Raw genomic sequence first — 49,701 nt, 5'->3', positions numbered from 1 at the left:
GCCCGCGCCCGCCGACCCGGCCCCCGTCCCGCCGGGCCAGGGGCGTGGCCAGGCCCCGTCCGGCGCGCCGGTCCCGGTGCAGTCGCTGCCCGCGCAGCCCCTGCCGGGTCAGCAGCGGCCCGCCGACCCGCGCCTCGGGGGCGACCCGCGCCCGGCCGACCCGCGCGGGGGCGAGCCGCAGGCCGTACAGCCGGCGCCCGTGCGGGCCGCGCTGCCCGCACCCCAGCAGCCCGCGCCCGCACCCCAGCAGCAGCCCGCGCCCGTACCGCCGCAGCAGCAGGCCGCGCCGCCCGTCTCGCCCGTCACCACCGGGTCCGGCGGGGGCTCGGCGTCCTGGGCGCAGCAGGTGCACCAACTGGCGCGGCCCGAGGAGCGGTCGGGGCCCAGCGAGCCGGTGGTGCCGTGGAAGCCGCCCGTGGAGGACCCGTTCCTGCGCGCCGCGCGGGCGCAGACCGCGGCCCGGCCCGCCGGGCTCGGGCGGCGCCTGGCCGCCCGGCTGGTGGACACCGCGGTGCTCGGCGCCGCCGTCGCCGCGCTCGCCGTACCGCTCGGGATCAAGGCCGCCGACCACATCCAGGAGAAGATCGACGCCGCCAAGCTGTCCGGCGAGACGGTGACGGTCTATCTGCTCGACGGCACCACGGCCGGATACCTCGCGGCCGTGCTCGGCGCCTTCCTGCTCCTCGGCCTGCTCTACGAGGCGCTGCCCACCGCCAAGTGGGGCCGCACCCTGGGCAAGCGGCTGCTGCGGGTCCAGGTGCGCGACATCGAGTCGCACGAGCCGCCCGCCTTCGGCGCGGCCCTGCGCCGCTGGCTGGTCTACGGCGTCCTCGGGGTGCTGGTGATCGGCGTGGTGAACGTCGTGTGGTGCCTGTTCGACCGACCGTGGCGCCAGTGCTGGCACGACAAGGCGGCCCGCACCTTCGTCGCGGGCACCTGACACCGCGCCGGGCGGGGCCCGTCCCCCTAACGGGCCCCGTGCCGTTGCGGGCCCCCCGCCCGCGCGATGCACTGCGGACATGAGCAACGAACCGCCGCCCGGCCAGCCGCCCGAGGACGACCCGTTCCTCAAGAAGCCGTCCGAGCCCTCCGGGACGCCTCCCGGCTGGAGCCAGGGCCCGCCCCCCGGAGGCGGCCCACCTCCGGGCAGCGGCGCCCCTCCCCCCGGCGGCGGTCCGTACGGAAGCCCTCCCCCCGGAAGCCCCTACGGCACACCGCCCCCCGGCTCGCCCTACGGCAGCACCCCGCCGCCGTACGACCCGTACGGCGGGGGAGGCCAGTACGGCGGCCCCGACCCGCTCAGCGGGATGCCGCCGCTCGCCGACTTCGGCCGGCGGCTGCTCGCCCGCATCATCGACGCCCTGCTGATCGCGATTCCGCTGGGTCTGCTGGAGTGGGCGTCCTCGGACCGCTGGGTCTACGAGACCAGAAGCGGCGAGGACACCTCGGACGTCATCAGCCGTGCGTACAGCGGCAGCGGTCTCGCCTGGAACCTCATCGGCATCGTGGCGTACCTCGCGTACGACACCCTCATGCTCAAGCGCGACGGTCAGACGGTCGGCAAGAAGCTGCTGAACCTGCGGGTCGCGATGCTCAACGACGGCAGCGTCCCCACCACGAGCGCGGCACTGGCCCGCACGGCCGTGCTCTGGCTGCCCGCCCTGCTCTGCTGTCCGTGTCTGTGGCAGATCGTCCTGATCATCACGATCCTCACGGACAAGCCATACAAACAGGGCCTGCACGACAAGGCCGGCAAGACGGTGGTGGTGTCCACCGCCCACTGACCCGGCGCCGGTCCGGTGGGGTGCGGGGCGTCAGCTCCGGACCGAGTCGGCCGGTACACGCACCCCGGGCTCGGCGCTCTCGCCGACGGCGGCGGCGCGGTTCGTACGGACCGTGCGCGCCGCCTTCGGCATGGGGACCGTCATGGCGACCAGCAGTCCGAGCAGGAGCGCGGCGAGCACTATCACTCCCACGCCGAGACCCGAGTCGGTCTGGGAGAGCAGAATCATGGCCACGGTCGAGAAGACGACGGTGGCCGAACCGTAGGCGAGCTGTGCTGCAGTCGGACGCGGCATGGCGGTATCCGTCCTCGGGGGCAGGCATCGGATGGGGGCGGGTCTCTCGACCGGGCAACCGGATCGCACTGTCAAGCGACTCTACGTCGGTGCTTGCCCCTGCGGAACCGTTGGTAAGCGTGACCTAACCCACGGTGCCGGAGCACAGGGGGCGCACGGAGTCATTCCGCATCCCATCAGGTGGGACAGGCGCACCTGATGTCCTGGTTGGGTAGCACATCGGAAGCGTTCGGATACCGGAACTTCCGCTCTGCATAATGTAATTGCCCGACCCAAGTCAAGATCTGTCTTTTCTTTGGCAACTCCGGTCCAATGTCGTCACTTGAGACGCGTGCCGCGCACCGGAGACCAGACCCCTCACCCCCCGGTCCGTGCCTGCGGCCGCGGGGGAGGACATCATCAAGTGACCAGCAACAGACGAGCGGTCAGAGCTGCCGCCATACTCGTGGCCCTTGCCACGACGGGCGCGATAGGCTCCGCGTTCGCCACCGCCCAGGCCGACTCCAAGAGCCCGGCCCCCGTCGAGCGGCGCGACCCGGGCACCGTCTCGGGCAAGCACGCCGACAACATCCCGGGCCCGTTCACCAAGCAGCGTGAGCAGCAGCGCCAGGCGGCGCTGGAGAAGGTCATCGCCGGCGACAAGAAGGTGCAGCAGCGCGGCGCCTCCAAGGTCGTCCAGCTCGACGACAAGAAGTACGTCGAGCTCGCGCGCGAGAAGACCGACAAGATCTTCACGATCCTGGTGGACTTCGGCGACCAGGTCGACAACACCACCATGTTCGACCCGGACGGCCCCGCCGGCCCCAAGCCCCCGGTCGTCAAGTACGGCGGCACCCCCGGCCCGGCGCACAACACCATCAAGCAGCCGGACCGCACCAAGGACAACTCCACCGCCTGGCAGAAGGACTACAGCCGGGAGCACTTCCAGGACCTGTACTTCGGGACCGGCAAGAACGCCGACGGCACCCAGAAGCACTCCCTGAAGACGTACTACGAGAAGACCTCCTCGGGCCGCTACTCGGTCGACGGCACGGTCACCGACTGGGTCCGCGTCCCGGCGAACGAGGCCCGCTACGGCTCGAACTACTGCGGCGCCACGAACTGCTCCAACGTGATGGACCTGGTCCGCGACGGCGTCAACGCCTGGGCCGCGGACCAGAAGGCCAAGGGCCAGACCACCGAGCAGATCAAGGCCCAGCTGGCGCAGTACGACCAGTGGGACCGCAACGACTTCGACAACGACGGCAACTTCAACGAGCCCGACGGCTACATCGACCACTTCCAGATCGTCCACGCGGGCGAGGACGAGTCGGCCGGCGGCGGCGCCCAGGGCACGAACGCCCTGTGGGCCCACCGCTCGTACGCCTACGGCACGGACGCGGGCAAGACCGGCCCGGCGAACAACAAGGCCGGCGGCACGCAGATCGGCGACACCGGCGTCTGGGTCGGCGACTACACGATGCAGCCGGAGAACGGCGGCCTCGGCGTCTTCGCCCACGAGTACGGCCACGACCTCGGTCTGCCGGACCTCTACGACACCACCAACCAGGCCGAGAACTCGGTCGGCTTCTGGTCCCTGATGTCGGCCGGCTCCTGGCTGGGCACCGGCAAGGACTCGATCGGCGACATGCCGGGCGACATGACCGCCTGGGACAAGCTCCAGCTGGGCTGGCTGAACTACGACACGGCCAAGGCCGCGACGAAGTCGACCACCAAGCTGGGCGTCTCGGAGTACAACACCAAGGACAAGCAGGCGCTCGTCGTCGAGCTGCCGAAGAAGCCCGTCACCACCACCATCGTGAAGCCCGCCGAGGGCACCAAGCAGTGGTGGAGCGGGATGGGTGACAACCTCAACAACACCCTGACCCGCCCGGTCGACCTGACCGGCAAGTCCAAGGCCACCCTGGACCTGTCCGGCTGGTGGGACATCGAGCTGGACTACGACTTCCTGTACGCCGAGGCCTCCACGGACGGCGGCGCCACCTGGACCGCGCTGGACGGCACCGCCGACGGCAAGCCGATCAGCCGCGACCCCAGCGACAAGCCGGCCCTGACCGACGTGTCGGGCGCGTACAAGAAGCTCTCGTACAACCTGGACGCCTTCGCGGGCAAGAAGATCGACCTCCGCTTCCGCTACCAGACGGACGGCGGCGCGGGCGGCAAGGGCTTCACCGCCGACGCGATCACCGTGAACGCCGACGGCGCGGCCCTCTTCACCGACGGCGCCGAGGGCGGCGACAACGGCTGGACGTCGAAGAACTTCTCCCGCATCGGCGAGTCGTTCACCAACGACTACCCGCAGTACTACATCGCGGAGAACCGCCAGTTCGTGTCGTACGACGAGACCCTCAAGGTCGGCCCGTACAACTTCGGCTTCGCCAAGTCCCGCCCGTCCTGGGTCGAGCACTACGCGTACACGCCGGGTCTACTCATCTGGCTGTGGGACCTGTCCCAGAAGGACAACAACGTCTCGGTCCACCCGGGCCAGGGCCAGATCCTGCCGATCGACGCCCACGCCAAGCCGCTGAAGTGGGCGGACGGCACGCTGATGCGCAACAAGATCACGCCGTTCGACGCGACCTTCAGCTTCTACCCGACGAACGCGCTCACGCTGCACAAGGCCGACGTGGCGACCACGGTCCGCCCGCAGGCCGGCGTGCCGCTGTTCGACGACCACCGGGGTACCTACTGGTACAAGGAGAACCCCACGGGAAGCGTGCAGGTTCCTGACACCAACACCCGGATCTCGATCGTCCAGCAGCCCAAGGACGGCTCGACGATCACCGTGAAGGTTGGTCCGTCGACCAAGTAGTTGGTAAAACCGCAGGTCAAACCATGATCGGCCGTCGCCCTCTAGCGGGCGGCGGCCGATCGTGTTTAGGTGCGTTCTACTAGTCCTTATTGACACGACGTCTCACGGGGGAGCGGTACGCCATGCCTGGCGGAGGTTTCAGCAAGCTGCCGAACGGCAGCGTCGTCGTCGCGCTCACGCTGCCGTCGCCCGCCGGGGACGGCCGCAAGGTGCGCGTCCTGGTCCACGCGGCCAACCGGGCCCGCGCCCTGACCCGGCTGCGGAACCTGGGGCTGCGGGCGGTCTATCTGCGCGGCAACACGGAGCCGCCGACGCCGGACGAGATCACGGCGGTCCTGCACCACCCGGACGGCCTCCTGTGGCGCACGGCCCCGCACCCGGGCGCGGAACTCTGGCACCCGATACGAGCGCTGCTGCGGCCGTAGAGAGGCTCCCAGGGGGGCGCCCGCAGGGCCGCCCTTCAGGGGCGCGGGGAACTGCGCGAACAACCGGCCACGACCCGCGGACGACAGCGGGTTTCAGGGGGCGCGGGGAACTGCGCGACCAGCCCCCACCGGCCCGCACCCGGAAAACAAGGCGACCCCCGGGTCACACCACCGGCTTCCCCGACAGCTCCGCGCCGGCGGCCCGCATCTCCTCGACAGCACGAGCAGTCGTCTCCGCGGTGACCCCCGCGGTCAGGTCGAGCAGCACATGAACCGCGAACCCGGCCCGCACCGCGTCCAGCGCGGTGGCCCGCACGCAGTGGTCGGTGGCGATCCCGACCACGTCGACCTCCGTGACGTCCCGGTCCCGCAGCCAGTTCGCCAGCCACACCCCGTTCTCGTCGCGCCCCTCGAATCCGCTGTACGCGGCCGCGTGGGCGCCCTTGTCGAACACCGCGTCTATGGCCCCGCAGGCGACCGCCGGGGCGAAGTTCGGGTGGAAGCCCACGCCCTCGGTCCCGGCCACGCAGTGCACCGGCCAGGAGTTCACGAAGTCCGGCTTCGGCGAGAAGTGCGGGCCCGGGTCGATGTGGTGGTCGCGGGTGGCCACCACATGGCGGTACACGGACCCGGCGGCCTGGCCGATCAGGTCGGTGATGGCAGCGGCGACGTCGGAGCCGCCCGTGACCGCGAGGCTGCCGCCCTCGCAGAAGTCGTTCTGAACGTCCACGACGATCAACGCGCGGTGCATGTCGGCTGTCCTTCGGTCAGGGAGCTGTTCTACGAGCGTAGAGACTCCGCCCCCGCCGCGGCAGGGGGCAATTGGTGTGGAAAGGCCCCGACGTGCGGTGTCGGCGGCCTCCCCGGACACCGCGCGGGCCCTCAGACGTACTCCGTGGGCAGGACCGGCTCCCCCCGCGACAGCTGGATCGCCGACATCGGCAGCGCGGCGCGCGCCGCGATGTGCCGCTCCCGGGCGGCGTCCAGCGGCTCGCGGGCGACCACCTCGCCGCCCTTGACCAGCTCGGTCAGCAGCTGGCGGTCGGCGAGCTCCGCCGGGACCGGCCCGGTGCCGACGACCTCGGCCTCCGCGATCCCCTCCGCGTCGGTGCGCCGCGCGGCCCACTTGCGGCCGCCGATCGACGTCTTGCCGCCCGACGACTTCTTCGCCACCGGCTCCAGCGGCGCCTTCGGGTCCGCGCCGCGCGCCCGGGCCACCAGCTTGTAGACCATGGAGCAGGTGGGGTGCCCGCTGCCGGTCACCAGCTGGGTGCCGACGCCGTACGCGTCCACCGGCGCGGCCGCCAGCGAGGCGATGGCGTACTCGTCCAGGTCGGAGGTGACCACGATCTTCGTGCTGGTGGCGCCCAGCTCGTCGAGCTGCTGGCGCACCCGGTGGGCCACCAGCAGCAGGTCCCCGGAGTCGATCCGGACCGCGCCGAGCTCGGGCCCGGCGATGTCCACGGCGGTACGGACCGCCTCGGCCACGTCGTAGGTGTCCACCAGGAGCGTGGTGCCCCGGCCCAGTGAGTCCACCTGGGCCCGGAAGGCGTCCCGCTCGCTGTCGTGCAGCAGGGTGAAGGCGTGCGCACTGGTGCCGACGGTCGGGATGCCGTAACGGAACCCGGCCGCCAGGTCCGAGGTGGTGCTGAAGCCGCCCACGTACGCGGCCCGCGCCGAGGCCACCGCGGCCAGCTCGTGGGTGCGCCGGGCGCCCATCTCGATCAGCGGGCGGCCCGCCGCGGCCGCCGACATCCGGGACGCGGCGGCGGCGATCGCCGAGTCGTGGTTGAGGATGGAGAGGATCACCGTCTCCAGGAGCACGCACTCGGCGAAGGAGCCCTCCACCCGCAGGATCGGCGAGCCCGGGAAGTACACCTCGCCCTCCGGGTAGCCCCAGATGTCGCCGGAGAAGCGGTAGGAGGCCAGCCACTGGAGCGTCGGCTCGTCGACGATGCCGCGCTCGCGCAGGAAGCCGAGGACGGCCGGGTCGAAGCGGAAGTTCTCCACGGCGTCCAGGACCCGTCCGGTCCCGCCCACCACGCCGTAGCGGCGCCCCTCCGGCAGCCGCCGGGTGAAGACCTCGAAGACCGACCGCCGGTCGGCCGTTCCGGCGCGCAGGGCCGCCTGGAGCATCGTCAGCTCGTACTGGTCCGTGAAGAGCGCGGTCGACGGCACGTCGACCGGCAGCCCAAGGTCCGCAGGGTTCATGGACGGGATGCTACTCCTCTTTGCGTCAGACTGACGATTTCTAGGGCCCGTTTGTGCGACCGCGGTCCCCGGGTGGCAGCATGGGGTAAGTGAGTGTGGCTCCTGTAGAGATCGAACGGCCCGAGTCGGCGGAAGAGACCTTCGCCGTCCCCGAACCCGATGTGCCGTGGGTGACGCTGGTCCACAACGACCCGGTCAACCTCATGAGCTATGTCCAGTACGTCTTCCAGAGCTACTTCGGCTATCCCAAGGACAAGGCCCGCAAGCTGATGCTCGACGTGCACCACAAGGGCCGCGCCGTGGTCTCCAGCGGCAGCCGCGAGGAGATGGAGCGCGACGTGCAGGCGATGCACGGCTACGGGCTGTGGGCCACCCTCACCCAGGACCGCGGCTGATGGCCGGCTACTTCGAGGCGCTGCCCGGCGGCGGCGCGGCCGTCGCGCTCGACGAGGTCGAGATCGCCATCCTGCGCTCCCTGTCCGTCCAGCTCCTGGAGCTGATCGGCCCCGGTGACCAGCCGATGGAGGGCGAGGACCCGCTGGCCGCGCTCTTCGCCGAGGGGCCCAGCGAGCCGCCCGCCGACCCGGCGCTGGCCCGGCTCTTCCCCGACGCGTACGACAGCGGCGAGAGCGACGAACTGCGGGCCTCGGCCGCCGAGTTCCGCCGCTTCACCGAGAACGACCTGCGCGCCCGCAAGCGCGAGGACGCGCTCGCGGTGGTGCGCACCCTGGACGCGCTCACCCCGCAGGGCGACGGCGGCGCGGTCCTCAAGCTGTCCGAGGACGACTCCCGGCGCTGGCTGGGCGCCCTCAACGACCTGCGGCTGACCATCGGGACCCGCCTCGAGGTCGGCGACGAGGACGAGAACGGGGAGCTGTACCGGCTGCCGGACGAGGACCCGCGCAAGCCGATGGTGATGGCCTACCTCTGGCTCGGCGGACTCCAGGAGACGCTCGTCGAGACCCTGATGGCCTGAACGGCCGCCCCGGGTGGCCGGGGGCGGCTGTTTTCCTCCTGTTCGCTCAGCGGACGCTCAAATCCGCATAACGATCCGATTACCGCATCGGTATGGTTTGTGGATTCTTGCGCTGTTTGTCCGGTTCTCCTTGTGGTGTGCGCCACAGTGACCCCAGTGGATCACCCGTAAAGGCGTGATAAATCTTCACGACCACCCGGGGACGCCACCCATGTCTCCCGGGGGCGCTGGGACCGGCTGACCGCCGGTGGCACTCCATTCACATCCGGGGGGATCAGGACCTGATCCGCGGCTTCGACGACCGAAGCGGGCGGGTCGGCATGGAGAAAGGCGCACCACCATGACCTCAGCGCAGGTCGACAAGCAGGACGACCGCTCCGGCAATGAGGCCGTGGGGACCGCCCACGGCGCGGCCGAGGGCGAGGGGTACCAGCGGGGCCTCGGCGCCCGCCAGATCCAGATGATCGCGATCGGCGGAGCCATCGGCACCGGGCTCTTCCTGGGCGCGGGCAAGGCCATCTCGAAGGCCGGCCCCAGCCTCATCCTGGCCTATGCGATCGCGGGCCTGGTCATCTTCTTCATCATGCGGGCGCTGGGCGAGCTGCTCATGTACCGCCCGGTCTCGGGCTCCTTCTCGGAGTACGCCCGTGAGTTCGTCGGCCCGTTCTGGGGCTTCGTGACCGGCTGGACGTACTGGCTCTTCTGGGTCGTCACCGGCATCACCGAGGTCACCGCCGCCGCCCAGTACATGGCCTTCTGGACGCACAACGACGTCCCGCAGTGGCTGTACGCGCTGGTCTTCACGCTCATCCTGTACGCGGTGAACCTGATCTCGGTGAAGCTCTTCGGAGAGCTGGAGTTCTGGTTCTCGATGGTCAAGGTGACGGCCATCGTCGGCATGATCCTGATCTGCGCCGGCATCCTCACCGTCGGCTTCTCCGACGCCGCCGACACCGCCACCGTCGCCAACCTCTGGAACGACCGCGGCTTCTTCCCCAAGGGCATCGGCGGCACGCTGATGACGCTCCAGATCGTGATGTTCGCCTTCCTCGCCGTCGAGCTGGTCGGTGTCACCGCGGGCGAGTCCAAGGACCCCGAGAAGACCCTGCCCAAGGCCATCAACACCGTGCCGTGGCGCATCGCCGTCTTCTACATCGGCGCCCTGATCATGATCCTCTCGGTCGTCCCGTGGCACGAGTTCCAGCCGGGCGTGAGCCCCTTCGTCGCCGCCTTCGAGAAGATGGGCCTCGGCGTCGGCGCCGCCGTCGTCAACTTCGTCGTCCTGACGGCCGCGCTGTCCTCCTGCAACTCGGGCATGTACTCCACCGGCCGTATGCTGCGCGACCTCGCGCTCAACGGCCAGGGCCCGAAGTTCTTCACCAAGCTGACCAAGAGCGGCACCCCGCTGATCGGCACCACGGTCTCGGCCGCGCTGATGCTGGTGGGCGTCTGGATCAACTACAAGGCGCCGGGCAAGGCCTTCGACTACGTCGTCTCCTTCGCCACCATCTCCGGCATGTGGGCCTGGATCATGATCCTGGTCTGCCAGATCCGCTACCGCGCCAAGGCCGACCGCGGCGAGCTGCCCCAGTCCACCTTCAAGGCCCCGGGCGCCCCGTTCACCAGCTGGTTCGCGCTGCTGTTCATCTTCATGGTCATCGTGATGATGGGCGTCGACAAGGACTCCCGGGTCTCCCTGTACTGCGCCCCGCTGTGGGGCCTGATCCTGGGCGTCTCGTACCTGGTCCTCAAGGCGCGCAACCCCGACAACAAGGCGTTCGCCAAGCGCTCGTGACCCCCTCGTGACCACCTGAGAGCTCTCGCCATCGCGGGGATCTCACCATTCGGGCCGTCTCGTACCACTCCTCGGTACGGGGCGGCCCGTCTGCTTATCCTTGCGCTCATGCTGACCCTCACCCAGGCCCTCTACGACCAGATCGTCGCGCACGCCCGCGCCGACCACCCCGACGAGGCGTGTGGCGTGGTCGCCGGCCCGGCCGGCACCGGCCGCCCCGAGCGGTTCGTCCCGATGCTCAACGCGGCCCGCTCGCCCACGTTCTACGAGTTCGACTCGCAGGACCTGCTGAAGCTCTACCGCGAGATGGACGACCGCGACGAGGAGCCGGTGATCGTCTACCACTCGCACACGGCGACCGAGGCCTACCCCTCGCGCACCGACGTGACGTACGCCAACGAGCCCGGCGCCCACTACGTCCTGGTGTCCACGGCGGACACGGACGGCCTCGGGGACTTCCAGTTCCGCTCGTACCGGATCGTGGACGGGGTCATCGAGGAGGAAGAGGTCGAGGTCGTACCGGCGTACTGAGCTGGACATCGGCGTACCGAGCTGCACACAGGGGCGCGCGGCGCGGACCCCTTCCCTCCCGTCGCTCACATGCTGAGCCAAGCCGGTCCGCCATTTGAGATCACACTCCGGAAAACGGACCGGGAATCGATACGATGACCGCATGGTTCCCCACGACGTGAGCGAAGAGAAGCCGAGCAGCCCCCTGCTCGTGGCGCGCCTGCACGTCGACCTGTGCCGCCTGGCGAGCGCGATGTGTCCGCGCCGCGGCGCGGCCTGAACCGCGCGCACCACCCCGTACGCCCCGCCCGCCGCAGCGCCCCGCCGGCCGCGCGCCCTCGCTCTTCCCTTCCTTTTCGACTCCCGACAGGAGCCCACGCCATGGCCATCGAGGTCCGCATCCCGACCATCCTCCGCACCTACACCGACGGCGCGAAGGCGGTCGAAGGCAGCGGCGCGACCATCGCCGACCTCTTCGCCGACCTGGAGACCCGCCACACCGGCATCCGCGAGCGCCTGGTCGACGAGGCCTCCGGCGGCGAGCTGCGCCGCTTCGTGAACGTCTACCTCAACGACGAGGACGTCCGCTTCCTCGCGGGCATCTCCACCGAGCTGTCGGACGGCGACAGCGTCACGATCCTGCCGGCCGTGGCCGGCGGCATGGTCTGAGGCCGAACGCCGTCATGCGCTACGACTCCGCCCTCGCCGCGGTCGGCAACACCCCGCTGGTCCGGCTGCCCCGGCTGTCCCCCTCGGACGACGTCCGCATCTGGGCGAAGCTGGAGGACCGCAACCCGACCGGCTCGGTCAAGGACCGCCCCGCGCTCCATATGATCGAACAGGCCGAGAAGGCGGGCCGGTTGACGCCGGGCTGCACCATCCTGGAGCCGACCAGCGGCAACACGGGCATCTCGCTGGCGATGGCGGCGAAGCTCAAGGGGTACCGCATCGTCTGCGTGATGCCCGAGAACACCTCGCAGGAGCGCCGCGACCTGTTGAAGATGTGGGGCGCCCAGATCGTGCCGTCCCCGGCGGCGGGCGGCTCCAACACGGCGGTACGGGTCGCCAAGGAGCTGGCGGCCCAGAACCCGTCGTGGGTGATGCTCTACCAGTACGGCAACCCCGACAACGCGGGCGCGCACTACGCCACGACCGGCCCCGAGATCCTCTCCGACCTCCCCTCGATCACCCACTTCGTGGCGGGCCTGGGCACCACGGGCACGCTGATGGGGGTCGGCCGCTATCTGCGCGAGCGCGTGCCCGGCGTCCAGATCGTCGCGGCCGAGCCGCGCTACGACGACTTGGTGTACGGGCTGCGCAACCTGGACGAGGGCTTCGTCCCCGAGCTGTACGACGCGTCGGTCCTGACCAGCCGCTTCTCGGTGGGCTCGGCCGACGCGGTCACCCGCACCCGGGAACTCCTCCAGGAGGAGGGGATCTTCGCGGGCGTCTCCACCGGCGCGGCCCTGCACGCGGCGATCGGCGTCGGCCGCAAGGCCGTCAAGGCGGGCACCTCGGCGGACATCGTGTTCGTGGTGGCGGACGGGGGCTGGAAGTACCTGTCGACCGGGGTCTACACGGCGGAGACGACGGAGGAAGCGATCGCGACACTCCAGGGCCAGCTCTGGGCGTAGTTTTGTGCCCGGTCTTTGTCTGCGGCTGAGTGGGTGGTCGCTCGCGCAGTTCCCCGCGCCCCTTCTTGTGCCCGGTCTTTGTCTGCGGGTGAGTGGCCGGTTGCTCGCGCAGTTCCCCGCGCCCCTAGGTAGTCCGGTTCGTCCGGCGAGTTCCCCGCGCCCCTGGAAACCGTCGTTTGTCCGCGGCCCGGTGGTCGCTTCTCGCGCAGTTCCCCGCGCCCCTCAGGTACTCGGGCGTAGCCGGAAATTCCAGCTCGGCCACAGGCTTTTAGGGGCGCGGGGAACTGCGCGACCAGCCCCCACCGGGCCGCAGACGAACGCGCAGCAGGGTGCAGGGGCCGCAGGCCCCGCCAAGGGGGCCGGGGCGTAGCCCCGGGAGAGCCGCCTTCACCCCCACCCACCCCCGGAGGGTTTGGGGAAGGGGCGGGGTGGGGGGGTCAACCCGCCAGGTAACGGACCTGGTCCCACACCGTCGGGTCAACAACCCCCACCCGCCGCCGAAACTCCCACACCCCCACATCCCGCAACTCATCCGTCTCCAGAAAGCTCGGCCGCCCCCGCGCATCCCCCACCGCCCCCGGCGCCAACGGAATCACCCCGGCCCGCTCCTCGTGGAACTTGCTGGTGATCTTCGCGACGAGCACGCTGTCCCCGCGTACGGACAGCACCAGACAGGGCCGGTCCTTCGACCCGGGCCCGTCCTCGTACGGAACCTCCGCCCACCAGATCTCACCCGGCTGGGGCCGCCGCTTGGGCGCCCGCCGGGGACCGGGTCGCCCGGGCGGCCGAACGCGCCCCCCGGGCCGCGTGGGCCGCGCGGGCCGAGGACGGGCGCGCCCCCGCCCGTCCACCACCGCGGCCCCCAGCGCGACCACCACCACGGCGATCACCGCGAGCCACCAGGACGTGTCCATACCGCAGACGTTACCCGGCGGCACACCCCCCGCGCGCACGCCGCCCGCACTCCGCCCGAACCGGTGACAGCGCAGGTGAGTTCCCCCACAACGGCCCGCCACTGAGGAGCGACCGGCAGCGTGGCGCCTTACGCTCGACGGACCGCACGACCTCCCGCCGCCACCCCCGTCCCCTTGCCGCTCCCGGAGGTTCACGCTCCATGAAGCTCACCGTCGTCGGCTGCTCCGGGTCGTTCCCGTCCGCGGAATCGGCCTGTTCGAGCTACCTCGTCGAGGCCGACGGCTTCCGGCTGCTCCTCGACATGGGCAACGGCGCCCTGGGCGAGCTGCAGCGCCACATCGGTCTCTACGACCTCGACGCGATCTTCCTCAGCCATCTGCACGCCGACCACTGCATCGACATGTGCGGCTACTTCGTCGCCCGGTACTACCGGCACGAGGGCGGACGCTGCGCGCCCCTGCCGGTGTACGCGCCGGAGGGCGCCGAGCAGCGCCTCACCACGGCGTACGCGGACACGCCGTCCAGCTCCTCGATGAGCGAGGTGTTCGACTTCCACACCCTGAAGTCCGGCTCGTTCGACATCGGCCCCTTCGCGGTCCGCGCCGAGCGGGTCTGCCACCCCGTCGAGGCGTACGGCCTCCGCATCGAACACGGCGGCGCGGCCCTCACGTACTCGGGCGACACCGGCGTCTGCGAGGCCCTGCACGAGCTCGCCGAGGGCGCCGACCTGTTCCTGTGCGAGGCGTCCTTCACCCACGGCAAGGAGGACATCCCGGCCCTCCACCTCAACGGCCGCGAGGCCGGCGAGCACGCCGCCCGCGCCGAGGTCGGCCGGCTGGTCCTGACCCACATCCCGCCGTGGACCGACGGCGAGGTCAACCTGGCCGACGCCCGCGCGGCGTACGACGGCCCGGTGGAGCTGGCGGCGCCGGGCGCGGTGTACGAGGTCTGAGCGGCGTCCGTACGCGCGTACGCGAAGGGCCCCCGGAACCGATCGGCTCCGGGGGCCCTCTCGCATCATCGTGTAACCCGTTCGGCTTACGCCTTCGTCAGGTCCTCGATCTCCTCCTCGGGCTCACGGCCCGGGGTGGTGAGGTTGAACTTGGTGATCGCGAAGCGGAAGACCACGTAGTAGATCGCCGCGAAGACCAGACCGATCGGGATGATCATCCAGGGCTTGGTCGCGTGGTTCCAGTTCAGGATGTAGTCGATCGCTCCGGCGGAGAAGCTGAAGCCGTGGTGCACGCCCAGCGCCCAGGTGACGGCCATCGAGACGGCGGTCAGGACGGCGTGGATCACGTACAGGACCGGCGCGATGAACATGAACGCGAACTCGATCGGCTCGGTGATGCCGGTGACGAACGAGGTCAGCGCGAGCGAGATCATCATGCCGCCGACGGCCTTGCGGCGCTCGGGGCGGGCGCAGTGCGTGATCGCCAGGGCGGCGGCCGGCAGGGCGAACATCATGATCGGGAAGAAGCCGGACATGAACTGGCCGGCGGTCGGGTCGCCGTGGAAGAAGCGCGGCAGGTCGCCGTGCCACACCGTGCCGGCGGAGTCCTTGAAGTCGCCGATCTCCTGCCAGGCGACCGTGTTCACGAACTGGTGCATACCGATCGGCAGCAGTGCGCGGTTGACGACACCGAAGATGCCCGCGCCGACGGCGCCGAGACCGGTCATCCACTCGCCGAAGTTGGTGATGACGTCACCGATCGGCTCCCAGACCAGGCCGAACAGCACGCCCATGGCGGTGCCGACGAAGGCCATGATGATCGGGACGAGCCGGCGGCCGTTGAAGAAGCCGAGCCAGTCGACGAGCTTGGTGCGGTGGTACTTCTGCCAGATGACGGCGGCCAGCAGGCCCATCACGATGCCGCCGAACACCTTGGGGTCGTTGTACGTCGCGGCGACGTCGACACCCTTGTTGGCGGTGGTGTTGACCACGGCGTCGGACACCGGGAACGCGGTGAGCACGTTCTTGTAGACCAGGAAGCCGACCAGGGCGGCGAGCGCGGTCGAGCCGTCGGCCTTCTTGGCGAAACCGATCGCGATACCGACGCAGAACAGCAGCGGCAGATTGGCGAAGACCGCGTCACCGGCGGTCGAGAAGACCGTGGCGACCTTCCCCCAGCCGAGGCCGTCCTTGCCGAACACATCGGGCTGTCCGAGGCGGAGCAGAATGCCCGCGGCGGGCAGTACGGCGATCGGCAGCTGAAGGCTGCGGCCGACCTTCTGCAGACCCTGGAACAGGCCGGCACCCCGCTTCTTCGCGGGCGCCGCCGTAGCGGTATCCGTACTCATCAACTTCCTCCAGTTGGCAAGGCGCCGCCCGGGGACATGGAAAAGTACGGGGGGACGGCGGCGTCTCAAGGGGGGAACGCGGTGAAGCCCGCGTGGTCTACACCATTGAGTGGTGTAGACCAGTTGTAGCACGGTGAGGGTTAGATAAGGAACCTGCAATTTCTGTGTGCTGAACCACGCATTCCGGCATGACGGACAAAGGCCCCGGACCCTGGGGTCCGAGGCCTCGGTGCCGCCACCGCTTGGTTATCCCGCCGTTATTGCTTCGTGTTCCGGGCGGTCTACTTCGTGTTCTCCCGCTCGATCTCCTCCTCCAGTTCCTCCGGCTCGCGGCCGGGCGTCTGGAGGTCGAACTTGGTGATCGCGAACCGGAAGATCACGTAGTAGACGGCCGCGAAGACCAGACCGATCGGAATGATCAGCCAGGGCTTGGTCGCCAGGTTCCAGTTGATGACGTAGTCGATCAGCCCGGCCGAGAAGCTGAAGCCGTCCTTGACGCCCAGCGCCCAGCTCACCGCCATCGAGACACCGGTGAGCAGCGCGTGGATCGCGTACAGCACCGGCGCGATGAAGAGGAACGAGTACTCGATCGGCTCGGTGATGCCGGTGACGAACGACGTCAGGCCGACCGACAGCATCAGCCCGCCCACCTGCTTGCGGCGGTGCGGCTTGGCGCAGTGGGTGATCGCCAGGGCGGCCGCCGGGAGCGCGAACATCATGATGGGGAAGAAGCCGGTGGTGAACTGGCCCGCGTCCTTGTCGCCCGCCAGGAACATGCTGATGTCACCGTGGACGACGGTCCCGTCCGGCTTGGTGAAGCTGCCGAACTGGAACCAGATGGGCACGTTGAGGAACTGGTGCAGACCGATGACGAGCAGCGCGCGGTTGGCGACGCCGAAGATGCCCGAGCCCCAGGCGTCCAGGCCCACCAGCCAGTCGCTGAAGCTCTCCAGCGCGTCACCGATCGGCGGCCAGATCCACAGGCAGAGCGCGGCGAAGGCGATGGCGACGAACGACATGATGATGGGGACGAGCCGGCGGCCGTTGAAGAAGCCCAGCCAGTCGACCAGCTTGACCCGGTGGTAGCGCTGCCAGAACCAGGCGGCGAGCAGGCCCATCACGATGCCGCCGAAGACCCCGGGATTCTGGTACGAGAAGGCCGCCACGGTCCCGTCGGCGGCCTGGCACCCCGCCGAGATCACCTTGGCCCCGGCGGCGCAGTCCTTGGGGAACTGGTGCAGCACGTTGTAGTAGACGAGGAATCCGGCCACGGCGGCGAGCGCGGTGGAGCCGTCCGCCTTCTTGGCCATGCCGATGGCGACGCCGATGCAGAACAGCAGGGGCAGGCCGATGTTGGCGTCGAGCAGCGCGCCGCCCGCGCCGGCCATCACCTTGGCGACATCGGTCCAGCCGAGGCCGTCCTTGCCGAAGACGTCGGGCTGGCCGAGCCGGTTGAGGATTCCGGCGGCGGGCAGGACGGCGATCGGCAGCTGGAGGCTGCGCCCCATCTTCTGGAGGTTCTGGAACGCACCGTTCCACCACTTCGGCCGGTCCACGGCCGCGCTGTTCGCGCTCATCGGCGCCCCTCCGTCTCGTCCGTCCCGTCCGGCCCGTACGTCCCGTCCGTCTCGTCCATCTCGTCGGAACAAGCCAGTTCCGGGGCGCGTTGCACACTGGTGTAGACCAGTTGCGGTATCGTCCGGAGCCTGGCCGCACGGGCGCGGTACCGGTGATCGCCATCCTTGGCCAGCGCGCGGGGGCTCGCTCGCGTAACTGGGCCAAACGTGCGTTACGGTGACAAAGCGGAACCCGCGGAACCGCGGAACTGCCGTCGGCTGGACGAGCGGTGCGCCGCCACAGCGTTCTTTGAAAGAACTGGGAGACAGACATGGCCAGCAAGGCTGAGAAGATCGTCGCCGGGCTCGGCGGTATCGAGAACATCGAAGAGGTCGAGGGCTGCATCACCCGCCTCCGCACCGAGGTCATCGACCCGAGCAAGGTCGACGAGGCCGCGCTGAAGGCCGCGGGCGCGCACGGCGTCGTCAAGATGGGCACGGCGATCCAGGTCGTGATCGGCACGGACGCGGACCCGATCGCGGCGGACATCGAAGACATGATGTGACCCTCACTGCCGCGGCGCAGCAGGTTGCTGAGAGTTCCCCGCGCCCCTAAAGGACTACGGCCGAGCCAAGTTCTCCGACTGCGCCGACCGACCTAGGGGCGCGGGGAACTGCGCGAGAAGCGGCCACGACCCGCAGCCGAACGAGGGTTTCCAGGGGCGCGGGGAACTGCGCGAGCAACCCACCACGGTCCGCAGACGAACGAGGGGTTTCCAGGGCGAAGCCCGGAAGGGGGGGGCCGGGGGACATGCCCCCAGGAGCGAGACGCCCACGAGCTACGCTCGGGGCATGTCTCGTATCGACGGCCGCACCCCCGACCAGCTCCGCCCCGTCACCATCGACCGAGGATGGAGCAAGCACGCCGAGGGCTCCGTCCTCATCTCCTTCGGCGACACCAAAGTCTTCTGCACCGCCTCCGTCACCGAAGGCGTCCCCCGCTGGCGCAAGGGCAGCGGCGAGGGCTGGGTGACCGCCGAGTACTCGATGCTGCCGCGCTCCACCAACACCCGCGGCGACCGCGAGTCCGTACGCGGCAAGATCGGCGGCCGCACCCACGAGATCTCCCGCCTCATCGGCCGCAGCCTGCGCGCCGTCATCGACTACAAGGCCCTCGGCGAGAACACCATCGTCCTCGACTGCGACGTCCTCCAGGCCGACGGCGGCACCCGCACCGCCGCCATCACCGGCGCGTACGTCGCCCTCGCCGACGCGGTCAGCTGGGCCCAGAACAAGAAGCTGGTCAAGGCCAACCGCCAGCCGCTGACCGGCACCGTCGCCGCCGTCTCCGTCGGCATCGTCGACGGCACTCCCCTCCTCGACCTCTGCTACGAGGAGGACGTCCGCGCCGAGACCGACATGAACGTCGTCTGCACCGGCGACGGCCGCTTCGTCGAGGTCCAGGGCACCGCCGAGGCCGAGCCGTTCGACCGCAAGGAGCTCAACGCGCTGCTCGACCTCGCCACCGGCGGCTGCGCCGACCTCGCCGCGCTCCAGGTCGAGGCGCTGGGCCGCACGCTCGGCGAGTAGACCGGACACCCGGCAAGTGAACCGGACACCCGGCGAGTAAAGAGGCAACCAAGAGGGCCGCTCCCCGCGTCCCTACCGACACGGGCGTACGGGCCGAACCGTACGCCCGTCCGTACACCCGGGGAGGACCCGTCCATGCGCCGAAGCCGCCGCCGCGCCCTCGCACTCGCCACCGCCACCGCGGCCCTCGCCCTGCCCGCCGCCGTAGGGTGCAGCGCGGTCAGCAAGGCGCTGGACTGCGTCCAGACGGCCGACGCGATCGCCTCCAGCGTCGACGACCTCGGACGCGCGGTGTCCAACGCCACCGACAACCCGGCCCAGGCGGACCAGGCCCTCAACGACATCGACAACAACCTGTCGTCTCTGAAGAAGAAGACGGACAACGCCGACCTCTCCAAGGCGGTCGACAACCTCAACAAGGCGGTCGGCAACGTCCGTACGGCGATCAAGAACGGCGACAACACGCCGGACATCAGCCCCGTCAAGGACGCGGCGAAGGAAGTCGGCAAGGTCTGCACACCGTGACGAGTGGCGCGCCCGGCGATACTGGGCGCATGACCCGCCTGATCCTCGCCACCCGCAACGCCGGCAAAATCACCGAGCTCCGCGCGATCCTCGCGGACGCCGGACTGCCCCACGAACTGGTCGGTGCCGACGCGTACCCGGAGATCCCCGACGTCAAGGAGACCGGCGTCACCTTCGCCGAGAACGCCCTCCTCAAGGCCCACGCCCTGGCCCAGGCCACGGGCCTGCCCGCCGTCGCCGACGACTCGGGCCTGTGCGTGGACGTACTCAACGGCGCCCCCGGCATCTTCTCCGCCCGCTGGTCCGGCACCCACGGCGACGACAAGGCCAACCTGGACCTGCTCCTGGCCCAGCTCGGCGATATCGCGGACGAACACCGCGCGGCCCACTTCGCCTGCGCGGCGGCCCTGGCCCTCCCTGACGGCACGGAACGCGTGGTCGAGGGCCGCCTCCCGGGCACCCTCCGCCACACCCCCGCAGGCACCGGCGGCTTCGGCTACGACCCGATCCTCCAGCCCGACGGCGAGACCCGCACCTGCGCGGAGCTCACGGCGGCGGAGAAGAACGCGATCAGCCACCGGGGGAAGGCGTTCCGGGCGCTGGTGCCGGTGGTGCGGGAACTGCTGGGCTGAGGCCGGTACGGCGAGGTCCGGCTCGCGGAGTGCGCGAACCGGACCCTTGCTTGGGTGCGCCCGGTCGGATTCGAACCGACAAACACGACCACCTAAAGATCGCCGCTCAGCCCTTGGCGTACGGGCGCGTGTACCGCGCCCCTACTGTACTGGGCAGACCCGACCGCCGGTGGGGAGAGGCGCCATTACGGGCCTCGCCGACGGCCTCCTCTGCACCCAGGCGCTAGTGATCGCATGGCAGTTGGGGCAGAGGGACTGCAGGTTCTCGACAACGAACCGCTAATCGGACAGTCATGCCCGAAATGCGGAACGGCCCGCACCGCATACGCGCGGCACGGGCCGTTCCCCATGGCGTGACCAGGGGAGGGCTCAGATCCCCAGGTCCTTGATGATCTTCGCCACGTGCCCCGTCGCCTTCACGTTGTACAGCGCCCGCTCGACCTTGCCCTCCTCGTCCACCACCACCGTGGAGCGGATGACGCCGGTCACCGTCTTGCCGTACAGCTTCTTCTCGCCGTACGCCCCGTACGCCTCCAGGACCTCCTTCGTCGGGTCGCCGACCAGGGTGACCTTGAGGGACTCCTTCTCGCGGAACTTCGCCAGCTTCTCCGGCTTGTCGGGGGAGACGCCGATGACGTCGTAGCCCGCGCCGGCCAGCAGCTCCAGGTTGTCCGTGAAGTCGCAGGCCTGCTTGGTGCAGCCGGGGGTGAGGGCGGCCGGGTAGAAGTACACGATCACCTTGCGGCCCTTGTGGTCCGCGAGCGAGACCTCGTTGCCGTCCGCGTCGGGCAGGGTGAAGGCGGGGGCGGTGTCGCCGGGGACGAGTCGCTCGCTCATGGGATCTTCCTCCGGAAGGAACGGGGAACGGGGAACGGGGTGGGCGTACTCCAGGAGAGCCTAATGGGGGCCTGTGACAGTGCTTCGGCGGCAGAGCTGACAGACTGTCGATGACGGATACCCATATACCCCACCCGAACAGACGGAGGCGGCGCAGTGTCGGAAGCCAGGACCCCTGCGCAGATCGAGGCGGACATCAGGAGCCGCCGCGACCAGCTCGCGGTGACGCTCGACGAGATCGGTGTGCGGCTGCACCCGTCCACGATCGTCGGTGACGCCAAGGCGAAGGTCGCCTCGACCGTGGACCGCACGGCCGGCCGGGCCTTCGTCGCGGTCAACCGGACCGTCTCGGACGTGAAGGCCCAGTTCGTGAACGAGGAGGGCGCGCCGCGCGTGGAGCGCATCCTGCCGGTCGCGCTGCTCGCCGTGGGGCTGGTGGGGCTGCTCGCCATGTCGTCGACGCGCAAGCGGCGCGGCTGACCCGTACGAGCCCCCTGTGCGGCTCCTGCGGCCCCTGTGGCCCCTGCGGGCCCCCTTCCCCGGCCCTTCGGCATACGCCGGGGGCCGGGGCAGGTAGGTTCGGTCCGTGAGCGAGAACACCCACGACAAGCTGCCCATCCGGATGCTCCACGACCGCGTGCTGGTCCGGTCCGACACACCCGAGGGCGAACGGCGTTCCGGCGGCGGCATCCTCATCCCGGCCACCGCCGCCGTCGGCAAGCGGCTGGCCTGGGCCGAGGTGGTCGCGGTCGGCCAGAACGTCCGGACCGTCGAGCCGGGCGACCGGGTGCTGTACGACCCCGAGGACCGCGCCGAGGTCGAGGTGCGCGGCATCGCCTACGTACTGATGCGTGAGCGCGATCTGCACGCCGTCGCCTCGGAGCGGGTGTCCGAGGACTCGACCGGCCTGTATCTCTGAGTCCCCGAACAGTCGGCGAACAGTCGGCGCAAAGGGCTGGTGACCGTCGTCACCAGCCCTTTCCGCTGCCCTTTGCTACCGTGGAGGCACCCCGACGAGACGCGTCGTACCGGGTTACGACAAGACGACGCACCCCCGCGCGTACGAGGTGTACGCGCGCGTACGTCTCGCGGAGGTGTCTGTCATGGCCTGGGTCCTGCTCGTCGTCGCCGGTCTGCTCGAAGTGGGCTGGTCGATCGGGATGAAGTACACCGACGGTTTCACCCGGCTGGGGCCCAGTCTGCTCACCGGCGCCGGGATCGTCGCCTCGATGCTGCTGCTCTCGCAGGCCGCCAAGACCCTGCCCATCGGCACCGCCTACGGGGTGTGGGTGGGCATCGGCGCGGCCGGGGCGGCGGTGCTCGGCATGGTGGTGCTCGGTGAGCCCGCGACCGCCGCCCGGATCTTCTTCGTCTGTCTGCTGCTGGTGGCCGTGGTCGGTCTCAAGGCCACCTCGGGCCACTAGCCGGAGATCACCGCGGACGCGGCTGGCGCCGTGGGCGGTCGGCGCCGCCGGCCGTCGTGCCCGTGGTCGTCTCGCCCGTCGTGGGCCCGCCCTCCGTGCCCGCCGTGGTGCCACCGCTGGTGGGCCCGCCGTCGGTGGCTCCTCCGGTGGCGCCGCCGTCGGTGGTGCCGCCCGTGGTGGTGCCTCCGTCGGTCGGTCCGCCGGTGGTGGCGCCGGTCGTGCCGCCGGTGGTCGTGGTGCCTCCGGTGGTGTCCCCGGTCGTCCCGCCGGTCGTCGTCCCGCCGTTGGTGGGGCCGCCGTTGGTCGTGCCGCCCTGGGTCCGGCCCTGGGTCTGCCCCTGGGTCTGGCCCTGGTCCTGGCCCTCGGTCTGGCCGGGCGGGTTGGGGGTGTCCGGGTTGGGCGCCTGGGTCTCGACCGGCGGCGGCACGGAGGCGCCCTCCTGGAGCTGGAGGTCGAAGTCCTGCGGCTCGGTGCCCTTGAGCGCCCGCGCCGTGTACTGCGCCCACACCTGCGCGGGCGGCCCGCCGCCGTTCATCCGGGGCAGGCCGAGCGCCCCGTACAGCGGCTTCTGGGCGGCCGTGTCGGGGTCCTGGCCCATCACCGCGACCACGGTCGCCAGATCGGGCGTGTAGCCCGCGAACCAGGCCGCCTTGTCGTCCTCGGCGGTGCCGGTCTTGCCCGCCGCGGTACGGCCGGAGGCCTGTGCGGCCGTACCGGTGCCGCCCTCCACCACGCTCTGCAGGATCGAGGTGGTGGTGTCGGCGGCCTCGCGCGGGACGGCCTGCTTGTCGTCCTGTGCGGGCAGGTCCACCTTCTCGCCGTCCTTGGTGACGGACTCGACCATCGTGTACGTGCCGTGCTTGCCGTGGTTGGCGAGTGTCGCGTACGCCTGGGTCATGTCCAGGACGGAGGCGGTCGCGGTGCCGAGCGCGATGGAGGGGCCGTTGGGCATGTCGGGGGTGCTGGAGGGGAGGCCGAGGTCGACGGCGGTGCCGCGGACGTTCTTGGGGCCGACGTCCACGGCCATCTGGGCGTACACCGCGTTGACCGAGAGGTCGGTGGCGGACCGCACGGTCAGCGGTCCGTACGACTTGTCGTCCTCGTTCGCGGGGTTGTACGGGGTGCCCGACCAGCCCTGCACGAAGCGCTTGTTGGCGCCTTCGTAGACGGTGTTGGGCGTGATGGGGCGCCCGTCCTGCGTCTTGGAGCCGTTCTCCACGGCCGAGGTGAACACGAACGGCTTGAAGGTGGAGCCGACCTGGTAGTCGCGCCGGGTCGCGTTGTTGACGTACTGCTTGGTGTAGTCGACGCCCCCGTACATCGCGAGCACCTTGCCGCTGTCGGGGTCGATGGAGGCGCCGCCGACGCGGACGTTGCGGTCGACCTTGCGCTCCGCGCTCACCTGGGACATCACCTTGTCGGTGACGGCGGCCACGAAGGCGTCCTGCTTGGCCTTCTGGAGCGTGGTGGTGATCCGGTATCCGCCCTTGGCCAGGGTGTTCTCGTCAATGATGTCGTTGCTGGTCAGATAGTCCTTGACCGCCTCGACCACATAGCCGCGCTGTCCGGCCATCCCGGCCGCGGGCCGCGCTTTGCCCGGCACCGGGAAGGTGGCGGCGGCCCGCTCGGCCGGTGGCAGCCACTTCTTCTTGACCATGCCGTCCATGACGTAGTTCCAGCGCGCCACGGCCTTCGCCTTGTTCTCCGGGTGCGCCACCACGTCGTACGCGCTGGGGGCGTTGAGCAGCGAGGCCAGATAGGCGCCCTCGGCGGTGGTGACCTTCTCGATGTCCTTGCCGTAGTAGGCCTGCGCGGCGGCCTGGATGCCGTAGGCGTTGCGGCCGAAGTAGCTGGTGTTGAGGTAGCCCTCCAGGATGTCGGACTTGCTGACCTCGCGGTTCAGCTTGATCGCGATGAAGAACTCCTTCACCTTGCGGCTGATGGTCTGCTCCTGGCCCAGGTAGTAGTTCTTCACGTACTGCTGGGTGATGGTGGAGCCGGACTGCTTGCCCTTGCCGGTGAGGGTGTTCCAGGCGGCACGGACCATCGCCTTGGGGTCGACCGCCCGTTCGGAGTAGAAGTCGCGGTCCTCGGCGGCGAGCACGGTGTGCTGGACGGTGAGGGGGATCTGGGCGAGCCGCACGTTCTCGCGGTTGATCTCGCCGTCCCGGGCGAGCTGGCTGCCGTCGGCGTAGAGGAAGACGTTGGACTGGGCGGTCGCGGTGGCGTTGGCGGGCGGGATGTGGACGAGGGTGTAGCCGGCGACGAAGCCGCCGATGAGCAGCAGGGCGACGAGGAGGACGGCGCCGAGCACCATCCGCCAGGTGGGGACGAGGCGCCGCCAGCCGGTCCGCTTGGGCCGCTTCTTCTTGCCTTTGCCGGAGCCGTCGCCCCGGCCTTCGCCCTGGCCTTCGTCTTCGCCTTCGGCGGCCGTCCCGTCCGGGCCCCGAGCGCCGTCGCCGGGCGCGGCGGAGGCGTCCGGGCCGGTGGCGGCCGCCGGGCCCGTGGCGCTGAGGTCCCGGGGGGCCCAGCCCTGATGACGGGGCCGGGCTGGCTGCTCGTCGTCGCTCATGTCTCTCTCGCCACTGCGCTGTATCGGGTGATTCGCGTTGTACGCCCATATTGCACGCCCGGCCACCGAAAAGCCGTCGCGCCCGGTCGCCGCAGCGCACTAGGGTCGGGCGCTTTGGCACCCCGGCCGTGACGCCTGCGCGCGCGGTCGGGCAGGGCCCCTTCATACACGGACCGGACGGGGAGGTGGCGTAGTGCGGCTCTACGCGGTCGTGGCCGCAGGTGGGTTCCGACGCCATACGGCGTACCGGATCGCCACGGCGGCAGGGGTGTTCACCAACACCGTCTTCGGTGTGATCATGGCGTACACCTATATGGCCCTGTGGAACGTCCGCCCTCGTCTGGGCGGCTACGACCAGGCCGAGGCACTGACCTATGTGTGGCTCGGACAGGCGCTCATCATGACGGTCGCCATGATGGGGGGCGGCTTCGAGGACGAGCTCGTCGAACGCATCCGTACGGGTGACATCGCGATCGACCTCTACCGCCCCGCCGACCTCCAACTGTGGTGGCTGGCGGGCGACGTGGGCCGGGCCGCCTTCCACCTCCTGGGGCGCGGACTGGTCCCGCTGGCGTTCGGCGCGCTCGCCTTCGACCTGGCGCTGCCCGCGAACCCCGGGACCTGGCTGGCGTTCCTGCTCGCCGTCCTCCTCGGCGTGGTCGTGAGCTTCTCGATCCGCTATCTGGTGGCGCTCTCCGCGTTCTGGCTGCTCGACGGGGCGGGCGCGGCGCAGATCGCCTGGCTGTGCGGGGTGTTCTTCTCCGGGATGCTGCTGCCGCTCAACGTCTTCCCCGGCACGCTCGGCGAGGTGGCCCGGGCGCTGCCCTGGTCGGCGCTGCTCCAGATCCCGGCCGACGTCCTGCTGGGCCGCCATACGGGCTGGGGCCTGGCCAGGGCGTACGCGTTCCAGCTCGGCTGGGCGGCGCTGCTGCTCGGCGCCGGGCGGCTGCTCCAGGCGGCGGCGACACGGAGGGTGGTGGTGCAGGGTGGCTGAGGTGGTGGCCGAGACGGCGCTCGGGGAGGGCCGGGCGCCCGCGGGGCGGCTGCGCGCCGCCGCCGAGGGCGTGCGCGCGTACCGTCTGATCGCCGGCATGTGGATCCGCTCCACCCTCGCCTACCGGGCGTCCTTCCTGCTGACGGCGCTCGGCAACTTCGCGGCCACCGGCCTGGACTTCGTGGCGATCCTGCTGATGTTCGCGCACATCGACGCGCTGGGCGGCTACACCCTGCCCGAAGTGGCGTTCCTGTACGGCGCGTCGGGTGCCGCGTTCGGGCTCGCGGACCTGGTGATGGGGTCGATGGACCGGCTGGGGCGCCGGGTGCGCGACGGGACGCTCGACACGCTCCTGGTGCGCCCGGTGCCGGTGCTCGCCCAGGTCGCGGCCGACCGCTTCGCACTGCGCCGCCTGGGCCGGATCACCCAGGGCCTCCTGGTGCTCGGCTACGCGCTGCTGACGCTGGACATCCACTGGACGCCGCTGCGGGTGCTGCTGATCCCGCTGATGCTGCTGAGCGGCGCCGCCGTCTTCGCCTCGGTCTTCGTGGCGGGCGGCGCCTTCCAGTTCGTCGCGCAGGACGCCTCGGAGGTGCAGAACTCCTTCACGTACGGAGGGAACCAGATGGTCCAGTACCCGCCCACGGTCTTCGCCAAGGACCTGGTGCGCGGGGTGACCTTCGTGGTCCCGCTGGCCTTCGTCAACTGGCTGCCCTCGATGTACGTGCTGGGGCGGCCCTATCCGCTGGACCTGCCGGGCTGGCTGGCGTTCGCGCCGCCGCTGGTGGCGGTGGGCTGCTGCGCGCTGGCCGGGCTCGCGTGGCGGGCGGGCCTGCGGGCGTACCGGAGCACGGGAAGCTGACACAGAGGGCGAGGAGGACGATGACGAGCGAAGTCACGAGGGAGATGACGGCCGAGGTGATCCGGCTCGACGGCGTCGAGAAGGTCTTCGAGGTGCGCCGCAAGAACGGGCGGCGGCTGCGGCGCGAGCGGGCACAGGTCAGAGCGGTGGACGGGATCACCTTCTCGGTGCCGCGCGGCGAGATGGTCGGCTACATCGGCCCCAACGGCGCCGGGAAGTCCACCACCATCAAGATGCTCACCGGCATCCTCACCCCGAGCGGCGGCCGGGTGCGGGTGGCGGGCCTGGACCCCTCGCGCGAGCGCACCCGGCTGGCCCGCCGCATCGGCGTGGTCTTCGGCCAGCGCACCACGCTCTGGTGGGACCTGCCGCTGTACGACTCGTACCGCCTGGCCCACCGCATGTACCGCATCCCCGACGACCGCTTCCGCGCGAACCTGGACCGTTGCGTCGAACTCCTGGACCTGGGCGAGCTGTTGGACGTGCCCGTACGCCAGCTCTCGCTCGGCCAGCGGATGCGCGGCGACATCGCGGCGGCCCTGCTGCACGACCCGGAGGTGCTCTACCTGGACGAGCCGACCATCGGCCTGGACGTGGTCAGCAAGGCGAAAGTACGCACCTTCCTGCGCGAGTTGAACGCGGAGCGCGGCACCACAGTGCTTCTGACGACCCACGACCTGACCGACATCGAGCAGCTCTGCAAGCGCGTGATGGTGATCGACCACGGTCGGCTGGTGTACGACGGCGCGCTGGCCGGGCTGCACGAGGCCGGCGGCAGCGAGCGCACCCTGGTGGTCGACCTGGAGCGCGAGCATGCGCCGATCGAGCTCGACCACGCGCGCGTGGTGCGGGTCGAGGGGCCCCGGCAGTGGCTGGCGTTCCCGGCCACTGCCTCCGCGGCGCCGCTGGTGGCGCGGATCGCCGAGCGCTATCCGCTGGTGGACCTGTCCGTACGGGAGCCGGACATCGAGTCGGTGATCGCTCGGATGTACGCCGACCGGGGCCTTCATTAGGCTGGCGGTATGACGAGTGAACCATCGGGGGCTTCGGGAGCGGGTCTCCCGGAGATGCGGGCGTCGGACGCGGAGCGCGAGCGGGTGGCGGAGGCGCTGCGGGAGGCGGTCGCGGAGGGCCGGCTCGACATGGAGGAGTTCGAGGAGCGTCTGGACGCGGCGTACAAGGCGCGTACGCACGGGGAGTTGGCGCCGCTGGTACGCGACCTGCCGACGCCCGGCGCGCGCCCGCCGGCCCCGTCCGCCCCCGAGGCCTCCGGAGCCGTCGACTGGCGGTCGCGGATCGGCGGCCCGGCCACCTCACGGGGCGCCTTCGCCTTCTGGGGCGGGTTCAACCGCCGGGGTACGTGGACGGTCGGCCGGAAGTTCACCGCGTTCGCGATGTGGGGCGGCGGCGAGATCGACCTGCGCGAGGCCCGCTTCGAGTCCGCCGAGACGGAGATCCGCTGCTTCACGGTCATGGGCGGCATGGGCGTGACGGTCCCGCCCGAGCTGACGGTGAGGGTGCGCGGTTTCGGCCTGATGGGCGGCTTCGGCGACCGGGCGACGGGTGAGGGCACGCCGGGTTCGCCGAGGGTGACGGTGACCGGGTTCGCGCTGATGGGCGGCATCGGGGTGGAACGGAAGGCGCGCAAGGCGGCGAAACGCGCCGCCGAGGGCGGGGCCCGGAAGGAACTGGGCTGACGTTCACCCGGACGTTCACCCGTTCGTATGGGGAGGGGCAGTACGGGGAACTCGACATGCGCCCCGGGAGTCCCTCAGGTAGGGACGATGGCGTACGGGGTGAAGCGTGCGCGTGGACGGGCGGAGCCGATGGAACGTAGTGGATCGGGCGGGACGGGCGAGCGCGAGGCGCCGGCGGCGGTGCCCGTCGCTCTGAGCTCCGCGTTCTCGTACACGGCGGCGGACGAGGAGAAGCGCCGGGGCGTGCGGCGGATGAAGGCGACGGCGACGGGCCTGCTGCTCCTGGTGGCGCTGGTGTTCGCCCTGGCCACCTGGGCGGACCGGGCCGGCGCGGGCTCCTGGGCGGCGTATGTCGCGGCGGCGGCGGAGGCCGGGATGGTGGGCGCGCTGGCGGACTGGTTCGCGGTGACGGCGCTGTTCCGCCACCCGCTGGGCGTCCCGATCCCGCACACGGCGATCATCCCGAACAAGAAGGACCAGCTGGGGGAGTCGCTGGGCGCGTTCGTGGGGGAGAACTTCCTCTCGCCCGAGGTGGTGCGCACGCGGCTGGGCGCCCTGGGGATAGGCACCCGGCTGGGCACCTGGCTGGCGGACCCGGCCCACGCGGACAGGGTGACGTCGGAGCTGGCCACGGCGCTGCGCGGCGCGCTCACCGTCCTGCGGGACTCGGACGTCCAGGCGGTGGTGGGTGAGGCGATCACGCGCCGGGCGGACGCGGCGGAGATCGCCCCGGGCATCGGCAAGACCCTGGAGAAGGTGGTCGCGGACGGCGGCCACCGCCGGGTGGTGGACCTGGTGTGCGCGAGGGCGCACGACTGGCTGGTGCTGCACGGGGACTCGGTGATGGAGGCGGTCCAGGGCGGCGCCCCCGGCTGGACCCCGCGCTTCGTGGACAAGAAGGTCGGCGAGCGGGTCTACAAGGAGCTGCTCCGCTTCGTCACGGAGATGCGGGACATGCCGTCCCACCCCGCGCGCGGGGCGCTGGACCGCTTCCTGGCGGACTTCGCGGCGGACCTCCAGTCCGACACGGAGACGCGCGCGAAGGTGGAGCGCCTGAAGTCGGACGTGCTGGCCCGCCCCGAGATCCAGGACGTGATCGCGTCGGCGTGGTCCTCGGTCCGCTCGATGATCATCGCGGCGGCGGAGGACGAACGCAGCGAGCTGCGTCTACGGGCGAGGGCCTCCCTGCTCTCCCTGGGCGCCCGCCTCTCCACGGACACCCGCCTCCAGTCGAAGGTGGACGGCTGGGTCCAGGACGCGGCGGCGTACGTGGTGCACACATACCGCTCGGAGATCACGTCCCTGATCACGGACACGGTCCGTTCCTGGGACGCGACGGACACCTCCCGCAAGATCGAGGCCCACATCGGCCGCGACCTCCAGTTCATCCGGATCAACGGGACGGTGGTGGGGGCGCTGGCCGGGTTGGTGATCTTTGCGGTGGCGAGGGGGGTCGGGGGGTAGGGCTTTTCCGGGCCGCGGGTGCGGTGCGGGGCCCATGCGGCCCGGGCGGCCGAGCGGGGAGGTGCGGCTCGGGCCGGACGGCCAGGGGGGAACTGCCCCGGCTGCCCCGGCTGCCCCGGTTGTCCCGGTTGTCCCCTGCTGGGCGCATGACCGCAGTCCTGTCCCTGCTCTGCGTGGCCACGCGCCCAGCCGGTCCATCCTGCGGGGAGTCGCAGTGTGCACTATTACGTACGTACGAGTCGTCCGGGGCGTTCAGATGGTTCCCGGAATCGGCGGGACATTTTTCCGGGGCGGGCCCGGTGTGCGGCAACCGACGCCACCGGGGCCCGCACCTGGCCGGTGCCTGCGGCTCAGCCGGCCTTGCGCGTGACGGCCCAGGAGGCCGCGGCGACCCCACCGGCCACGGCGAACACGGACGGCCAGGCGCCGACCTTCTTGGCGAGCGGGTGCGACCCGGCGAACGCGGCGACGTAGGCCGTGGTGAGCCCGACGGCGGCCTTGGTCCCCGCGACCTGCTTCCACTCCCGCGCGGCGACGGCCCCCGCGGCGGCGAGCGCCACCCCACCGAGCGGCCGCTTCTTGGTAAACCGAGCGGTGGCATACCCACCCACAAGCCCACCCGCGGCAATCACTGCTGCCGGAACCTTGGCCATGCTGTGCCTCCTGCGCCTGTTCGAACTGTCCAGTCCGAGGCTAATGGGCGGCTTCAGGGGGCCTGCAGGCGGTCCTGGTGGACCGCCGAATCGAGTCACCGGCTCTGGCGTGGGATAAGGGAACGTCCTACGCCGCCCCATGACACTCCACATACCCCCGCCCCGACCCACACCAGCACCCCTCCCCCCGCCGAGGCGGCCAAGCCACCGCTCGGCCGCGGGCCGCTAGCGTCGTTGCGTACTGGGGGAGCAGGTCCGCGTTTGATGGGGACGAGGATTCTGATGCTGCGAAGGCCTCGTAGGACGGGACTGTGCCTGTGACGATTCCCAGGTTTGCCGTGCCTGTTGCCGAGAGCTCGCGCAGGGACGCCTCGATGTCCAGGAGGTGGGCCGCGTGGGTGGGGTATTCCGTGGAGAGGGTGGGGTACGCCGTGAGGAGTTCGTCCAGTTCCGCGGACGGCCAGTGCAGGACCGCCACCGGGAACGGGCGGGACAGGGCCGCGCGATAGGTGCCCAACTCCGTGCGCAGGCGCGCCAGTTCGGCCTTGAGCTCCGCCGGGTCGTTCGAGCCCAGGGACCACAGGCGCTTGGGGTCGTGGAGTTCGTCCAGGGTGATCTCGGCGCGGTGCAGCCGGTCCGCCAGTTCGTCCCAGGCGTCGTGGGGGAGCGCCAGCAGGCGGCGTACGCGGTGGCGGGCCGTCAGCAACGACTGGGTGGGGTACGGGATGTCCGCCGTCGGGTCGTCGGCGGGCAGCAGGAGCGTGAGCGCCGTCGTGAGGGTCGCGTGCGCCGCGTCCAGCTCGTCGTGCGTCTCCAGCGTCTCCGCCACGATCTCCCACGGCGCCGGGTCCCGCGGCGCCGAGCCGCGGATGCCCTCGATGATCGCCCGCGCCTCCGCCTCGTGACCGTACTCCCAGAGGTTCGCCGCCTTGAAGGCCTTGATCAGGGCCGGGTGCTCGGGCTCCGCGGACAGCAGGCGGTCGTAGAGCGTCGTGGCTCGCTCGCGGTCGCCGGCCAGCTCCAAGTGGGCCGCGGCCTGGAGGAGCAGCGGTTCGTGGTCCTCGGGGTACTGCGCTGCGGTGCGCAGCAGACGCTCGGCTTCGGCGGTGTGATCGGTGTGATCGGCAGGCGTGTCGGGGCGCATGAGGGACACCGTACTGCTGTGCGGGGTCCAAGCGGAGGGGTGTTCCGGCCCTGGTGAGTTGACGAGGCAGCCCTTATGGTGCGCGCGTGCGGATACCCGTGGTGGTGCAGGGGCGCTCGCGGTGGCGGGCGTCCGCAGCACGCGCCGCCCGCGCATTCGTACGCGCACTACGCGCCCCGGGCGCCCATACCCGCCCTGGCTTCCGGCCCCTCGGCCGCACCCTCTGGGCCGGCGCCGAAGCCGTCGTCACCCTCGGGCTCGTCCTCCTTCTCCTCGTCGCCCACCAGCTCTGGTGGACCAACCGCGAGGCCCGGCACGAGGCCCGGCAGACCGTGCGCACCCTGGAACGGGAGTGGGGAGGGAGCGGGGAGCGTGCGCGGAGTGGTGGTGGCGGTGGCTCCGCGCCGGTCGGAGCCGTCCAGCCCGCGTCCCCGTCCGGCCCGGATTCTCCTTCCGCCCCGGGCTCCCCGGCCCCCTCCCGCGCGCCCCGCCCCCGCCCCGACCCCGACTCCGCCCCGGAACACCGCGCCTACGCCGTCCTCCGGCTCCCCTCCCTCGGCGTCATCGCCCCCATCGCCGAGGGCATCAGCAAGCGCGGTGTCCTCGACAAGGGGTACGTGGGGCACTACCCCGGCACCGCGCAGCCCGGCCGGGCCGGGAACTTCGCGCTAGCCGGGCACCGCAACACCCACGGCGAGCCCTTCCGCCGTCTCGACCGGCTCCGGCCGGGGGACCGGATCGTCGTCGAGACGCGGGACGCCGTTTTCATCTATCTGGTGGACCGGACCCTGCCGCAGACCTCCGCCCGGGACGGTCAAGTGATCGCGCCCGTACCGCGAAGCGACGTCCGTACGGCGTACGGGTACGGCGAGCGCGGGTACTACGTCACCCTCACCACCTGCACCCCCGAGTTCACCTCCCGGTACCGGCTCGTGGTGTGGGGCAAGCTCGCCTCGATGCGGCCGCGTTGATCGTCCGGGCGGCCACGTGGGTCGTCCGGGCGGCCGTGCTGATTGTCCGAGCCGTCGTGTATAACGTGAAGAGTCAGGAGTCGGACAGGCGTTCTGTAGTTCGGGCGCGTGTGCAGATGTGTGTACGGGGGTGGGGAAGCGTGATCGGCAACCGCATGGCGTCCGTTCGCTGCGCCTTCGCCCTGCTCCTCTTCCTCCTCGCCGAGCTTCTGCTCCTCGACGGCGGCACGCTCTCCGGCGCCGTCGCCCTCGCCGCCACCGCCGCGGCCGGCTCCGCCCTCGTCGTCTGCGCGCTGCTCGCCTCCCGGGCCGTGCCCAAGGTGCCGCGTACGCGCATACGCACCGCGATACGGGACCGCGAGCGGCGCACCGCCTTCCTGCCGCAGCGCGATCCCGACGCCTCCGGGCGGCCCAGGCCCCGAGCGCCCGGCCGCCTCGCCCTGACGGCCGCGTAGGGCAGCAGCCCCCTCCTTCGGGGGCCGCATCGCAGCTCCCCTCTCCTTCCGGGGCCCGGAGCCGCACCGCAGCTCCGCCCTCCGCCACGCCGTCACGCCGCTCTGTCCCGCGCGCGTACGCACACCACCGGGCACCAGCCGGGTCCAACAGCGCCAACAGCGCCAACAGCGCTCCCGCGCTCCCGCGTCCGCACGCCCCCAGACGTGACTCCGGAGGCTTTCCATGTCCGTATTCGAGGTATTCGCCAGTCTGGTCGAGCGTCTCGCCGACCTCGTCCAGCCGCTCTTCCACGGCTCCGCGGCCGCCGCCGCGATCGTGCTGTTCACCATGCTCGTACGGCTCGCCGTGCACCCGCTGTCCCGGCAGGCGGCCCGGGGCCAACAGGCCCGCGCCAAGCTCCAGCCGCAGCTCGCCGAGCTGCGCAAGAAGCACCGCAAGGACCCCGAGCGGCTGCGCAAGGCGGTCGCCGAGCTGCACGCGGCGGAGAAGGTCTCACCCTTCTCCGGCTGTCTGCCGAGCCTGCTCCAGCTGCCCGCCTTCTTCCTCCTCTACCAGCTCTTCTCCGACTCCGGCTTCGGCGGCGGGCACACCACCCTGCTCGACCACACCCTGCTCTCGGCCCCGCTGCGCGGCCGCTGGGCGGACGCCCTCGGCCACGGCGGGCTCATAGGCGGCCAAGGCCTGGTCTATCTGGCCCTCTTCGTCTTCGTCGCCGGGGTCGCGGCCTTCAACTACCGGCGTACGAAGCGGCAGCTCGCCACCCAGCCGCTGGTGCCGGCCGACCAGCAGGAGGGCGTGCCCGGGCTGGAGGCGATGACGAAGCTCATGCCGCTGATGTCGTTCGGCACGCTGATCACGGTGGCGGTCGTGCCGCTGGCGGCCGCGCTGTACGTGGTGACCAGCACGACCTGGTCGGCCCTGGAGCGGGCGTATCTGTACCGGGAGACCCACGGGGGGACGCCGCCCGCGGCGCCCCTGGCTACCGGGGCGTAACAGTCCAGTGTGTGAACGGGGTCTTGCAGAGTGGACGTCGACCTTGGAGGATCGAACGATCCTTCCGATGGCCGCCACCCATCGGCCGGGCCAGGCTCGACCTAGGGAGACAGACCATGAAGCTGCTGCGCGTAGGCACGGCGGGCAATGAGCGCCCCGCGCTGCTCGCCGCCGACGGGACCCTGCGGGATCTGTCCGGACTGGTGGCGGACATCGACGGCGACCTGCTCGCCGACGAGTTCGCCCTGGACCGGATACGGGCCGCGGCCGACACCGGGGTGCTGCCCGCCCTCGACGCGGCCGGGCAGCGCGTCGGCCCGCCGGTCGCGCGGATCGGCAAGGTCGTGTGCATCGGGCTGAACTACCACGACCACGCCGCCGAGACCGGCCAGGCCATCCCGGCCGAGCCGGTCGTCTTCCTCAAGGCGGCGGACACGGTGGTGGGCCCGAACGACACGGTCCTGGTGCCGCGCGGGTCGGTGAAGACCGACTGGGAGGTCGAGCTGGCGATCGTCATCGGGCGCACCGCCCGCTATGTGGCCGACGACGAGGACCCGCTGGCGTACGTCGCGGGGTACGCGGTGGCGCACGACGTGTCCGAGCGCGAGTTCCAGATCGAGCGCGGCGGCACCTGGGACAAGGGCAAGAACTGCGAGACGTTCAACCCGCTGGGCCCCTGGCTGGTCACCCGGGACGAGGTCCCGGACCCGCAGGCGCTGTCGCTGCGGCTGTGGGTGAACGGCGAGCTGAAGCAGAACGGCTCCACGGCGGACCAGATCTTCTCGGTCGCGGAGGTCGTCCGGTACGTCAGCCGCTTCATGACGCTGTACCCGGGTGACGTCATCAACACCGGCACCCCGGCGGGAGTGGCCATGGGGCAGCCGGAGCCGAAGCCGTATCTGCGGGCGGGGGATGTCGTGGAGCTGGAGATCGAGGGGTTGGGGAGGCAGCGGCAGGAGCTCAAGGGGGCGTGACGCTGCGCGGGGCGGGTGCGGATGCCGGGTCCGGTGTGGTGCTGGTCGTCCTCGTCTGCGGCCCGGTGGTGGGCTTGTCGCGCAGTTCCCCGCGCCCCTGGGGGGTGCGGCTCACCCCTGGAGGGACAGCCCCCCCGCCACCCCGTCCCCGCCCTACCCCCTGAACCCCCGCAGAGCCTCCACCACCAGCGCGTGGTCCTCCACCTGTGGCAGCCCCGACACGGTCACCGTGCCGATCACGCCGGCGCCCGTCACCCGCAGGGGGAACGAGCCGCCGTGGGCCGCGTAGGTGTCGGGGTCCAGGCGGGAGGAGGCCTCGAACGTCGTGTTCTTGGCGCGGAAGCGGGCGCCGACCAGGTAGGAGCTCGCCGCGTACCGTTCCGTGACGCGGCGCTTGCGGTCGAGCCAGGCGTCGTTGTCGGGGGTGGAGCCCGGCAGGGCGCAGCGGAAGAGCTGCTGGGGGCCGCGGTGGATGTCGATCGCCACCGGGGCGCGGCGGGCCAGCGCCAGTTCCCGCAGGAGGGAGCCGAGCGCCCACGCGTCCTCGTACGTGAACCGCGCCAGCTCCAGCTCGGCCTCCTGCGCCTCCAGTTCGGGGATCGTGAAGGACGGGGCCGTCACAGCGCCACCTCCACCGTCACGCCCTCGCGTGCCGACCTGCGCGCCGCCTCCAGGACGTCGAGCGCCGCCGCGGCCTCGTGCGCGGAGACCGGCGGCTCGCCGCCCTCGCGCAGGGCGGCGGCGATCGCCCTGTAGTACGCGGGGTAGTCGCCCGGCAGGCTCGGCGCGGGGCGGCCGCCGCCCGTCAGCGGGGACTCGCCGGATCCGACCCGGCCCCACATCCCCTCCGGCTCCAGGCCCCACGGCTCGCCGGTGCCCGGCCGCAGGCCGTCGCGCAGGGCGGACTCCTGGGGGTCCAGACCGTACTTGACGTAGCCCGCGGCGGAGCCCAGCACCCGGAAGCGCGGGCCGAGCTGGGCCGTGGTGGCGCTGACGTAGAGGTGCGAGCGCACCCCGCCGGCGTGGGTGATCGCGATGAAGGTGTCGTCGTCGGCCTGGGCGCCCGGGCGGCGTACGTCGGCCTCCGCGTACACCCGCAGCGCCGGGCCGAACAGGACCAGGGCCTGGTCGACGAGGTGGCTGCCCAGGTCGTACAGCAGTCCGCCGATCTCCGCCGGGTCGCCCGACTCGCGCCAGCCGCCCTTGGGCTGCGGGCGCCAGCGCTCGAAACGCGACTCGAAGCGCTGGACCTCGCCGAGCTCGCCGGAGGCGAGCAGGGCGCGCAGGGTGAGGAAGTCGTTGTCCCAGCGGCGGTTCTGGAAGACCGAGAGCAGCAGGCCGCGCTCCTCGGCGAGGGCGGCGAGGCCGCGCGCCTCGGCGGCCGTGCCCGCCAGCGGCTTGTCGACGACGACCGGGATCCCGGCCTTCAGGGCGGCGGTGGCGATCGGCACATGCGTCTTGTTCGGGGACGCGATCACGACCAGGTCGAGACCGGCGTCGAACAGCTCGTCGGGGGAGGCGGCGAACCGCAGCCCGGCGCCGTGCTCGGCGCGGGCCTGCTCGCGGCGCTCGGGGCTGGACGTGACGACCGTGTCGAGGGCCAGCCCCTCGGTCGCGGCGATCAGCGGGGCGTGGAAGACGGATCCCGCCAGGCCGTAGCCCACGAGTCCGACGCGGAGGGCGGTCCCGCCACGGAGGTCAGTGTCCGTACGAGCGTTCATGGACCCACTTAAGCAACGCTGTTGCCAAAGTGCAAGCGCAGGAGACAATGAAGGGGTGAACAGGAGTAACTCGGGAGCCAACCTGCCGGCCCTGCGCAGCCACAACGCCGCGCTTGTGCTCGATCTGCTGCGTACGGCCGGGGACGACGGCATCAGCAGACTGGAGCTCGCCGAGCGGACCGGGCTCACCCCGCAGGCCGTCAGCAAGATCACCGCGCGGCTGCGGGCGGAGGGCACGGCGACCGAGGCGGGCCGGCGCGCCTCGACCGGCGGCAAGCCGCGCACGGTGCTCAAGCTGGTGCCGTCCGCCGGGCACGCGATAGGGCTGCACCTCGACCGCGACGAGCTCACCGCGGTCCTGGTCGACCTGGCCGGCACGCTGGTCGGCGTGCGGACGGTGCCGCTCGACCTCGGCGCGGACCACGACACGGTGGTGGGGGCCGCGGCCGAGCAGGCCCGCTCCCTGATCGGCGGGCGCCCGATACTCGGCGTCGGCGTCGCCAGCCCCGGCCCGCTCGACCACCGCACCGGGGTGCTCCACCGGGTCACCGGCTTCCCGCGGTGGAACGGGTTCCCGCTGCGCGACGCGCTCGCCGCCCGCCTCGGCCTGCCGGTCGTCCTCGACAAGGACACCAACGCCGCCGCCCTCGGCCTCGCCCTGCGCGGCCCCGCCGACTCCTTCGCCTACCTCCACCTCGGTACCGGCCTGGGCGCCGGCCTCGTCCTGGACGGCACGCTGCTGCGCGGCTCGCGGACCGGCGCGGGCGAGTTCGGCCACCAGACGATCCTGCTCGGCGGGCCCGCCTGCGGCTGCGGCGCGCGCGGCTGCATCGAGGCGCTGTGCCTGATGTCGGTGGCCCGCGGCGACATCGCGGCCGCCGCCCGCTTCCTCGGCGTCGGCGCGGCGAACCTCGTCGGCCTGCTCGACATCGACCGCGTCCTGCTCGGCGGCCGTACGGTCATGGGGGCGCAGGACGGTTTCGTACGGGGAGTGAAGGCGGTCCTGGAGGAGCGGGCCCGGCGGGGCGGCGACGCGCGGGCGATCCCGGTGTCGGTGGCGCCGGGCGGGCCGCACGCGGTGGCGGAGGGGGCGGCGCGGCTGATCCTGGGGCCGGTGTTCGGGCATGGGGCCGGCCGGTAGCCGAGCGGTCGTGCGGTCGCTCTCCCCGGGTGCCGGGTGCCGGGTGCCGTGTGAGGGGCGGCGGCGTTTCGTCAGTTGATCCGACGTGCCGATATTGGGCTGATCGGGCGGACTTCGGGGGCCGGTCCCGCGTGGGCGGGCGTGGCGCGGGCGTGCCGGTGGCAGGGTCCTGGAGCACGTACGCCCGCGAGCAGCAAAGGTGCCTCATGCGACGGTCCCTCATGCGACGGCCCTTCATGCGACGGCCCTTCATGCGACGGTCCCTCATGCCACGGCCCCTGATGCGACGGCCCCTCATGCGGCTGCGCAACGTCCTTGGCCTCTCGGTGGCCGCGGCCACGGCGCTGACCGTCTCCCCGGTCGCGGTGGCCGACGAGAGCGAGCCGCGCGGGCGGCAGGGGCACGCGTTGTTCTCCGCCGCGAACCAGCCCGTCTGCGGGGACCGGGCCGGGGCTGACTTCCCCGTGGCCACGCGGATCCACGGCGGACCCGCCGAGTACGTCCCCGGCGGGGGCCAGCAGCTCTGGTACGTCGACCTCACCAACACCACCGCGCACACCTGCCGCAACATCCACCCCGTGGTCGTCCTCGTCGACCGGGACCGCACGCTGCGGGACGGCCAGGCGAAGATGGACTTCTTCGACGCGGCGGCGGGGCGCCCGCACCCCGTCCCCTTCGAGCGGACCGACGCGGACGAGCACATCGGGGTGTTCGACGACGGGTTCCCCGGGTTCGTGATCGGCGCGGGGTCGACGGTGACCGTGAAGGTGCGGCTCGGGTTCACGGCCGACACACGGCCCAACGAGGTGACGGCGAACGCGGCGGTGGTGCAGCGGCGGGGGGACGACGGGGAGTGGGTGGGGGAGTCCGGGGGGTACCGGTTCGGGATCGGGCTGCCCTCGCCGGCGGCGCAGCTCGCGGGGCCGCCGGAGCTGGCGCGTACGGGGGTGCCGGTGCCGGGGTGGGTCTCCGCCCTCGGTCTGGTGGCCGGGGGTGGGGTGCTGGTTGCGGGGGCTTGGCGGCTGCGGCGGCGCTGAGCGCCCTTCAGGGGCGCGGGGAACTGCGCGATCAGCCACGATGGCCCGCAGGCGAACAACCGTCTTCAGGCTGCGGACCGTGGTGGGCTGGTCGCGCAGTTCCCCGCGCCCCTAGGGGGTCGGGGCCGGGCGGGGTGCGCAGCCCGGCAGGGGGTGGGGCCGGGCGGGGTGCGCAGCTCGGCGGGGGCGGGGTGCAGTGCGTGGCCCCGCGCGGGGTCACGCATCCCCACGTGCAACGATCCCCCCGTGGACTACCCGAACGACCAAGCGCCCGGGGCTCCGATCCGGTCCGGCATCCCTGAGCACGGGCGCATTCCGAAGTACTACGCCGTGAAGGCCCAAGTGGCCCTGCTCATCGAGGAGTTGGGGGAGGGCGGGCTGCTGCCCACCGAGCGGGACCTCGCCGAGCGGTACGAGGTCGCCCGTGAGACCGTGCGGCAGGCGCTGCGCGAGCTGCTGCTCGAAGGGCGGCTGCGGCGCCAGGGGCGCGGCACCGTCGTCGCCGGGCCCAAGCTGGAGCAGCCCCTCTCGCTCGCGAGCTACACCGAGGGCGTACGCCGGCAGGGGCGGCGGCCCGGGCGTCATCTCATCTCGCTCGACCGGTTCCCGTGTCCCCCCGCGCTCGCCGCCGAGACCGGGCTCGAACGCGGTGAGCCCGTCTGGCACATGGAGCGGGTGCTGCTCGCGGACGACGAGCGGATGGGGCTGGAGAGCACCTATGTCTCGGTCGCCCGAGTGCCGCGCCTGGACAGCGAGTTCACCCCGGACTCGTCCTTCTACGCCTATCTCCACGAACGGCTCGGCATCGCGTTCGGGGACGCCGACGAGCGCATCGAGACGGTCCTGGCCACCCCGCGCGAGGCGCTGCTGATCGGCACCCCGCCCGCGCTGCCCATGCTGCTGATCCACCGCGTCTCGCGCGACACCGAGGGGCTGCCGCTGGAGCGGGTCCGCACCCTCTACCGGGGCGACCGGTTCTCCTTCACCACGCATCTGGGGACGAGCCTCGACTGAGGGGGCGTTTCCTGTCATAGCGGGCCCTCTTAGTAACGTAATGATAACGGGTCTAGCCCAAGTTTGCAGGGGCGTTCACCGTCCCGTCGTTCCGCGGACCCGTCCGGTCCACCCGCCGCGAGGACTGTTCACGTCGTGAGAGTCATCGTCGTTGGAGCCGGCGTGGTGGGAACCATGCACGCTTGGCACGCAGTGGAACGCGGCCACGAGGTCGTACAGATCGAGCGCGAGAGCGAGGCGCGCGGGGCGTCGCTCCGCAACTTCGGGCAGATATGGGTCAGCGGCCGGGCGGGCGGCGAGGAGCTGGAGACCGCCCTGCGGGCCCGTGAGCTGTGGGAGGGCATCGGGGAGCGGGTCCCCGAGGTGGGCTTCAGGCCCTGCGGCTCGCTCACCCCCGTCCGGGGCGCGCTCGAACTGGGCGTGGCCGAAGCCGCGCTGGCCCGCGAGGACGCGGCGGCCCGTGGCTACAAGCTGCTCACCGCCGGTGAGGCGCGGGCCCTCAACCCCGCCCTGCGCGGTGACTTCGCCGCCGCCCTGTGGTGCGAGCGCGACGCGGCCGTGGAGCCCAGGACCGCCCAGCTCGCCCTCAAGGCCGAGCTGCTGCGGTCCGGGCGCTACACCTTCCTCGGCGGCCGCGAGGTGCGCGAGGTCATCGGCGAGAACGCGGTCCGCGACGACCACGGCGACGTGCACAGCGGCGACGCCGTCGTCCTGTGCACCGGCGCCTGGCTCGGCGGCCTGGTCCGCGAGCTGGTGCCCGACCTGCCGGTGCGCCGCGTACGCCTCCAGATGATGCAGACCGAGCCGCTGGGCGAGCCGCTCACCACCTCCGTCGCGGACGCCGACAGCTTCCGCTACTACCCGGCGTACGCGGGCGGCGCGCTGGACGCCCTCAACGCGGGCCGGCCGCAGGACCCCACGGCCGCCGCGCACAAGATGCAGCTGCTGATGGTCCAGCGCATGGACGGCGGGCTGACCATCGGCGACACGCACGAGTACGCGCACCCCTTCGCCTTCGACGTCACCGAGGAGCCGTACGAGCACCTCACCCGGGTCGTCGAGTCCTTCCTCGGCCGCCCGCTGCCGAAGGTCCGCCGCCGCTGGGCCGGGGTGTACGCGCAGTGCACCGACACCGCCCGCGTCGTCCACCGCCAGCAGGTGCGCGACGGGGTGTGGCTGGTCACCGGACCGGGCGGGCGCGGCATGACCTGTTCCCCGGCGGTCGCCGAGCGGACCGCGAACGAGCTGGGCTGGTAAGGGAGCCGATCGACATGAACAGCAACATCTACGACCTGGTCGTCCTCGACATGGCGGGCACCACCGTCGCCGACGGAGGGCTGGTCGAGCAGGCCTTCGCGGCCGCCGCGCGCAGCCTCGGCGAGGACCCCGAGACGATGGTCGGCCACGTCCGCGCCACCATGGGGGAGTCCAAGATCTCCGTCTTCCGGCATCTGTTCGGCGACGAGAGCCGGGCCCGCCAGGCCAACACCGCCTTCGAGCAGGCGTACGGGGAACTCGTCGCGGGCGGTCGCGTCAGCGCGCTGCCCGGGGCCCGCGAGACCATCGAGCGGCTGCGCGCCGAGGGCCGCACGGTCGTCCTGACCACCGGTTTCGCCCGCGCCACCCAGGACGCCATCCTCGGCGCGCTCGGCTGGCGCGACCTGGTGGAGCTGACCCTGTGCCCGGCGGACGCGGGCGGCCGGGGGCGCCCCTACCCGGACATGGTGCTGGCCGCGCTGCTGCGCACCGGCGCGGTGGACTCGGTGCGCCGGATCGCGCTGGCCGGCGACACCTCGTACGACATGCTCAGCGGGGTCCGGGCCGGGGCGGGGGTCGTCGCGGGGGTGCTGACCGGCGCCCACGGCAAGGACGCGCTGCGCGCGGCGGGCGCCACCGACGTGCTCGGCTCGGTGGCGGAGCTGCCGGACGTGCTGGCGCGGGCGGAAGCGTCGTGACCGGCATCCGGTTCGAGGGCGTGAGCGTCGAGTACGGCGGCACCACCGTCCTCGACTCCCTCGACCTCACCGTCGAGCCCGGCGAGGTCATGGCGCTGCTCGGGCCGTCCGGATCCGGCAAGACGACCGCGCTGCGGGCCGTCGCCGGGTTCGTGCGGCCCGCCGCCGGGCGGGTGTTCATCGGCGGCCGGGACGTCACCGCGCTGCCGCCGCACCGGCGCGGCATCGGCATGGTCGTCCAGCAGTACGCCCTCTTCCCGCACCTGCGGGTCGCCGACAACGTCGGCTTCGGGCTGCGCGCCCAGAAGGCGCCCCGGGCCGAGATCCCCGGGCGGGTCGCCGAGGCGCTGGAGATGACCGGGATGGCGGCGTACGCCAAGCGCTATCCGCGCGAGCTCTCCGGCGGCCAGCAGCAGCGCGTCGCGATCGCCCGGGCGCTCGCCATCCGGCCGGGCGTGCTGCTCCTCGACGAGCCGCTGTCCGCCCTCGACGCCCAGCTGAGGTCGGGCATGCTCACCGAACTCGCCCGGCTGCACCGCGAGTTGCCCGACGTCTCCATCCTCTACGTCACCCACGACCAGGTCGAGGCGCTGACCCTGGCGGACCGGATCGCGGTGATGGACCGGGCCCGGCTGCGGGACTGCGGCACCCCGCAGGACCTCTACCGGCGCCCCCGTACGGAGTTCACCGCGTCCTTCGTCGGCAACGCCAACCTGCTGCCGGTGCGGGTCGGTTCGGGATACGTGTCCTTCGGCGGTACGGACCTCGCGGTCGCCACGGACGAGGTCGCGGCGGGCGCGATGGCCACCTTGTGCGTACGGCCGCACCTCGTCGGCCTCGGGGACGGCCCCAACGCCCTGCGCGGACGGATCCGTGAGGTCCAGTGGCGCGGCTCCACGCACCGGCTGTACGTGGACGTGGCCGGGCACGCGGTGAAGGCGGACGTGCGCGAGCTGCGGACGACCCCGGCGCTGGGCGACGAGGTCACGCTGCACTTCGCGGCCGAGGACGCGGTGCTGCTGGCGGCGGGGGTGGCAGGTGGTGGCTGAAGTGCGGACCCCCTCGGGGGCGCGGCCGACCGCGGTCGGACCGCGGCCGAAGACGCCGAAGAGCCACCCGCCGGGCGGAGCACCTGTGGCGGAGGCCAGGCCCGGACGGGCACTGCCCACATGGGCGTGGGCCCTCCCGCCCGTGATCGCTCTCTCCCTCGTCTTCCTCTATCCCCTCGGCCTCGTCGTCAAGCAGTCGCTGACGCCCGACGGCGCCGACGGGCTGTCCCTCGCGCCCTACCAGGACGTCTTCGCGTCGCACGCGTTCCGGGACGCGCTGTGGACCACCGTGTGGCTGGCCGCCGGGTCGACCGCGGGCTGTCTGGTCCTGGGCTTCGTCCTCGCCCTGGTCATCGCGTTCGTCCCGTTCCCCGGCGGAAAAGCGGTCGCTCGCTTCATCGATGTCTTCCTCTCCTTCCCGTCCTTCCTCATCACGCTCGCCCTGCTCTTCATCTACGGCACCGTCGGCATGGCCAACGGCCTGTGGACGGACGTCACCGGCGCGCACACGGGGCCCTTCCAGTTCCTCACCACGCCCTGGGGCGTACTCCTCGCGGAGATCACCTACTTCACCCCGTTCGTGATGCGCCCGCTGCTCGCCGCCTTCTCCCAGCTCGACACCGCCCAGCTGGAGGTCGCCTCCTCGCTGGGCGCCCGGCCCGCCCGGATCGTGCGGCAGGTCGTGCTGCCCGAGGCGCTGCCCGCGCTGGCGGCCGGCGGCTCACTGGTCCTGGTGATGTGCCTCAACGAGTTCGGCATCGTGCTCTTCACCGGGGCGAAAGGGGTCACCACCCTCCCCATGCTCGTCTACAGCAAGGCGATCCTGGAGTCGGACTACCCGGCCGCCTGTGTCGTCGCCGTCGTCAACATCGCGATCTCCGTGGGCCTCTACGGCCTCTACCGGGTGGTGAGCCGACGTGCTGGTGCATAGCCGAGGCGGCCGCTGGGCCACCTGGACCGTCTTCTTCCTCCTCTTCCTGCCCCTGTTCGCCCTGCCGCTCCTGGTCGTGGTCGCCGCCTCCTTCGCCACCAACTGGTCCGGCGCACTCCCGTCCGGCTTCACCACCGGCCACTACGACGCCGCCACCACCGGCGACTCCCTCCAGGCCCTCACCACCAGCCTGGTCACCGCGCTCACCGCCAGCGTGCTCGCCCTCACCGTCGGGGCCTGGGCCGCGCTCGCCGGCGCCTCGCTGGGCAGGCGCGGCAAGCGGGCGATGGACGCGCTGTTCGTGCTGCCCGTCGCCGTCCCCTCGGTGGTCGTCGGACTCGCCGTCCTGGTCGCCTTCTCCAAGCCGCCGTTCCTGCTCAACGGCACGCGCTGGATCGTGATCCTCGCGCACACCGTTCTTGTCACGGCGTTCGCCCACCAGTCGGTTTCGGCCGCCATCCTGCGACTGGACCCGATGTACGAGCAGGCCGCCGCCAGCCTCGGCGCCCGGCCCTCGTACGTGCTGTGGCGCGTCAGGCTGCCGCTGCTGCTGCCGTCCCTGAACGCGGCCGCGGGGCTCTGCTTCGCCCTGTCCATGGGTGAGTTGAGCGCCACGATGATGCTCTACCCGCCGGACTGGACCCCCCTTCCGGTGCAGGTCTTCGCCGCCACCGACCGCGGCTCGCTCTTCACCGGCGCGGCCGTCGCCGTGGTCCTCATGGGCACGACCCTGCTCGTGCTGCTCGCCGTCTCCCGTATCCGCACCAGAGCCAGCTTCAGATAACAGGAGTTCGAAACGTCATGCGCAGAAGCCTCCTCACCCCGCTCGCCGCCACCGCGGGCAGCCTCGCCCTCGCCGCCACGCTCTCCGCCTGCGGCGGCTCCTCCTCCGCCGACTCCAGGTCCGACGAGAAGGTCGTCACGGTCTACAGCGCCGACGGCCTCAAGGGCGAGAAGGGCGACGGCTGGTACGACAAGGTCTTCAAGGACTTCGAGGCGAAGACCGGCATCAAGGTCAAGTACGTCGAGGGCGGCTCGGGCGAGATGGTGCAGCGCGCCGTCCGCGAGAAGTCCAACACCCAGGCGGACGTACTGGTCACGCTGCCGCCGTTCATCCAGCAGGCCGACGGCAAGGGCCTGCTCCAGCCGTACACCCCGGTCGGCGCCGACAAGGTGCCGGACGCGCAGAAGAACGCCAAGGGCAAGTGGACGGCCGTCGTCAACAACTACTTCGGCTTCATCTACAACAAGAAGGAGCTGAAGCAGGCGCCCAGGACGTGGGAGGAGCTCCTGGACGGCACGTACAAGAACAAGCTCCAGTACTCCACCCCGGGCGTCGCCGGTGACGGCACCGCCGTCGTCATCAAGGCGATGCACGACTTCGGCGGCAAGGACGCCGCCATGGAGTACCTGAAGAAGCTCCAGGCCAACAACGTCGGCCCGTCCGCCTCCACCGGCAAGCTCGCCCCCAAGGTGGACAAGGGCGAACTGCTGGTCGCCAACGGCGATGTGCAGATGAACTACGCCCAGGCCAAGACCATGCCCAACCTCGGCATCTGGTTCCCGGCGACCGGCTCCGGCAAGCCCACCACCTTCGCCCTGCCGTACGCCGCCGGCCTCGTAGCCAAGGCCCCGCACACCACCAACGGAAAGAAGCTGCTCGACTTCATGCTCACCGAGCAGGCCCAGCAGCAGGTCAGCGCCATCGGCGGCGGCTTCGCCGCCCGCACCGACGTCAAGGCCACCGACGCCAACGCGACCGCGCTGGCCCAGCTGACCCAGGGCGTCGAGGTCTTCGAGCCGAACTGGATCGACATCAGCACCAACCTGCCGACGTACGTGGACGCCTGGAAGTCGGCGACCGGCGGCTGAGGCCGTTTCGGGTGGCGCGTACGGATCGGAGCTACGCCTTGTGCCCCCGGCCGGGACCTCGCAGACCTGTCCGTCCTGCGGTCGGCGGGACCCGAAGAAGCGTGTTGGCTGCGGCCGGGAGTTCTCCAAGAGCACGCGCAGGCCCCATAAGGGCCGAGTCGCCACAAAAACTGGCAGGCGTACGCGTGAACCAGCGCGTCAGGGCCAAGCCTGACCGCCGCCGCCCGCGAGGGCGGGGACGTCGATGGTACTGGGTGATCGACCAGGTGAAACTCACGAGTTCCTGACTAGGCTGGGCGGTGTCGGCACGGCACAGCGCGGTGCACCCCGGCACCGCCCAGCTCACCCCATCGCACACCGCAGGAGAGTCCGCCCCATGGCCGAGCGAAAGCCGATCGAATCCTGGCTCACCGACATGGACGGGGTCCTCATCCACGAGGGCACGCCGATCCCTGGGGCGGACGCCTTCTTGAAGGGGCTCAAGGAGTCCGGCAAGCCCTTCCTCGTCCTCACCAACAACTCCATCTACACCCCCCGCGACCTCCAGGCCCGGCTCTCCCGGATGGGCCTGCACGTGCCGGTCGAGAACATCTGGACCTCGGCGCTGGCCACCGCGAAGTTCCTGGACGACCAGCGGCCGGGCGGCACGGCGTACGTGATCGGTGAGGCGGGCCTCACCACCGCGCTGCACGACATCGGTTACGTCCTGACCGACCACGAGCCGGACTACGTGGTGCTCGGCGAGACCCGTACGTACAGCTTCGAGGCGCTCACCAAGGCGATCCGGCTGATCAACGGCGGCGCGCGGTTCATCTGCACCAACCCGGACGAGACCGGCCCGTCCACCGAGGGCCCGCTGCCCGCGACCGGCGCTGTGGCCGCGCTGATCACCAAGGCGACCGGCAAGAAGCCGTACTTCGCGGGCAAGCCGAACCCGCTGATGATGCGCACGGGCCTGAACGCGATCGGGGCGCACTCGGAGACCAGCGCGATGATCGGGGACCGGATGGACACGGATGTCCTCGCCGGACTGGAGGCGGGGATGCAGACGTTTCTGGTGCTGACCGGGCTCACCCGCCCGGAGGACGTGGAGAACTTCCCGTTCCGGCCCTCCAAGACCGTGGACTCGATCGCCGATCTGGTTTCCCTGATCTAGCCGCTGCCTCGCGCCCCCTGAAAGGGCGCGCCCGGGATGCGGAAGCGCGGGTGACGCGTGAACCTTCCTTACAGGAGGTTCACGATGCGCTTTCGACAGGTCACGCTCTGTGCGGCCATGGCGGCCGCCACCGCCCTGATGCCCGTGTCCGCCGCCACTGCGGACTCCGAGCCGCACGGCTCGCTGACGGTGACGCCGTCCACGACCGCCCCGGGCGGCGAGGTGGACCTGCGGGTCAGCGTGTGCGGCGGCAAGCAGGCCGTCGGGACCTCGGAGGCCTTCGTCTCGCAGGCGCACTTCACGCCGGCGGCGGACGGGGGCCTCTTCGCACAGGCCCGGATCCGCTCGGACGCCCAGGCGCGCGACTACGACATCTGGGTGAACTGCAAGGACGGCTCGGGCCAGGCCTCCGGCCGCGTCACGGTCGTCCACGGCGGCAACCACCACCCGGACGACCACCACCCCGACCACCACGCCACCCCGCACGCCCCCGTCCACGCGGGCGGCGGCGGTGCCGCGCACCTCGCGGACCGGCAGGCCACCGAGCAGGGCCCGGGCACCCGGCACACGGTGATCGGGCTGGCCCTGGCGGCCGTGGCGGCGGTGGCGGTGGCGGGCCGCAGCGTGCGGCGCCGGCGCCGCAGCGACTGAGAAGAGCCGGGCGATGTCCTCCGAGCACACGTCCGGCACCGGACGGCTGCTGACCGGAGTGGCGTGGGCGGTCCTGCTGCTGGGTCTGTGGCTGTGGGGCCGCGAGGCCACCGACGGCCCCGGCGGCAGCTCGGCCCCCACCACCGGCGACGTGGCGGCCGTGGGGCGCCCGCTGGGCGTACCGCTGCCGCCCGCGCACGCTCCCGTTACGGCGGCGGCGCCGCAGCGTGTCGAGATCCCTTCGATAGGCGTGACCGCTCCCGTCGTGCCACGCGGCCTCGACACCTCGGGCGCGGTCGATCCGCCGCCGTACGACCGGCCGGGCACGGTCGGCTGGTTCGGCGCCGGGGTCCAGCCCGGCGGGCCCGGCGCGGCGCTGCTCGTCGGCCATGTGGACACCGAGAGCAAGCCCGCCGTCTTCTACGGCCTGAGCGCCACCCGGCCCGGCCAGAAGATCCGGGTGACCAGGACCGACGGGTCGGTCGCCGAGTTCACCATCGACGACGTACAGGTCTTCGGCCGGGACCGGTTCGACGCGCACAAGGTGTACGGGCCGCGCGAGTCGGGCCGTGCGGAGCTGCGGCTGATCACCTGCGGGGGCACCTACGACCGCAAGGCGCGTACGTACACGGCGAACGTGGTGGTGTCCGCCTATCTGACGGACGTACGGGCGGCGGCGGCCCCCAGGTCCTGAGCGCGCACGGCCGCGCCCTCCGTACCTGGCCCGGCCGACGGCCCGCTCCCCCCGGAGCCGCCGGCCGGGCTGGTCCTCGACCGCGGGCGCACGGGCTGCGGGAGAAGCCCGGCACCTCCGCGGGAGGCTCGGTGGGACCGGCGTCGAACGTGGCCGGGGGCTGGGGCCGATGCGACCACTGTAGAACCGGTGTGCGCTTTCGGCCTAGGGCCGGTTAACGCCAAGTCGCCTTCCGTGCGCGCTCGGTGGGAACGGGCTCGTGGGGGCGTTCGGCGGTGTGCCACGATGGATCGGGGGAAGCGTCCGGAAAAGTACGTTGAGGGGGACGGATGTTGCGCAGGGGTACGCGGGCGGCTGCGGTCGGGGCGGCGATGGGGGTGGCCCTGTTGCTGACGTCCTGCTCGTCCTCGGACGACGACAAGAAGCCCGAGGTGGCGCAGCAGCCGAAGGGGACCGACCCGTTCTGGGTCAACCCGGATGGCAACGCCTCGCGGCAGGCCGCCGCGTACCGCAAGAGAGGCGACGACACCAAGGCCGCGCTGATCGGGAAGATCGCGGAGCAGCCGGTCGGGGAGTGGATCGGCCCGGAGAACCCGGAGTCCGAGGCGCGGGGCTTCACCGAGGCGGCGGCGAAGGCGGACCGCACGGCGCTGCTGGTGCTCTACAACATCCCGCACCGCGACTGCGGCCAGTTCTCCAAGGGCGGGGCGGCGGACGGGGACGCGTACCGGGCGTGGGTGGATAAGGTGGCCACCGGGATCGGGGACCGGTCCGCCACGGTGGTCCTGGAGCCGGACGCGGTGCTGCACCTGGTCGACGGCTGCACCCCCGCGCAGTTCGCGGAGGAGCGCTACGACCTGCTGAAGAAGGCGGTCGAGCGGCTGAAGCGGCAGCCCGGCGTGAAGGTGTACGTGGACGCGGGCAACGCGGGGTGGCAGCGGCCGGACGCGCTGGACGAGCCGCTGCGGCGGGCAGGCGTGTCCTCGGCGGACGGCTTCGCCGTCAACGTCTCCAACTTCCAGACGACGGCGGCGAGCCGGGAGTTCGGCCACCAGCTGTCCGCGAAGCTGTCGGGGAAGCACTTCGTGATCGACACGAGCCGCAACGGGAACGGGCCGTACACGGGCGGCGACCCCAGGGAGACGTGGTGCAACCCGCCCGGTCGCGCCCTGGGCGAGCGGCCTACGACGCGGACGGGGGACGGGCTGGTGGACGCGTATGTGTGGGTGAAGCGGCCGGGGGAGTCGGACGGGGCGTGCAAGGGGGGGCCGAAGGCGGGGGAGTGGTGGGCGGACTACGCGCTCGCGCTGTCGCGCAACACGAGATAGGCCCCACTTCCGGGGGCGTCGTTCGGCTGCGGACCGTGCTGAGTTGCTCGCGCAGTTCCCCGCGCCCCTAGGTACTCAGGGGCGCGGGGCTGTGACGTTGTGCGGCTCTGCCGCGTGGGCGCGCTCGGCCACCGACGGCCCGCAGCCGAAG

The 49,701-nt window shown here is 71.6% G+C and carries 53 protein-coding genes, 1 tRNA gene, 1 pseudogene and 1 riboswitch; of the genes and pseudogenes, 42 read left to right on the top strand and 13 right to left on the bottom strand.

From position 1 onward, the window contains the following. Together ABD236_RS28555 and ABD236_RS28550 are read left to right on the top strand one after the other, a co-directional pair. On the top strand, window positions 1-940 hold a 940-nt coding region (locus tag ABD236_RS28555), incomplete at its 5' end, for an RDD family protein (protein WP_344078487.1). 79 nt (window positions 941-1,019) lie between these two features. After that, window positions 1,020-1,784, top strand: a complete 765-nt coding sequence (locus ABD236_RS28550; protein ID WP_344078485.1) for an RDD family protein — start codon at window positions 1,020-1,022, stop codon at window positions 1,782-1,784. A gap of 30 nt (window positions 1,785-1,814) precedes the next feature. Here the strand turns inward: ABD236_RS28550 and ABD236_RS28545 are convergent, their stop codons facing one another. Next, window positions 1,815-2,078 (bottom strand): hypothetical protein, encoded by a 264-nt coding sequence (locus tag ABD236_RS28545; RefSeq protein WP_344078483.1) that lies wholly within the window; start codon window positions 2,076-2,078, stop codon window positions 1,815-1,817. Between the two features lie 403 nt (window positions 2,079-2,481). Here ABD236_RS28545 and ABD236_RS28540 point away from each other — a divergent pair, with 403 nt between their 5' ends. Continuing rightward, the gene (locus ABD236_RS28540; RefSeq protein WP_344078481.1) at window positions 2,482-4,890 is read left to right on the top strand and encodes an immune inhibitor A domain-containing protein; all 2,409 of its coding nucleotides are present in this window, start codon (window positions 2,482-2,484) and stop codon (window positions 4,888-4,890) included. 122 nt (window positions 4,891-5,012) lie between these two features. Next, window positions 5,013-5,315: a hypothetical protein gene (locus ABD236_RS28535; protein ID WP_344078477.1), complete on the top strand. Its 303-nt coding sequence runs from the start codon at window positions 5,013-5,015 to the stop codon at window positions 5,313-5,315. A 163-nt stretch (window positions 5,316-5,478) separates the two neighbouring features. Here the strand turns inward: ABD236_RS28535 and ABD236_RS28530 are convergent, their stop codons facing one another. Continuing rightward, window positions 5,479-6,066, bottom strand: coding sequence for an isochorismatase family protein (locus ABD236_RS28530; RefSeq protein ID WP_344078475.1), 588 nt, complete (start codon window positions 6,064-6,066; stop codon window positions 5,479-5,481). 131 nt (window positions 6,067-6,197) lie between these two features. Continuing rightward, on the bottom strand, window positions 6,198-7,526 hold the full coding sequence (locus ABD236_RS28525) for a nicotinate phosphoribosyltransferase (protein WP_344078473.1): 1,329 nt from the start codon (window positions 7,524-7,526) through the stop codon (window positions 6,198-6,200). Window positions 7,527-7,615: 89 nt separating this feature from the next. Here ABD236_RS28525 and clpS point away from each other — a divergent pair, with 89 nt between their 5' ends. From clpS to ABD236_RS28490, 7 genes are all read left to right on the top strand, one after another. Continuing rightward, complete coding sequence (clpS, locus tag ABD236_RS28520; protein WP_067159503.1) at window positions 7,616-7,921, top strand: ATP-dependent Clp protease adapter ClpS; 306 nt, start codon at window positions 7,616-7,618, stop codon at window positions 7,919-7,921. After that, window positions 7,921-8,502, top strand: a complete 582-nt coding sequence (locus ABD236_RS28515; protein WP_344078471.1) for a DUF2017 domain-containing protein — start codon at window positions 7,921-7,923, stop codon at window positions 8,500-8,502. The genes clpS and ABD236_RS28515 overlap by 1 nt, the downstream gene beginning before the upstream one ends. Window positions 8,503-8,842: 340 nt before the next feature. Next, complete coding sequence (locus ABD236_RS28510) at window positions 8,843-10,297, top strand: amino acid permease (RefSeq protein ID WP_344078469.1); 1,455 nt, start codon at window positions 8,843-8,845, stop codon at window positions 10,295-10,297. 108 nt (window positions 10,298-10,405) lie between these two features. Further along, a complete protein-coding gene (locus ABD236_RS28505) occupies window positions 10,406-10,828 on the top strand; it encodes a M67 family metallopeptidase (RefSeq protein WP_344078467.1) in 423 nt (140 codons plus the stop codon). Window positions 10,829-10,970: 142 nt separating this feature from the next. Beyond that, window positions 10,971-11,087, top strand: a complete 117-nt coding sequence (locus ABD236_RS28500) for a putative leader peptide (protein ID WP_344078465.1) — start codon at window positions 10,971-10,973, stop codon at window positions 11,085-11,087. Window positions 11,088-11,188: 101 nt separating this feature from the next. Continuing rightward, on the top strand, window positions 11,189-11,476 hold the full coding sequence (locus ABD236_RS28495; RefSeq protein ID WP_344078463.1) for a MoaD/ThiS family protein: 288 nt from the start codon (window positions 11,189-11,191) through the stop codon (window positions 11,474-11,476). A 14-nt stretch (window positions 11,477-11,490) separates the two neighbouring features. Beyond that, window positions 11,491-12,441: a PLP-dependent cysteine synthase family protein gene (locus ABD236_RS28490; protein WP_344078461.1), complete on the top strand. Its 951-nt coding sequence runs from the start codon at window positions 11,491-11,493 to the stop codon at window positions 12,439-12,441. A gap of 437 nt (window positions 12,442-12,878) precedes the next feature. Here ABD236_RS28490 and ABD236_RS28485 read toward each other — a convergent pair whose 3' ends face one another. Beyond that, window positions 12,879-13,355, bottom strand: a complete 477-nt coding sequence (locus ABD236_RS28485) for a type II toxin-antitoxin system PemK/MazF family toxin (protein ID WP_344078459.1) — start codon at window positions 13,353-13,355, stop codon at window positions 12,879-12,881. Between the two features lie 200 nt (window positions 13,356-13,555). Here ABD236_RS28485 and ABD236_RS28480 point away from each other — a divergent pair, with 200 nt between their 5' ends. Then, window positions 13,556-14,308, top strand: coding sequence for an MBL fold metallo-hydrolase (locus ABD236_RS28480; RefSeq protein WP_344078457.1), 753 nt, complete (start codon window positions 13,556-13,558; stop codon window positions 14,306-14,308). An 86-nt stretch (window positions 14,309-14,394) separates the two neighbouring features. Here ABD236_RS28480 and ABD236_RS28475 read toward each other — a convergent pair whose 3' ends face one another. After that, window positions 14,395-15,657, bottom strand: a complete 1,263-nt coding sequence (locus ABD236_RS28475; protein WP_344078455.1) for a PTS transporter subunit EIIC — start codon at window positions 15,655-15,657, stop codon at window positions 14,395-14,397. A 281-nt stretch (window positions 15,658-15,938) separates the two neighbouring features. Beyond that, a complete protein-coding gene (locus tag ABD236_RS28470; protein ID WP_344078453.1) occupies window positions 15,939-17,234 on the bottom strand; it encodes a PTS transporter subunit EIIC in 1,296 nt (431 codons plus the stop codon). Window positions 17,235-17,545: 311 nt separating this feature from the next. Between ABD236_RS28470 and ABD236_RS28465 the strand changes: the two genes are divergently transcribed. The 4 genes from ABD236_RS28465 (at window position 17,546) to rdgB (ending at window position 19,960) form a co-directional block, all read left to right on the top strand. Next, window positions 17,546-17,779 carry a PTS sugar transporter subunit IIB gene (locus ABD236_RS28465; protein WP_018517946.1) on the top strand — a complete coding sequence of 78 codons (234 nt, stop codon included), beginning with the start codon at window positions 17,546-17,548 and terminating at the stop codon, window positions 17,777-17,779. 286 nt (window positions 17,780-18,065) lie between these two features. Beyond that, window positions 18,066-18,803, top strand: a complete 738-nt coding sequence (gene rph, locus ABD236_RS28460) for a ribonuclease PH (protein WP_344078447.1) — start codon at window positions 18,066-18,068, stop codon at window positions 18,801-18,803. Window positions 18,804-18,938: 135 nt separating this feature from the next. Next, window positions 18,939-19,328, top strand: a complete 390-nt coding sequence (locus ABD236_RS28455) for a hypothetical protein (RefSeq protein WP_344078445.1) — start codon at window positions 18,939-18,941, stop codon at window positions 19,326-19,328. A 29-nt stretch (window positions 19,329-19,357) separates the two neighbouring features. Next, a complete protein-coding gene (rdgB, locus tag ABD236_RS28450) occupies window positions 19,358-19,960 on the top strand; it encodes an RdgB/HAM1 family non-canonical purine NTP pyrophosphatase (protein WP_344078443.1) in 603 nt (200 codons plus the stop codon). Between the two features lie 55 nt (window positions 19,961-20,015). Here the strand turns inward: rdgB and ABD236_RS28445 are convergent. Further along, window positions 20,016-20,088, bottom strand: a tRNA-Leu gene (locus ABD236_RS28445). A gap of 241 nt (window positions 20,089-20,329) precedes the next feature. Continuing rightward, complete coding sequence (gene bcp, locus ABD236_RS28440; protein ID WP_344078441.1) at window positions 20,330-20,797, bottom strand: thioredoxin-dependent thiol peroxidase; 468 nt, start codon at window positions 20,795-20,797, stop codon at window positions 20,330-20,332. 156 nt (window positions 20,798-20,953) lie between these two features. On the opposite strand from bcp, the gene ABD236_RS28435 reads away from it, so the two are divergent. The 3 genes from ABD236_RS28435 to ABD236_RS28425 all read left to right on the top strand — a co-directional run bounded on the left by ABD236_RS28435 (window position 20,954) and on the right by ABD236_RS28425 (window position 22,221). After that, a complete protein-coding gene (locus ABD236_RS28435) occupies window positions 20,954-21,277 on the top strand; it encodes a DUF3618 domain-containing protein (protein ID WP_344078439.1) in 324 nt (107 codons plus the stop codon). Window positions 21,278-21,383: 106 nt separating this feature from the next. Further along, window positions 21,384-21,716, top strand: a complete 333-nt coding sequence (locus ABD236_RS28430) for a GroES family chaperonin (RefSeq protein WP_067159470.1) — start codon at window positions 21,384-21,386, stop codon at window positions 21,714-21,716. A gap of 69 nt (window positions 21,717-21,785) precedes the next feature. Continuing rightward, window positions 21,786-21,850, top strand: a riboswitch (guanidine-III (ykkC-III) riboswitch). Between the two features lie 50 nt (window positions 21,851-21,900). After that, window positions 21,901-22,221 (top strand): DMT family transporter, encoded by a 321-nt coding sequence (locus ABD236_RS28425; protein ID WP_344078436.1) that lies wholly within the window; start codon window positions 21,901-21,903, stop codon window positions 22,219-22,221. A gap of 7 nt (window positions 22,222-22,228) precedes the next feature. Here the strand turns inward: ABD236_RS28425 and ABD236_RS28420 are convergent, their stop codons facing one another. Beyond that, entirely contained in the window at window positions 22,229-24,793 is a 2,565-nt protein-coding gene (locus ABD236_RS28420) for a transglycosylase domain-containing protein (RefSeq protein WP_344078434.1), read from the bottom strand. 193 nt (window positions 24,794-24,986) lie between these two features. Here ABD236_RS28420 and ABD236_RS28415 point away from each other — a divergent pair, with 193 nt between their 5' ends. The 5 genes from ABD236_RS28415 to ABD236_RS28395 all read left to right on the top strand — a co-directional run bounded on the left by ABD236_RS28415 (window position 24,987) and on the right by ABD236_RS28395 (window position 29,810). Then, window positions 24,987-25,787 carry an ABC transporter permease gene (locus ABD236_RS28415; RefSeq protein ID WP_344078432.1) on the top strand — a complete coding sequence of 267 codons (801 nt, stop codon included), beginning with the start codon at window positions 24,987-24,989 and terminating at the stop codon, window positions 25,785-25,787. Beyond that, window positions 25,780-26,649, top strand: a complete 870-nt coding sequence (locus ABD236_RS28410; protein WP_425543981.1) for an ABC transporter permease — start codon at window positions 25,780-25,782, stop codon at window positions 26,647-26,649. Before ABD236_RS28415 ends, ABD236_RS28410 begins: the two co-directional genes overlap by 8 nt. Before the next feature lie 20 nt (window positions 26,650-26,669). Further along, complete coding sequence (locus ABD236_RS28405; RefSeq protein ID WP_425543980.1) at window positions 26,670-27,662, top strand: ABC transporter ATP-binding protein; 993 nt, start codon at window positions 26,670-26,672, stop codon at window positions 27,660-27,662. Window positions 27,663-27,716: 54 nt separating this feature from the next. Next, window positions 27,717-28,346 (top strand): DUF1707 SHOCT-like domain-containing protein, encoded by a 630-nt coding sequence (locus ABD236_RS28400; protein WP_344078497.1) that lies wholly within the window; start codon window positions 27,717-27,719, stop codon window positions 28,344-28,346. Between the two features lie 129 nt (window positions 28,347-28,475). Next, window positions 28,476-29,810: a DUF445 domain-containing protein gene (locus ABD236_RS28395; protein WP_344078430.1), complete on the top strand. Its 1,335-nt coding sequence runs from the start codon at window positions 28,476-28,478 to the stop codon at window positions 29,808-29,810. 350 nt (window positions 29,811-30,160) lie between these two features. Here the strand turns inward: ABD236_RS28395 and ABD236_RS28390 are convergent, their stop codons facing one another. Then, window positions 30,161-30,463, bottom strand: coding sequence for a hypothetical protein (locus ABD236_RS28390; protein ID WP_344078428.1), 303 nt, complete (start codon window positions 30,461-30,463; stop codon window positions 30,161-30,163). A 127-nt stretch (window positions 30,464-30,590) separates the two neighbouring features. Continuing rightward, window positions 30,591-31,607, bottom strand: a complete 1,017-nt coding sequence (locus tag ABD236_RS28385; protein ID WP_344078426.1) for an SEC-C domain-containing protein — start codon at window positions 31,605-31,607, stop codon at window positions 30,591-30,593. Window positions 31,608-31,693: 86 nt separating this feature from the next. Between ABD236_RS28385 and ABD236_RS28380 the strand changes: the two genes are divergently transcribed. From ABD236_RS28380 to ABD236_RS28365, 4 genes are all read left to right on the top strand, one after another. Further along, window positions 31,694-32,578, top strand: a complete 885-nt coding sequence (locus ABD236_RS28380) for a class E sortase (protein ID WP_344078424.1) — start codon at window positions 31,694-31,696, stop codon at window positions 32,576-32,578. 155 nt (window positions 32,579-32,733) lie between these two features. Then, the gene (locus ABD236_RS28375) at window positions 32,734-33,033 is read left to right on the top strand and encodes a DUF6412 domain-containing protein (protein ID WP_344078495.1); all 300 of its coding nucleotides are present in this window, start codon (window positions 32,734-32,736) and stop codon (window positions 33,031-33,033) included. Window positions 33,034-33,256: 223 nt separating this feature from the next. Next, window positions 33,257-34,027, top strand: a complete 771-nt coding sequence (locus tag ABD236_RS28370; protein ID WP_344078422.1) for a YidC/Oxa1 family membrane protein insertase — start codon at window positions 33,257-33,259, stop codon at window positions 34,025-34,027. A 116-nt stretch (window positions 34,028-34,143) separates the two neighbouring features. Beyond that, window positions 34,144-35,001, top strand: coding sequence for a fumarylacetoacetate hydrolase family protein (locus ABD236_RS28365; RefSeq protein WP_344078421.1), 858 nt, complete (start codon window positions 34,144-34,146; stop codon window positions 34,999-35,001). 153 nt (window positions 35,002-35,154) lie between these two features. Here the strand turns inward: ABD236_RS28365 and ABD236_RS28360 are convergent, their stop codons facing one another. Together ABD236_RS28360 and ABD236_RS28355 are read right to left on the bottom strand one after the other, a co-directional pair. Then, on the bottom strand, window positions 35,155-35,622 hold the full coding sequence (locus ABD236_RS28360; RefSeq protein ID WP_344078419.1) for a heme-degrading domain-containing protein: 468 nt from the start codon (window positions 35,620-35,622) through the stop codon (window positions 35,155-35,157). After that, window positions 35,619-36,722 (bottom strand): Gfo/Idh/MocA family oxidoreductase, encoded by a 1,104-nt coding sequence (locus ABD236_RS28355; protein ID WP_344078418.1) that lies wholly within the window; start codon window positions 36,720-36,722, stop codon window positions 35,619-35,621. The genes ABD236_RS28360 and ABD236_RS28355 overlap by 4 nt, the downstream gene beginning before the upstream one ends. A 55-nt stretch (window positions 36,723-36,777) precedes the next feature. Here ABD236_RS28355 and ABD236_RS28350 point away from each other — a divergent pair, with 55 nt between their 5' ends. The 14 genes and pseudogenes from ABD236_RS28350 (at window position 36,778) to ABD236_RS28290 (ending at window position 49,550) form a co-directional block, all read left to right on the top strand. Beyond that, entirely contained in the window at window positions 36,778-37,863 is a 1,086-nt protein-coding gene (locus tag ABD236_RS28350; protein ID WP_344078416.1) for an ROK family transcriptional regulator, read from the top strand. A 281-nt stretch (window positions 37,864-38,144) separates the two neighbouring features. Further along, window positions 38,145-38,900, top strand: coding sequence for a hypothetical protein (locus tag ABD236_RS28345; RefSeq protein WP_344078414.1), 756 nt, complete (start codon window positions 38,145-38,147; stop codon window positions 38,898-38,900). Window positions 38,901-39,146: 246 nt separating this feature from the next. Next, window positions 39,147-39,914, top strand: a complete 768-nt coding sequence (locus ABD236_RS28340) for a GntR family transcriptional regulator (protein ID WP_344078412.1) — start codon at window positions 39,147-39,149, stop codon at window positions 39,912-39,914. A 135-nt stretch (window positions 39,915-40,049) separates the two neighbouring features. Beyond that, window positions 40,050-41,171, top strand: a complete 1,122-nt coding sequence (locus tag ABD236_RS28335; protein ID WP_344078410.1) for a TIGR03364 family FAD-dependent oxidoreductase — start codon at window positions 40,050-40,052, stop codon at window positions 41,169-41,171. A gap of 14 nt (window positions 41,172-41,185) precedes the next feature. Further along, window positions 41,186-41,869 (top strand): phosphonatase-like hydrolase, encoded by a 684-nt coding sequence (locus ABD236_RS28330; RefSeq protein WP_344078408.1) that lies wholly within the window; start codon window positions 41,186-41,188, stop codon window positions 41,867-41,869. Further along, window positions 41,866-42,918: an ABC transporter ATP-binding protein gene (locus tag ABD236_RS28325; protein ID WP_344078406.1), complete on the top strand. Its 1,053-nt coding sequence runs from the start codon at window positions 41,866-41,868 to the stop codon at window positions 42,916-42,918. The genes ABD236_RS28330 and ABD236_RS28325 overlap by 4 nt, the downstream gene beginning before the upstream one ends. A 1-nt stretch (window position 42,919) precedes the next feature. Then, window positions 42,920-43,849, top strand: a complete 930-nt coding sequence (locus tag ABD236_RS28320) for a 2-aminoethylphosphonate ABC transporter permease subunit (RefSeq protein ID WP_425543982.1) — start codon at window positions 42,920-42,922, stop codon at window positions 43,847-43,849. After that, window positions 43,836-44,633 carry an ABC transporter permease gene (locus ABD236_RS28315; RefSeq protein WP_344078402.1) on the top strand — a complete coding sequence of 266 codons (798 nt, stop codon included), beginning with the start codon at window positions 43,836-43,838 and terminating at the stop codon, window positions 44,631-44,633. The genes ABD236_RS28320 and ABD236_RS28315 overlap by 14 nt, the downstream gene beginning before the upstream one ends. 17 nt (window positions 44,634-44,650) lie before the next feature. After that, window positions 44,651-45,721 (top strand): 2-aminoethylphosphonate ABC transporter substrate-binding protein, encoded by a 1,071-nt coding sequence (locus tag ABD236_RS28310; RefSeq protein WP_344078400.1) that lies wholly within the window; start codon window positions 44,651-44,653, stop codon window positions 45,719-45,721. 31 nt (window positions 45,722-45,752) lie between these two features. Then, a pseudogene (locus ABD236_RS35105) lies at window positions 45,753-45,935 on the top strand (hypothetical protein); the annotation flags it as partial. 162 nt (window positions 45,936-46,097) lie between these two features. Then, window positions 46,098-46,877, top strand: coding sequence for an HAD-IIA family hydrolase (locus ABD236_RS28305; protein ID WP_344078398.1), 780 nt, complete (start codon window positions 46,098-46,100; stop codon window positions 46,875-46,877). A gap of 84 nt (window positions 46,878-46,961) precedes the next feature. After that, complete coding sequence (locus ABD236_RS28300; RefSeq protein ID WP_344078396.1) at window positions 46,962-47,528, top strand: hypothetical protein; 567 nt, start codon at window positions 46,962-46,964, stop codon at window positions 47,526-47,528. Window positions 47,529-47,541: 13 nt separating this feature from the next. Next, window positions 47,542-48,222, top strand: coding sequence for a class F sortase (locus tag ABD236_RS28295; protein ID WP_344078394.1), 681 nt, complete (start codon window positions 47,542-47,544; stop codon window positions 48,220-48,222). A 329-nt stretch (window positions 48,223-48,551) separates the two neighbouring features. Next, window positions 48,552-49,550 carry a glycoside hydrolase family 6 protein gene (locus tag ABD236_RS28290; RefSeq protein WP_344078392.1) on the top strand — a complete coding sequence of 333 codons (999 nt, stop codon included), beginning with the start codon at window positions 48,552-48,554 and terminating at the stop codon, window positions 49,548-49,550. Window positions 49,551-49,701 lie beyond the last annotated feature (151 nt).

The organism is Streptomyces crystallinus (assembly GCF_039521265.1).
In the GTDB taxonomy this organism is placed as follows: Bacteria; Actinomycetota; Actinomycetes; order Streptomycetales; family Streptomycetaceae; genus Streptomyces; species Streptomyces crystallinus.
This window is presented reverse-complemented; position numbering and strand designations above follow the sequence as displayed.

Excerpts from the sequence above, each read along its gene's own strand:
- ABD236_RS28550 (WP_344078485.1), top strand. The coding sequence starts at position 1,020 with ATGAGCAACGAACCGCCGCCCGGCCAGCCGCCCGAGGACGACCCGTTC.
- ABD236_RS28545 (WP_344078483.1), bottom strand. The coding sequence starts at position 2,078 with ATGCCGCGTCCGACTGCAGCACAGCTCGCCTACGGTTCGGCCACCGTC.
- ABD236_RS28535 (WP_344078477.1), top strand. The coding sequence starts at position 5,013 with ATGCCTGGCGGAGGTTTCAGCAAGCTGCCGAACGGCAGCGTCGTCGTC.
- ABD236_RS28530 (WP_344078475.1), bottom strand. The coding sequence starts at position 6,066 with ATGCACCGCGCGTTGATCGTCGTGGACGTTCAGAACGACTTCTGCGAG.
- ABD236_RS28525 (WP_344078473.1), bottom strand. The coding sequence starts at position 7,526 with ATGAACCCTGCGGACCTTGGGCTGCCGGTCGACGTGCCGTCGACCGCG.
- ABD236_RS28515 (WP_344078471.1), top strand. The coding sequence starts at position 7,921 with ATGGCCGGCTACTTCGAGGCGCTGCCCGGCGGCGGCGCGGCCGTCGCG.
- ABD236_RS28510 (WP_344078469.1), top strand. The coding sequence starts at position 8,843 with ATGACCTCAGCGCAGGTCGACAAGCAGGACGACCGCTCCGGCAATGAG.
- ABD236_RS28505 (WP_344078467.1), top strand. The coding sequence starts at position 10,406 with ATGCTGACCCTCACCCAGGCCCTCTACGACCAGATCGTCGCGCACGCC.
- ABD236_RS28500 (WP_344078465.1), top strand. The coding sequence starts at position 10,971 with ATGGTTCCCCACGACGTGAGCGAAGAGAAGCCGAGCAGCCCCCTGCTC.
- ABD236_RS28495 (WP_344078463.1), top strand. The coding sequence starts at position 11,189 with ATGGCCATCGAGGTCCGCATCCCGACCATCCTCCGCACCTACACCGAC.
- ABD236_RS28490 (WP_344078461.1), top strand. The coding sequence starts at position 11,491 with ATGCGCTACGACTCCGCCCTCGCCGCGGTCGGCAACACCCCGCTGGTC.
- ABD236_RS28485 (WP_344078459.1), bottom strand. The coding sequence starts at position 13,355 with ATGGACACGTCCTGGTGGCTCGCGGTGATCGCCGTGGTGGTGGTCGCG.
- ABD236_RS28480 (WP_344078457.1), top strand. The coding sequence starts at position 13,556 with ATGAAGCTCACCGTCGTCGGCTGCTCCGGGTCGTTCCCGTCCGCGGAA.
- ABD236_RS28475 (WP_344078455.1), bottom strand. The coding sequence starts at position 15,657 with ATGAGTACGGATACCGCTACGGCGGCGCCCGCGAAGAAGCGGGGTGCC.
- ABD236_RS28470 (WP_344078453.1), bottom strand. The coding sequence starts at position 17,234 with ATGAGCGCGAACAGCGCGGCCGTGGACCGGCCGAAGTGGTGGAACGGT.
- ABD236_RS28465 (WP_018517946.1), top strand. The coding sequence starts at position 17,546 with ATGGCCAGCAAGGCTGAGAAGATCGTCGCCGGGCTCGGCGGTATCGAG.
- rph (WP_344078447.1), top strand. The coding sequence starts at position 18,066 with ATGTCTCGTATCGACGGCCGCACCCCCGACCAGCTCCGCCCCGTCACC.
- ABD236_RS28455 (WP_344078445.1), top strand. The coding sequence starts at position 18,939 with ATGCGCCGAAGCCGCCGCCGCGCCCTCGCACTCGCCACCGCCACCGCG.
- rdgB (WP_344078443.1), top strand. The coding sequence starts at position 19,358 with ATGACCCGCCTGATCCTCGCCACCCGCAACGCCGGCAAAATCACCGAG.
- bcp (WP_344078441.1), bottom strand. The coding sequence starts at position 20,797 with ATGAGCGAGCGACTCGTCCCCGGCGACACCGCCCCCGCCTTCACCCTG.
- ABD236_RS28425 (WP_344078436.1), top strand. The coding sequence starts at position 21,901 with ATGGCCTGGGTCCTGCTCGTCGTCGCCGGTCTGCTCGAAGTGGGCTGG.
- ABD236_RS28420 (WP_344078434.1), bottom strand. The coding sequence starts at position 24,793 with ATGAGCGACGACGAGCAGCCAGCCCGGCCCCGTCATCAGGGCTGGGCC.
- ABD236_RS28405 (WP_425543980.1), top strand. The coding sequence starts at position 26,670 with ATGACGAGCGAAGTCACGAGGGAGATGACGGCCGAGGTGATCCGGCTC.
- ABD236_RS28400 (WP_344078497.1), top strand. The coding sequence starts at position 27,717 with ATGCGGGCGTCGGACGCGGAGCGCGAGCGGGTGGCGGAGGCGCTGCGG.
- ABD236_RS28395 (WP_344078430.1), top strand. The coding sequence starts at position 28,476 with ATGGAACGTAGTGGATCGGGCGGGACGGGCGAGCGCGAGGCGCCGGCG.
- ABD236_RS28390 (WP_344078428.1), bottom strand. The coding sequence starts at position 30,463 with ATGGCCAAGGTTCCGGCAGCAGTGATTGCCGCGGGTGGGCTTGTGGGT.
- ABD236_RS28385 (WP_344078426.1), bottom strand. The coding sequence starts at position 31,607 with ATGCGCCCCGACACGCCTGCCGATCACACCGATCACACCGCCGAAGCC.
- ABD236_RS28375 (WP_344078495.1), top strand. The coding sequence starts at position 32,734 with ATGGCGTCCGTTCGCTGCGCCTTCGCCCTGCTCCTCTTCCTCCTCGCC.
- ABD236_RS28370 (WP_344078422.1), top strand. The coding sequence starts at position 33,257 with ATGTCCGTATTCGAGGTATTCGCCAGTCTGGTCGAGCGTCTCGCCGAC.
- ABD236_RS28365 (WP_344078421.1), top strand. The coding sequence starts at position 34,144 with ATGAAGCTGCTGCGCGTAGGCACGGCGGGCAATGAGCGCCCCGCGCTG.
- ABD236_RS28355 (WP_344078418.1), bottom strand. The coding sequence starts at position 36,722 with ATGAACGCTCGTACGGACACTGACCTCCGTGGCGGGACCGCCCTCCGC.
- ABD236_RS28345 (WP_344078414.1), top strand. The coding sequence starts at position 38,145 with ATGCGACGGCCCCTCATGCGGCTGCGCAACGTCCTTGGCCTCTCGGTG.
- ABD236_RS28330 (WP_344078408.1), top strand. The coding sequence starts at position 41,186 with ATGAACAGCAACATCTACGACCTGGTCGTCCTCGACATGGCGGGCACC.
- ABD236_RS28310 (WP_344078400.1), top strand. The coding sequence starts at position 44,651 with ATGCGCAGAAGCCTCCTCACCCCGCTCGCCGCCACCGCGGGCAGCCTC.
- ABD236_RS28305 (WP_344078398.1), top strand. The coding sequence starts at position 46,098 with ATGGCCGAGCGAAAGCCGATCGAATCCTGGCTCACCGACATGGACGGG.
- ABD236_RS28300 (WP_344078396.1), top strand. The coding sequence starts at position 46,962 with ATGCGCTTTCGACAGGTCACGCTCTGTGCGGCCATGGCGGCCGCCACC.
- ABD236_RS28295 (WP_344078394.1), top strand. The coding sequence starts at position 47,542 with ATGTCCTCCGAGCACACGTCCGGCACCGGACGGCTGCTGACCGGAGTG.
- ABD236_RS28290 (WP_344078392.1), top strand. The coding sequence starts at position 48,552 with ATGTTGCGCAGGGGTACGCGGGCGGCTGCGGTCGGGGCGGCGATGGGG.